Below are 57671 nucleotides of genomic sequence, written 5' to 3'. Positions count from 1 at the left end.
TGACGACGACTTGGCCTTGCGGGTTCGTGAGCGTTCCGGTGGTCCGGTCATAAGTCCAGGGCATTATTCTTTTTTCCTCGTTCGATGAATCAATCTCAGGCTGTTTCCTTCACCGAAGGCAGGCGCGCGACAAGGCGCAGCGACACCGTCAGACCTTCGAGCTGGAAGTGCGGACGCAGGAAGAACTTCGCGGCGTAATAGCCCGGATTGCCCTCGATCTCTTCGACGACGACTTCGGCTGCGGCGAGCGGCCGGCTTGCCTTGGTGTCCTGCGATGAGTTGGCCGGGTCCGCATCGACGTAATTCATGATCCAGCCGTTCAACCACTGCTGCATTTCTTCGCGCTCGCGGAAGCTGCCGATCTTGTCGCGCACGATGCACTTCAGGTAGTGCGCGAAACGCGAGCAGGCGAACAGATACGGCAGACGCGCCGAGAGGTTCGCGTTGGCGGTGGCATCCGCGTCGTAGTATTCGGCGGGCCGCTGCAGGGACTGCGCGCCGATGAACGTGGCGTGATCCGTGTTCTTGCGATGAATCAGCGGAATGAAGCCGTTCTTCGACAGTTCCGCTTCACGGCGATCCGAAATCGCGATTTCGGTCGGGCATTTCATGTCGATGCCGCCGTCATCGGTCGGGAAGGTGTGACAGGGCAGGTTCTCCACCGTGCCGCCCGATTCCACGCCGCGAATCAGCGAGCACCAGCCGTAATGTTTGAACGAGCGGTTGATGTTCACGCCCATCGCATAGGCGGCGTTCGCCCACGCGAAGTTGCGATGATCGGCGCCGTCGGTCTCTTCCTCGAAATCGAATTCATCGACCGGATTGGTGGTCGCGCCATAGGGCAGGCGGGAGAGGAAGCGCGGCATCGCCAGGCCGATATAACGCGCATCTTCCGTGCTGCGCAGCGAGTTCCACGGCGCGTATTCGAGGTTCTGCGCGAAGATCTTGGTGAGGTCGCGCGGATTGGCGAGTTCTTGCCACGACTCCATCTGCAGCACGGAGGGCGACGCGCCGGAGATAAAGGGCGTGTGCGCGGCGGCGGCCACCTTGGCGATCGAGCCGAGCAGATCGACATCGGGCGGGGTGTGGTCGAAGTAGTAGTCGGCCACCAGACAGCCATAGGGCTCGCCACCCAACTGGCCATATTCCTCTTCATAAATCTGCTTGAACAGCGGACTCTGGTCCCACGCGACGCCCTTATAGCGCTTCATCGTGCGGCGCAGGTCGTCCTTCGACACATCCATGAAACGAATCTTGAGCCGCTCGTCCGTCTCCGTGTTCGACACCAGATGATGCAGCCCGCGCCACGCCGATTCGAGCTTCTGGAAATCCGCATGATGCAGAATCAGATTGATCTGTTCGGAGAGCTTGTGATCGATCTGCGCGATGATCGCTTCGATGCTCTTGTACGCATCGTCACTGACGACGATCGACTGATGCAGCGCCTGTTCCGCAAGCGTCTGGACCGCAAGCTCGACGGACTCGCGCGCATGATCGGTCTTCGGGCGAAACTCCTGTTCGAGCAATTGCGTGAAATCGCTGTGAAACGCGTGCGTTTCGGCCTTAGTGGCGCTTGCCTGTGCCTGATTGGCTGCCATGGATATCCCTCGTGTTCGGTTCGATTAAGCCTCGTGGTGCCGCAATGCGCGCGCTCAGTTCAGCGTGGGCTGGTCGTCGGCGCTCTCGCTCGCGGGCTTGGGCGCGGCGGCAAGCGACTTGAGCAGGGCCGGGTCGGCAAGGAGTTTGTTGACGAGCGCTTCCGCCCCGGACTTGCCATCCATGTAGGTCTGCAGATTCGCGAGTTGCGTGCGCGCGTGCAGCAATTGACTGAGCGAATCGACCTTCTTCGCGACTGCTGCGGGCGAAAAGTCTTCGATGCTTTCGAAGGTCATATCGACCATCAACTGGCCGTTGCCGGTGAGCGTGTTCGGCACGGAGAACGCGACACGCGGCGCGACGGCCTTCATGCGTTCGTCGAAATTGTCGATGTCGATATCGAGAAAGCGCCGATCCGCCACGGGAGGAAGCGGTTCCACGGGTTTGCCGGCGAGATCGGCGAGCACGCCCATGACAAAGGGCAGTTCGACTTTCTTCTCGGAACCGTAGACTTCGACGTCGTATTCGATCTGTACGCGCGGCGCGCGGTTGCGCGCGATGAACTTCTGCGAGCTGTTGCTTTGGGCCATGTGTGTCTCCTTAGGCGAGAATGGTTAAAGGGCGGCGTGTGTTTCTTTCGGTTTGAGCACGATGGCGCTCGACGGGGCGGCCCGTGCATCCCCGATGCCGATCTCGATGCTTGCAATCGAACGCTTCTCAGTGAACGCATCGAGCCAAAGCGCGGACAGGCGCGGCAGGATGTACTGTTCGATGAAACCGATCAGCACGCGTGCGCCGGTTTCCTGCACGAGACAGCGCCCGATGATGTAGTCGACGAGGCTCTCGCCGAAGGTCAGCGCGATGCCGTGTGCATCGGCCATGCGGCGCACGACGCGGTTCAGATGCAGGCGCACGATGCTGGCAAGCGAATCGCGGCCGAGCGGACGGTATGGAACCGTGGTCATGCGCCCGAGAAACGCCGCCGGGAAGGTCTTGAGCAATTCGGGTGCGAGCGTGTCGCGAAGGGCGTCCTGATCGGGCGCGAGTGCCGCGTTGGCGCACAGGGTCGCTGTGAGTTCGGCGGCCGCGTTCGTGGTCAGCAGGATCGTCGTGTTGCGGAAGTCGATGTAACGGCCGTCGCCGTCTTCCATGTAGCCCTTGTCGAAGACCTGAAAGAAGACTTCGTGTACATCGCGATGCGCTTTCTCGATTTCATCGAGCAGTACCACTGAATACGGCCGACGCCGAACGGCTTCGGTCAGCACGCCCCCTTCGCCATGACCGACATAACCCGGTGGCGCACCCTTGAGCCCGGAGACGGTATGCGCTTCCTGGTACTCGCTCATGTTGATGGTGATGAGGTTTTGCTCACCGCCATAGAGCGCCTCGGCAAGCGCGAGCGCGGTCTCCGTCTTGCCGATGCCGGAAGGTCCGGCGAGCAGGAACACACCGAGCGGCTTTTTCGGATCGGACAGGCCCGCGCGTGCGGTCTGCACGCGCTCACCGATTTGCTGTAGCGCGTCCGCCTGTCCGATCACGCGCGCCGCGAGCACGGACGGCAAGGTCCGCACGGCGGCAATCTCGTCGGTCACCATGCGACCGACCGGAATGCCCGTCCAGTCCGAGACGATTTCCGCCACGATGGCTTCATCGACTTCGGGGAAGACGAGAGGCGTTTCGCCTTGCAAGGCGCGCAGGCTCTGTTCAAGTTCGCGCAAAGCAGCGGGAGACGATGCGCCCGCCTCGCTGCTTTCCTCGACCACAACCGGCATGAGCGCGGCCTTTCGTGCACTGGCGAGTGTTTGCGCCGCACCGACCTGTGCTTTCCAATGTGCTTCGAGCGCGGTTTGCTCGGTGAGCAACGTGTCGATGAGCGCGCGTGTCGCACGCAATCCATCGCCCGAAGCGAGACCGATGCGCGCTTCCTGTTCAAGCAGATCACGTTCTACATAGGCGGCCTGAAGTCGTTGCCTCACGTTCTGCAATTCACGCGGCGCTGCTTGCTGGGACAACGCCACGCGCGCGCACGCGGTGTCGAGCAGACTGATCGCCTTGTCCGGCAACTGCCGAGAGGGAATATAGCGATGCGACAGCGCGACGGCCGCGCGAATGGCTTCGTCACGCACGATCACGCCGTGATGTCGCGCGAACGTCTGCGCCAGTCCGCGCACCATGTCGATGGCGGCTGCCTCCTGCGGTTCGGCCACTTGCAGCACCTGAAAGCGTCGCGTGAGCGCCGGATCTTTTTCGATGTGCCGCTTGTACTCCGACCAGGTGGTCGCGCCGATCACGCGCACGGCGCCCCGTGCGAGTGCGGGCTTGAGCAGGTTTGCGGCATCACCCGTACCCGCCTGACCGCCTGCGCCGACGAGCGTGTGAATTTCATCGACGAACAAAATCACGGGAACCGCAGACTTCTTCGCCGCTTCGAGCACGCCCTTCAGCCGCGATTCGAACTCGCCCTTCATGCTTGCACCGGCCAACAGCGCACCGACATCGAGCGAGAGCAGACGGACCTCTGCAAGCACATCGGGAACATCGCCACTCGCAATCGCCAACGCAAGTCCTTCGACCACGGCCGTCTTGCCGACGCCGGCTTCTCCGGTTAGCAGCGGATTGTTCTGCCGGCGGCGCAGCAGCACATCGATGAGCGTGCGAATCTCTTCGTTGCGGCCGGTGACCATATCGATCTCGCCCGCCCGCGCGAACGCGGTGAGGTCCGTGCAGTATTGTTCGAGCACGTTCTGCGTGGACGCGGACATAGCGTGCGATGCCTCGCCGGGAAGGGCGGGCTGAAACTCGCTGCCATCGTAGGCGGCATCGTCGGCTTCGGGCGAACCGGCGATCCACGCGGGCAAGCTTTCGTTCATGCCTTCGATTGGAATGCGGCCAAACGCGGGCGACATGGCAAGCAGAACACGGCGTAGTTCCGGTGTGCAAACCAAAGCGGCGATGAGCCATCCGCTGCGAACACGGTTATCGTCAAAAGAAAGCGTGGACAATACCCATGCGCGCTCGATCGCGCTTTCCAGGTGATGCGAGAAATCGCTGATCGAACTCGCGCCGGTCGGCAAGGTGCGCAGAGCGCGCGCAAGATCCTGTTCCAGCGTTTCCCGCTCAATACCGGCATGGCGAATCACGCGATGCAGATCGCTATCCGCCAGTTGAAGCAGTTGATGAATCCAGTGAATCAGTTCGACATAGGGATTACCGCGTAACTTACAGAATGTCGTTGCCGATTCGATGCTGCGGAAAAGCGTCGTACCGAGTTTGCCAAAGAGCGCCTGACGAGAAATCATCGATTTGTCTCGGAGCAAGTAATTGGTGTCTTGTCAGCTCAATAAAGTGAGTTGAGCCAGTCATTGTGTATGCACAGCCTCGTGTAACCAGACTTCCAATGCAACCTCGGACGCCGCTTGCCGCTTTTAAGAGGTGGCAGGCCTTGGAGGCTGATTACCAATTGCTCGCTGATGATTCGCGAAATAATCACCCTCGTCAATGCTTGCTAATTTTGTGGCTTGAGCACGAGATTAATTGCCTAATGGCTTTTATTTGAATGTGGAAGTTACCGAAATTCTATGCGATTGTTTTATATTGAGTTTTTATCGCAATAATTATTTACGCGCGCTATCTCTAAAATAATCTAAATACACGCCTGCACGAAAAATCCTAATTCTTAACCAATATCGCAGTTTGGATCGCTCAAAAATTTACATTCTATTGAGGCCCGGAAAAATCATTGCTTTGAAGCCGTTATTTAAAACTGGACATGCGTCGTTTCGGTATGCGTTAATTAGGTTGTAGAGGCCAATGTATATCTCAATAATTAATCGCGTTTCTTTTAGCCGGGCAGCGATTGGCCGAATTTGTGCGTCCAGATTAGTCGCGAGCGTGTCAATGCAATTCATTTCGTTATTCAGGCAGATCAAAGCATCGAAGCTTGCCCGGCGTATCGAGCCAGAGGTGAAAGAGGCTCGGACGGGAATGGCTTCGCCAGTTGGTTGGAATCGTGATTCGGGTGACCATGAGCCGACCTTCGATGCGCTCACGTCCTCACCCGCTCGCAGTTGCGCGACATCATCCAGCGCGATCTGGCTTATCTCTTGAACACGACCAATCTCGGCGATGAGATCGATGCGCGGCGCTATCCGCGGGTGGCGGCGTCAACCGTGAACTACGGCGTGCCGCCGCTGGCCGGTGCCTTCATGGCTACGCGCAATTGGGAGCACATCGAACAGGTGGTCAAGGACGCCATCCTCGCTTTCGAGCCGCGCCTGATTCCCGCTGCGTTGCGGGTGGTTCCACGCAGCGACGGCGATCGCAAAGGCAAGCACAACCAGGTGGCTTTCGAGATCCACGGCATGATCCGCATGAACCCGTATCCGCTTCAGCGAAGAAGTGAATCAGGTCTTCGAGTACGACCGGGCGGGCCGGCTCGCACGGCAGCGTGTCAAGGCACGGCAGCATGAGACGCAAGTTGCCTACGACTACGATCCGAGCGGCAACTTGGTGGCCCGGCGCGACAGCCGGCTGGGTGAGGACCGGTATCGATACGATCCGCTGGGACGCATCATCGCGCACACGAATCCGGCGGGGCACTTGCAGCACTTTGCGTACGATGCGCAGGGCGACCGCTTCAGGGTCGTGCGTGAGGACAGGCAGGGCCGGCATCTGGATCATGCGGAAGGCGGCCGCTGGCGACTCGATGCGGCGGGTCAGTTGGTGGAACGCTACGATGCCAGCCTTGGCGTGCAGCATTTCGAGTGGGATGCGTTTGGGCGGCTCGTGAACTTCGAGAGCACGACCAATGCGTGGTGGACGTATCGATATGATGCGTTGGGACGACGTATCGGCAAGGAGTTGATGGGTCAGCGGTGCGGCGACACGGTCGTCGAACACAGAGGCGCGCGCACGCGGTTTCTGTGGGACGGTGATGTGATGGTGGGCGAGCATCGCGAAGAGCGGATGTCGAGCGACCGGGCGAACGTTGCGCGTGGTCGTTACTATGTTTATCATCAGGACAGCTTCGAACCGCTGGCGATGCAGGCTTGGGGCGCGGATGCGGGTGATGAGCTGTATAGCTACGAGAACGAGCCGAATGGTGCGCCGGTGCGGTTGCGGGATGCCGAAGGCAGCGTTGTTTGGGAAGCGCATTACAACGTTACTGGGAAGGTTGATTATTTAGAGGCGAAGCGCGTTGAGCAGCCGATTCGTCTCCAAGGTCAGTATTATGATGTTGAGTCGAAGCTGCATTACAACCGGTTCAGATACTTCGATCCCAACACCGGATCTTTTATCTCTCCGGACCCGATCGGTCTCGCTGGTGGCCTCAATCCGTTTCAGTTCGCACCCAACATTTTTGGGTGGACGGATCCCCTTGGTTTGCGATGCAAAACAAAGCGTCAACGAGCAAGACTTAAAAAAATTCGCGGGCTCTCAAACAAGCCGGGAAATTCACAAATCACAGGTCGTGTTACCCGATCTGAGGCGCGAGAATTGGCTGAAGAATTTGTCGGCCCTGGTTTCAGTGAAACCGCGACAGACAAAGGCGTTTGGGTTTTAAAATCTGAGGATGGATTGCGGAAGGTTCGCGGCCCCAGCTTCAAACCCACCGATCAGGGAAGAAATGTTCACCCTGTATCAAAGCAACCCTTTTCGGCGACCGGCAAGCAGATGAACTTCGAGACCCGGCAGATTCCAAGTGGCGCACCTATGTCAAATGTTCACCTTGATGTGGGAGAGTGATTATGCCAATCAAACTTGAAATCCGAGGTCTTTTGTCGTGGGATGTTGATGACTTAACTACTTGGTGTCCGTTGTCCTCCTCGGACGTCTACATTCTGGTCGAGATCGAAATTGGCGAGGCGGGTGTGTCAGGCGAGCATATTTTTCAGTTAATCTTGGCGACGCCTGAAGGTTTGCGGAAGCACCATGTTGGAGATGCGCTTAAAAGTTTCCAAATGATGCAACGTAGAGGCTCAGAAAGTGGCAGGGAGGCTCTAGTCGTTATTGATAGATATGATTTGGGCGAAATGCGTACCAAATTGCAAATAATGGTTGCTGACTGCGAGAAGGAGTCGTGGGATAGGTCGCTTGACTGTCTGCGCCGGAAATTCTTCTGGGAGTACGAGGGAATTAAATATAAGTAAGTCAACCGAAAGGGCTATGCGCTAGCCCGTTGGGGCTTCAAACGCAGGTAATCACAAGCCGCCCCTGTTCCACGTTGACCCTCACACGCTGTCCCGGCGCGAAGCCAGCCTATTCAAGCCATCGCCCGGCGAGTCGAATCCGCGGGACATAGGGCGAAGACTTGGGCGCAGGTCGTCGCTAGAAGATTCCGCAATACTGCTTGTGCCAGTTGGAGTTCTGCTCGCGGTAGGACGAACGATCATCACCCGTTCCTTGATCGTTCTGCAATACAACGACGAGCAACTGCCGGTGGCGCGCATCGACGGGCTGGGCGGGGTATCGAGCTATCAGTACGATCCGCAGGGCCGCACCATCGCGCACATCGATGCGGCGGGCAATACCACGCGCTGGGAATACGACGCTTTCGGCAACGTGCTTGCGCAGACGCTTGCGGACCGCAGCGCCATCGCCACCGCGTACGATGCCGATCATCGGCCCGTGGCAATCACTGACCCGGAGGGCGGTGTTTGGAAGCAGACATGGGATGCGCGAGGCAATCTGCTGGAACGCGCCGGACCGGGCGAATATCCTATGTATTACCGATGGGATTGGAAGGATCGTTTGTTGTTGGCCCGACCAAAGAATATGCATACAACCGTCGCGGCTAATTGACCAAGGCACGCAATACCGACGCATCGATCGAGCGCCTTTACGATGCCGACGGCCGCGATTTCAGGAAGCCAAAGTCGCGCAGCCAGATACCAACAGCTTATACGCACCAACAAACAAACCACGGCACGAACGCATCCGCCGCTACTTCTCTCCAAACTCCGCCCGCAGGCTTTTACGAATAACCTTCCCCGTCGCCGTCATCGGCAATTCAGCAACAAACCGCACCTCACGCGGATACTCATGCGCCGCAAGCCTCGTCCGCACATGCTCCTGCAACTCACGCACGAGCGCATCGCCGGGTTCATAGCCTTCGTTAAGCACAACAACAGCACACACGATCTCCGTCCGCTGCTTATCCGGCAAACCAATCGCCGCTGCAATCCGCACCGCCGGATGCCGGATCAGACAATCCTCGATCGGCCCCGGACCGATGCGATAGCCCGCGCTGGTAATCACATCGTCATCGCGGCCGATGAAACGGAAGAACCCGTCTTCATCGAGCACGCCGAGATCGCCCGTCAGCAGATAGTCGCCGCGAAACTTGGCGTCGGTAGCGTCTTCGTCGCGCCAGTAGCCGAGGAACATGACCGGATCGGGCTGTGCAATCGCGATATGCCCGTGCGTGCCGAAAGCCTGCGGCATGCCAGCATCATCGACGATAGCCACACGATGCCCCGGCACCGCGCGCCCGATACACCCATTGCGCGGCTCGAACCATTTCGCGCACGATGACAGCACCATGTTGCATTCGGTCTGCCCATAGAACTCGTTGATGGTCACGCCCAGCGCCGCGCGTCCCCACGACAACAGTTCCTCGCCTAAGGATTCACCACCGCTCGCAACAGAACGCAGCGCAAGCGTGCGCGCCTTGCGCGAGGCAGTAGCACGCATCATCTTCAACGCAGTCGGCGGCAAAAACGTATGACTGACCCGATGCCGTTCGAGCAGATCGAACGCGGCATCGCCATCGAACTTGTCGAAGCGGCGCGCGAGCACCGGCACGCCGTGATGCCACGAAGGCAGCAGCACATCGAGCAGGCCGCCGATCCACGCCCAATCGGCAGGCGTCCAAATCAACGTGGCATCGAGCGGGAAGCATTGCTGCGACATCTCCACGCCGGGCAAGTGTCCGAGCAACACGCGATGCCCGTGCAGCGCGCCTTTGGGTTTGCCCGTCGTGCCCGACGTATAGATGATGACGGCCGGATCGTCGGCGGCGGTGTCGATAAGCGCATCGGCGTCGGAGGCGGCATCGAGCGCGGGCCAGAAGGAGGCGTTATCGCCATCGGTCGAGAAAACGTGATGCAAGTCGGGCAGACGCTCACGGATGGACGCGATTTTCGCGGCGCCTTCCGCATCTGTCACGACCGCCGATGCGCCCGAATGCGCGAGCCGGAATTCGATGGCATCGATGCCGAACAACGCGAACAGCGGCACCGCGATGCATCCCATGCGATACGCCGCGAGATGCGCGATGGCCGCCTCGACCGATTGCCGCACGAACACCGCGACGCGATCGCCGCGCTGCACGCCGCTCGATTTCAACGCGTTGGCAAAGCGGTTCGAGAGGCGTTGCAAGTCATCGAACGAATAGCGCGTCTGCGTGCCATCGCGCGCTTCCACGATGAGCGCGAGCCGGCCCGTGCCGTCCGCCCATTTGTCGCACACGTCCTGCGCGATGTTGTAGCGCGCCGGAATGCGCCACTCGAATTGCGCTTCGACGGCTTCGTAGGTGTCTGCGTTCGGCAGCATTTTTTAGCGAAGTGAGATCAGATTAAACCGTGGTCAGCGTGCTTTGCGGCCGCTCCGCCGAAAGTTGTTCCCACGTGCTATGAACATGGCGGCGCAGAAAATCCCCAAGCCGCGCGCCATCACGCGCACTGAGCAAATCGATGATGACCTCATGCTCGTCGATGGCCTTGTGCCACGTTTCCGACGTCACGCTGCCCTGAAATCGATAACGATAAAGCTGCTGGTTGAGCCGTTCATGCACCTGCACCAGCGTCGCATTCTTCGAAGCCGCGATGATGCTCGCGTGAATCGCCTGATTGATCCGAAAGTAATTCATGCGGTCGCGCCGCTCATAAGCCGCATGCATCTCGTGATGCAGCGCGCGGATTTCGGCGATCTCGCTATCGGTCGCTTGCTTGCAGGCCTGTTCGCCGCCGAATGCTTCGATCACGCCGAGCACGTCAAGCTTCTCGCCGATGGCCGCCGCCGACAAATCCGCCACCACCGCGCCGCGCTTGGGCAGCACGACGACCAGACCATCGCCCGCCAGTTCCTTGAGCGCCTCACGCAGCGGCGTGCGCGATACATCGAGCCGTTCGGCAAGCAGCCGTTCGCGCAGCCGTTCGCCGGGCTTCAGTTCGTCGGTGGCGATCATCGTGCGCATGCGCTGGGCGATCTGCATCGAGAGCAGCGCTTCGTCCTCGTCGCTCTCGCTCGCGGACGCCTCCAACCCCTCTTCCGAATCCTTCATTTTTATGTTTCGTCCTCTGATGGCGCTCGTTCCGGCGCGTCGGTATTCCACTTTACCAGCGAACGCGTAATGCTCCATCCGCGCTGCATCAATGTTCGATGCCGCGCTTGACGGCTTCATCGGTTCGTCTTAAATTTCGGTATACCAAAATTGAAAGCAATGGCTGAAAGTCGCGGCAAACCGATAAAGATTTTGCGGAGACTGACGTGGATTTTGTCCTCGACGTCCGGTCAATCCCTTGAAGGAATTGATTGTTCTTCTAGGTAAGCGCCAGAAATAGCAGCGAACAACAAGCGTCCGAAAACGCGATGATTTTGGTATACCAATCGAATCCCAACTATCGAGAGACACGCTTCACGCGGCCTTCACACTCGACTTCACCATGAACTATCAACACCTCTTCAAGGCGCTCGACACCCGCACGATCCGCATGGCGCTCGTCGGTCCGAAGGGCGGGTTCGGCCGTTCGCTGCTCGTGCAATGCCGCGCGTTGCCGGGCATCGAAATCGCCGCGTTGTGCGATATCAATATCGACGGCACGCTCACCGCGCTCGCCTCGCTCGGCTTCGCGGATGATGCCGCGCGCGTCTGCAATAACGCCGCCGATGTCCGCGCCGCGCGTGCACACGGACGTATCGCGCTGGTTCCCGACTATTGGCTGCTGGAAAACGTGGAACTGGATATCGTCGTGGAAGCGACGGGTCATCCCGAAGTCAGCGTGCAGATCGCGGAAAACGCATTGAAGCGCGGCGTTCACGTAGCGATGGCGACCAAGGAAACGGATTCCGTCGTGGGTCCGTACCTCAACCGGCTCGCGCTGGAACATGGCGTCACGTACACCACGCCCGACGGCGATCAGCCGAGCAATCTGATCGGTCTGGTCACGTGGGCGCGCGTGCTCGGCTTCGAAGTGATCGCGGCAGGCAAGTCCAGCGAATACGATTTCATCTACGATCCGAACGCGCATACCGTCGATTATCTCGATGCACATCACACCGCTTCGCTCGATGACTGCTGGACGCTCGGCGACGATATCGAAGCCACGCTCGCCGCCCGCAGCAAGGCGCTTTCGATGCTGCCGCAAAGCGCGACGCCCGATTACTGCGAGATGAACGTCGTCGCCAATTCGACGGGCTTCGTTCCCGCAACGGATGCGCTCAACTATCCGCTCGCGCGCCTCACGGAACTCGCGGATATTTTCGTGCCGAAGGAAGACGGCGGCATTCTCACGCGCACCGGCGTGGTCGATGTCTTCAACTGCCTGCGTCGTCCGGATGACCTGAGCTTCGGCGGCGGCGTGTTCGTCATCGTGCGCTGCAAGGACGATGAGACATGGCAAATGCTCAGGCAGAAGGGCCATGTCGTCGGCAGGAACGGGCGTTATGCGTGCATCTACTTGCCTTATCACCTGATGGGCCTGGAAACGCCGATGAGCCTGTTCTCCGCCGTGCTGCTCAATCAGCCGACCGGCAGCGCGAATCAGTTGCCGCACGCCCGCATGGTCGCGCGTGCGCAGCGTGATTTCGCGGCAGGCGAAACGCTTGCAATGGGCGGTCATCATCACACCATCGAAGGCACGGAACCGCTGCTGATGGAAAGCGCAAAGGCCGCGCAAGCCGCGCCGTTCTATCTCGCGGCCAACAAGCGTCTCGTCAAGAACGTGAAGCACGGCGAACTCATTCCGCTCGATGCGCTCGATCTCGAAGGCTCGGCGCTGCACGCCGCGTGGCTGCGCAATCCATCGCTCTGAATATCAACCTATCAGCCAAGCGCCGGCAAAAGGCGTATCAATAAAACAGGAGGAGACATGCAATCCGATTTGTCCGCCGTTCCGTCGCGCGCCTCGCTGCGTTCGCTCGCATCCACCACGCGCTGGCGCATGGTGTCGCTGCTGTTCGTGCTCTACACGATCAACTGCATCGACCGGATGTCGCTGTCCATCGCGATGCCCACCATCGTGCATGAATTCCATCTCGCGGCCACGCTGCAAGGGCTGATTCTCTCGGCCTTCTTCTGGACCTACAGCACGTTTCAGATTCCCGCCGGATGGGCCGCCGACAAGTTCGGCGCGCGCCGCATGATCGGTATTTCGGCGGTGCTGTGGGGCGGCTTTCAGTGCGTCGCGGGCTTCGCGGTCAACGGGCTGACGCTGCTGTTGTCGCGCATCGGTCTGGGCGTGTTCGAAGCGCCGTACATGCCGGCCGCCGCCAAGCTCACGGCCGCGTGGCTGCCGCCCGCCGAACGCGGACGCGGCGTGACGCTGATCGACAGCGGCGCGCCGCTCGGCTCGGCGCTGGGCGGGCTTGCCATCAGTGCGCTGATCGCGTTGTCGGGGTCGTGGCGCGCGGCGTTTCTGATCGTGGGCGTGGTGACCATCGTGTTCGGGCTGGTGGTGTATCGCATGTTGCGGGAGACGCCGGAGCATCATCCCAACATTGCGGAGGAGGAAGCGCGGTTCATCCGCGAACAGAAACTCGCGGCGGGCGAAGTGGGTGGCGCGCAGACCGCGCCGCTGCCGCGCTCGACGCTTGCCGCGATGGTGATCGGCCGCATTGGCTGGGCGATGGTGTTCTTCGGGCTCGTCACGTGGGGGCCGAACTATCTGTCGATCGGGCGCGGGCTGGATATCCGCAGCATGGGTTTCGCCACGTTCCTGATCTTTCTGGCGGGCGCCATCGGCGAGATTCTGTCGGGCGTGACGGCCGACTGGCTGCAACGGCGGTTCGCGCGCAAGATCGCGTTCAAGATTCTGTTCGGCGTGTCGGGCGGCATGTCGTTGTTGTGTCTGCTGGCGTTGCCGTATGTGTCGGATATCCGGCTCGCGGTGGCGGTGCTGTCGCTCGGCGTGTTCTTCCATCTGTGGGGCGGCCTGTACTGGCTTATTCCGGCGATGCTCGCACCGCGCGAGCAAGTGGGCCTCGTCGGCGGCGTGATGAATTTCGCGGGCACGGGCGGCGCGATCGTCGTGCCGATTGCCGTGGGCGTGATCGTCGATGCGACGGGCGGTTTCAATGCCGTCATTCTGTTCTTCGCGGCGGCGGCGTTTGCTTATCTCGTCGGCTCGTTGCTGATCGACTTCGGCCACGGTGCAAAAGGAGCGCGTGCATGAGTTCGCTGTACGACGGTCCCGTCATCGATGCGCATCACCACTTCTGGGACCTCGAAGACAATCTCTATCCGTGGCTCGAACCGGGCGTGCTCGTGCCGCATCGTTATGGGGATTACTCGTCGATCAAGCACACGTATCTGCCATCCGATTATTTGCGCGATGCGGCAGGTCAGGGCATCGTCGGAAGCGTGTATGTAGAGGCGGAATGGGACCCGCGCGATCCGCTCGGCGAGACGCGCTATGTCTCGCAACTCGCGCGCGAAACGGGACGGCCGAATGCGATCGTCGCGCAGGCATGGCTCGATCGCGATGACGCCAACGAAGTGCTCGCCGCGCAAGCCGCCGTCACGCGTGTGCGCAGCGTGCGTCACAAACCCGGCGCGCCGGATGCACGCGGCCTGACGCTCATGTCCGACGAACGCTGGCGCGCGGGTTACGCCTTGCTTGCGCGAAACGGGCTGCATTTCGATCTCCAGGCATCGTGGCGGCAGTTGCCGGAAGCCGCTCGTCTCGCCCGCGATTTTCCGCAGACGTGGCTGATCGTGAATCATGCGGGCGTTCCGGGCGATCGCTCCGAGGAAACGCTGCGCGGCTGGCGCGAAGCCATGTCGGAACTTGCAAAACTGCCGAACGTTTTTGTCAAGGTGTCCGGATTGTGCGAGCCGGGCAAACCGTGGAGCGTGAAAGCCAACCAGCCCGTGATCGATGCGCTTCACGCATTGTTCGGAGCTGAACGTCTCATGTTCGGCAGCAATTTTCCGGTGGACAAGATGTTCGTTTCACTCGACGGCCTGTTGGCAGGCTTTCGTGAACTGGTGCGTGCATGGCCGGGCGCGGATCAACAGGCCTTCTTCCATGACACGGCCGTGCGCGTCTACCGTCCGGAAGGGGTGGAGCGAGCGGCGCACGCGAGTTTGCGTGGCTAATTAGCGTCAACCTTGCGCCTGAGGAATTTTTTTGTCGTAGCATCGATCTGCCTGAGAGAGCGAAGCGGTCGTCGTACCTTGCACACAGCTTGCAAGGCACACGGCCTGCTCCGACGCGAAGCAGAAAGCAGTACGAGGGAGCTTTCGACAATGAAAAAAAACTTGCTGGCGCTGACCTTGCCCGCCGTGCTCACCGGCTTCGCTGCATCCGCGCATGCGCAGAGCAGCGTGACGCTGTACGGGCTGATCGACACGGGCGTGACCTATACGAACAATCAGGGCGGCCATAGCAATTGGCAACTGCTCTCCAGCAACACGCAGAACACGGTGTTCGGCCTCAAGGGCACCGAAGATCTCGGCGCGGGTCTCAAGGCCAACTTCAAGCTTGAACAAGGCTTCAATCTGAACAACGGCACCGAGGCTTTTGCGGGCGATGGTTTCGGCTCGCAAGCGTGGGTCGGCCTGCAACACGAGTCGTTCGGTTCGCTCACCTTCGGGCGTCAATACGATGCCTTCAACGACACGCTCGGCCCGCTCTCGGCCGAATTCAATACTTGGGGCGGCAGTATCGCCGCGCATCCGTTCGAGAACGACAACCTCGCGGCGGATTCCGTGGTCGTCAACAATTCCGTCAAGTATGTTTCGCCGACGTTCTACGGGCTGACGGCAGAAGGCATGTATTCGTTCAGCAATCGCGCGGGCGGTTTCGGCGATAACCGTTCGTATAGTTTCGGTGCATCGTATGCGCAGGGGCCGTTCACGGTCGCGGGCGGCTATCTTCAGTTCAACAACGCGGGCGGCGGGCTCGCGGGCACGAATCCGGCGGGCGCGGTATCGCTTGGCGATGGCAGCGCGAACTTCGCCGCGCAACGGCAGCGCATCTGGGGCGCGGGGGCATCGGCGGTATTCGGGCCTGCGACGGTCGGCCTGGTCTGGAGTCACACGCAGATCGACAACATGGCGAGCGTGTTGTCCATCGGATCAGGCAGTTACTTGCCGCTGGATGGCACCGTCAGGCTGGATAACTACGAAGCCAATGTGAAGTACGCGCTCACGCCCGCATGGAGCGTGTCGGCGGCGTACACCTTCACGGACGGCGCGTATGGAAGCAATACGTCGATTGCGTATCCGTCGTGGAACACGGTCATGCTGCAGACCGACTACAGCCTGTCGAAGCGCACGGACTTCTATCTCGAAGGCATCTACCAACATGTGCGCGGCGCGCCGCCGGGCAGCGCGCTCGGTCAGGCGATGATCAACACGCTCTCGCCATCGTCGACGGGCACGCAGACGTCCGTCACGGTCGGCGTGCGCCACGCGTTCTGACGCATCGCAAGTTCAAGGCCGCGCCGCCACCTCGTCGAGATGCAGCAGCAGATCGGCGGGGTCTTCATACACGCGCAGCGCGCCCGAACGTTCGAGTTCATCGCTGCCATATCCGCCCGACAGCAAACCGACGCCCAGCGACCGGCAACGACGCGCGGCCAGCATGTCCCAGATGCTGTCGCCCACGACCACGGTATTTTCGATCGGCACATTCAGCTTCGCGGCGGCGGCGAGGAACAGATCGGGATCAGGCTTCGCGTACTTCACCATGTCGCGCGTCACGACCACTTGCTTCGCCGGATCCACGCCCAGCGCTTCCAGATTCACCGCCGCCGTCTCCATGCGTCCGCTCGTGGCGATGGCCCAGCGCGTGCCCGCTTCCGTCAGCGCGGCGAGCAGTTCGCGCGCACCCGGCAGCGGACACACTTGCGCGCGCAGCCGCATATAAGCCTCCGCATGCAGATGACGCAGCCGCTCCACGACTTCCGGGCTGATCTTCCCATGCGTCTCGCGCAATAGCTGATTGGTGAACAGCCCGCCGCTCATGCCGATCTTGCGATGAATCCGCCACACCGACAATTCGATGCCTTCCGCATCGAGCGCTTCCTTCCACGCCAGCACATGCTGATAGACGCTATCGACGAGCGTGCCGTCGAGGTCGAACAAAAACGATGTTTCGATGCGCATGGCCGTGCTCCCTTTTAAAGAATGAAGTATTCGCAATCATGATACCCGGCACGTTTCATGGACGATTTGCGGCTTTTGCGTGCGCGAAGTGCGATAATCGAGGTTTGCGCTGCTTGCTCTGCGCACGCGGTTTTTCCGCACCGAACGCATTGCTTTTGCAACGATAACGCATGACGGAGCTTATTTTGAGCCGCATCGACAATCCCTCCCGCGACCGGGAAGCGGGCGTCGCCGACGCCACGCAGGACACCACTCGCATCGACGACACGCGCATCGGCGCGGTGCGTCCGCTGATTTCGCCCGCGCTGTTGCTCGACGAACTGCCGGTCACCACCGGCGTTCAGGCGTTGGTGGAAGACAGCCGCAAGGCGATCGCCGATATTCTGCACAGCCGCGATGACCGGCTCGTGGTGGTAGTCGGACCGTGCTCCATCCACGATCACGATCAGGCGATGGAATACGCGCGGCATCTGAAGACGGTCGCCGAACGGCTGCGCGCCGACCTGTTCATCGTCATGCGCGTGTATTTCGAAAAGCCGCGCACCACGGTCGGCTGGAAAGGCTATATCAACGATCCGCGTCTGGACGGCAGTTTCCGTATCAACGAAGGCCTGCGCCGCGCGCGTGAACTTCTGCTCGATATCAGCGAACTGGGTTTGCCTACCGCCACCGAGTTTCTCGATTTGCTGAGCCCGCAGTACATCGCCGATCTGATCGCGTGGGGCGCCATCGGCGCGCGCACGACGGAAAGCCAGAGTCACCGGCAACTTGCGTCGGGATTGAGTTGTCCCATCGGCTTCAAGAACGGCACCGATGGCGGCGTGCAGGTCGCGGCGGATGCCATCGTCGCGGCGGGCGCGAGTCACGCCTTCATGGGCATGACGAAGATGGGCATGGCGGCGATCTTCGAAACGCGCGGCAACGACGATTGCCACATCATCCTGCGCGGCGGCAAGAAAGGGCCGAACTACGACGCGCAAAGCGTGGCGGAAAGCTGCGCGGCGCTGGCGGCGCTCGGCCAGCGCGAACAGGTCATGATCGACTGCTCGCATGCGAACTCCAACAAGTCGCATCTGCGTCAGGTGAACGTGGCGGAAGATATCGCGCAGCAGTTGTCGGGCGGCGAGAAACGCATTACCGGCGTGATGATCGAAAGCCATCTCGAAGAAGGGCGTCAGGATCTGAAGCCGGGCGTGCCGCTCAAGCATGGCGTGTCCGTGACCGATGCCTGCCTCGGCTGGACCCAAACCGAGCCGGTGCTCGAACTGCTCGCGAAGGCCGTGCGTCAACGCCGCGCGGGATAAAAATCGAGCGACGCACCGGCCCGGTGCGCCGCTTCACGAAAGATTCATTCAACTCGGGTACAAGCGGACCGTTACCTCTGACGATAATTCGCTAAAAGCCCAGGGCCATGTCTCTAAGCCTCGTGTCCGATCACCATCCGCGCAGCATCGCGCAACTCATCGCGGATGACGCGCTGAAGCCCGTATTTCAGCCCATCGTGCGTTTCGCGGATGGCGAGATCATCGGTTACGAAGGACTCATTCGCGGGCCGGCCGGGACTGTGCAGGAATCGCCCGCCGCGCTGTTCGAGCAGGCGGCGCACGAACACTGCGGCATCGAACTGGAACATGCGGCGGCGCGCGCGTGCATTGCGTCGTTCGCGCGTCTCGGCTGTGCGGGATTGCTGTTCGTGAATTTCAGCGCGGCGGCCATCGAAGCGGCGGCGGATGCGCGTCAAAGCCCCGGCGACATGGCGCGCGATTGCGGCTTCGACGCGGCGCGGCTGGTGGTCGAACTGACCGAACAAAGCGTGATTACCGATGCCGAGCGTTTCGGCGCGAGCGTGCGTGCGTTGCGGGCATCCGGGCCGCAATTCGCGCTCGACGATTACGGCAGCGCGAATTCATCGATGAATCTGTGGGTGCGGCTGGCTCCGCATTACGTGAAGATCGACCGCTTTTTCGTGTCCGACATTGCGCGCGATGCGCTCAAGTTCGAAGCCGTCAAAGCGATGGTTTCCTTCGGCAAGGCGAGCGGCGCGCTGCTGATCGCGGAGGGTATCGAGAGCGAGGCGGATCTGGAAATCGCGCGCGATTTGGGCATTGCGTGCGCGCAAGGTTATTTGCTCGGACGTCCCGCCGCCACGCCGCCCACGCGCCTGCCGGATGCCGTCAGCCGCGCGCTGCGCTCCGTGCAGATCGCCGTATATCCCGCGCACACGCGCACCGGCGCGACCGCCGACATGAACGCCGTCATGCTCGACCGCATGCTGGTGGAAGCGCCTACTTTGAGCATCCGTTCACGCAACGACGACGTGGTGCGTCTGTTCAATCAAATGCCGTCGCTGCACGCCGTCGCCATTCTCGACGATGATCGGCCCGTCGCGCTCATCGGCCGGCGCTCGTTTCTGGATCAATACGCGCTGCCGTATCACCGTGAGGTCTTCGGCAAGCGGCCTTGCATGCAGTTCGCCAATACCGCGCCGCTGATCGTGGAACGCGGCTCGACGCTCGAACAGATCGCACGGCTATTCGCCAACGACGATCAGCCTTATCTGTCCGATGGCTTCATCGTCACCGAGAACGGGCGTTATGCGGGACTCGCGACCGGCGCGAGCATGGTGCGCGCCGTGACCGAAGTGCGCGTGGAAGCGGCGCGCTATGCAAACCCGCTGACCTTCTTGCCCGGCAACGTGCCGCTCAACTCGCACATCGACCGGTTGATCGCGAATGGCGCGGGCTTCGTGGCGGCGTACTTCGATCTCGATCACTTCAAGCCGTTCAACGACCGTCACGGTTACTGGCAGGGCGACGAAGTGCTGAAGACGGCGGCCAGCACGCTGGCATCCGCCTGCGAGCCGACGCGCGATTTTCTGGGGCATATCGGCGGCGACGATTTCCTGCTGCTGTTCCAGAGCGATGACTGGCGCGAGCGCGCGTCGCGTGCCATGACCTTGTTCAACGATATCGTGAAGCGGTTCTACTCGCCTGAAGAACGCCTGGCAGGCGGCATTCCCGGCGAAGACCGGCTGGCCCGTCCGACCTTCTTCGGCTTCGTGCGTCTGTCGGTGGGCGCGGTGCAGGTCGGGCCGGGCGTCGCGCGTGGCAGCGCGCATGTGAGCGCAGCGGCGGCGCTGGCCAAGCGTCGCGCCAAAGAGGAACGGGAAGGGTTTGCCGTGCTCGAACTGAATCGTTTGGATGTCTGAATAAATAAAACAGTTTTTCGAGATGCCCGGGTGATGCAGAATATCGTCGCTTTCACGGACCTGACTATTCGGCGCACCCCTTGTTCCTTCCTTTGCTGCTTCCCGAGTACGCCCCCTTCGTCGTCGCCTTCACGGCGATGCTCGCGCTTGGCGTGCTCGAACTCGTCGCGCTGCTGATCGGTTTCAGTCTGACCGGGCACTTCGCCTTCGATCACGCCGAGAGCGGTTTCGCAGCGTCATGCCTTTCATGGCTGCATGTGGGACGCGTGCCTTTGCTCGTGATTCTCACGCTCTTTTTGCTTGGCTTTTCGCTTGCGGGTGTGTCGCTGCAATGTGCGGCTCATGCGCTTGCCGGTAAAGCGGTGCATCTCGGGCTGGCCATTCCCGTGGCGATGCTTGCTGCGCTGTTCTTCACGCGCCACGCGAGCGCTGTCATCGCGCGATTCGTTCCCGCCATCCAATCGAGTGCGCTCACGGAGAACGAATTCATCGGCGCAGTCGCGGAGATGGTGGGCGCGGATGCGTCGAAGGACACGCCAGGACAGGCGCGCTTCGTCGATCGCTTCGGCCAGCCGCATTATCTGCGCGTCGAACCGATGCGCGAAGGCGAGCGCCTGAGCGCGGGCATGCGCATCGTCATTGTCGAACGTGCCTCGGATTCCTTGTTTCGCGCGGTCGCGCTTTAAGTTGGCAGAGGCTTCATCGAGCCTCGATTTTCGTTTCACCCGGAGAAAAAAATGATGAACGGTCTCATGTTTTACGGCATCGCGGCAGCGGCGATTTTCATTGCGCTGTGCGTGATCGGCATGATCTTCGCGCGGCTTTATGTGCGTGCATCGGCGGAGCGCGCGTTCGTGCGCACGGGGCTCGGCGGGCAGAAGGTCATCATGAGCGGCGGCGCGGTCGTGCTGCCGGTGTTTCATGAAGTCATCCCCATCAACATGAACACGCTGAAGCTCGAAGTGAGCCGCGCGACGCGCGATAGCCTCATCACCAAGGACCGCATGCGCGTGGACGTGGTGGTGGCGTTCTTCGTGCGCGTGAAGCCGAGCGCGGAAGGTGTCTCGACCGCCGCGCAAACGCTCGGCCAGCGCACGCTCGCGCCGGAACATCTGCGCGCGCTCGTCGATGACAAGTTTGTCGATGCGTTGCGTTCCACCGCCGCGCAAATGACCATGCAGGATCTTCAGGATGCCCGACAAATTTTCGTGCAGGGCGTGCAGAACACCGTCGCCGAAGATTTGACGAAGAACGGACTGGAACTTGAAAGTGTGTCGCTGACCAACTTCAATCAGACATCGAAGGAATATTTCGATCCGAACAACGCGTTCGATGCCGAAGGTCTCACCAAGCTCACGCAGGAAACCGAGCGGCGCCGCAAGGAGCGCAACGAGGTCGAGCAGGACGTGGAAGTGTCGGTGCGCGAGAAGAACCGAGATGCGCTCGCCCGCAAGCTCGAAATCGAGCAGCAGGAAGCGTTCATGACGCTCGAACAGGAGCAGCAGGTCAAGACGCGCACGGCCGAGCAGAACTCGCGCATCGCGACGTTCGAGGCGCAGCGGCATCAGGAAGCGGAGCAGAGCCGGATTGCGGCGGAGCGTCAGGTGCAGGAATCGGAAATCGAGCGCGAACAGGCCGTGCGCACGCGCAAGGTCGAGGCGGAGCGTGAAGTGCGCGTGAAGGAAATCGATCAGTCGAAGGTGACGGAGATCGCGCAGCAGGAGAAGGCGATCGTGATCGCGCAGAAGTCGGAGGCGCAATCGCAGGCGCAGGCGCGTGCGAACGAATCGCTGGCGGAAGCCGTGAAGGCGGAACAGTTGGTCGAGACCACGCGCCGCACGGCCGAAGCGGATCGCGCGAAGCAGGTCGCGCTGATCGAAGCGGCGCAGGAGGCGGAAACGAACGCGGTGCATATCACGACCAACGCGCGCGCCGAACGCGAAGCGGCGGAGATGAAGGCGGCGGCCATCGTCGAACTGGCGGAAGCGGACCGCAAGAAGGGTCTGGCCGAAGCGGAAGCACAACGCGCGCTCAACGATTCGATCAACGCGTTGTCGTCCGATCAGACGAGCCTCAAGTTCAAGCTCGCCTTGTTGCAGGCGCTGCCTTCGGTGATCGCGCAGACCGTCGCGCCGATGAAGGCCATCGACGGCATCAAGATCATTCAGGTGGACGGGCTGAACCGCTCGGGTGGCGCGCACGCGGGCGAGGGCGCACCGGCTGCGGGCAATCTTGCGGAGCAGGCGATGTCGGCGGCGCTGGCGTATCGCGCGCATGCGCCGTTGATCGATTCGCTGCTGGGCGAGATTGGTCTTTCCGGCGGCTCGCTGCAACAACTCGTTCCGGCGATGCCTGTCGATGCGGCGCATCAGGAAGCGTAAGCCGTTGTGGTCGGCCATGCGGTGGGTTGTCATCGCGTGGCTGATAGCGGTCGTTGGGATCTGCGTGACGGGTATGCGCATGCCGTATGCGAAGGCCGACTTGGCCGTTGTCTTCGGCAATGCGCTTTACGGCGACGGCACGCCGAAGCCGATTCTCGCTGCGCGGCTCGATGCTGCGGTGCGTTGTCATCGCGATGGGATGTGTCCTGTCTTGTTCGTGAGTGGCAGCATCGATGGGCCGGGGCTCGATGAGGCTCGCGCGATGCAGCGTTATCTCGTCGAGCAGGGTGTGGATGCACTTGCCATTGTCGTGGATGATCGAGGTGATAACACGCTTGCCAGTGCGCGTAACGCGGTGGCCTATATGCGTGCGCATGGCATGGCGAGTGTCATGCTGGTTAGCCAGTTTCATCATCTGGCGCGGGCGCGGTTGGCGTTTGGGCATGCCGGTGTCAGGCGCGTTTATGGCACTTATCCGCGGGTGTTTCGGTTGATTGACTTTTATTCGATCTGGAGAGAAGTGCCGGCGTATGCCGTTTATCTTGTGCGGCTTGCGATTAATTCCGATGCGTCGGCGGTTTCGTTTCGGCCTATGCGTTTTTTTGGGGATTTGGTTAGGTGTGTTGGGTGATACGTCGTTGTTTTGTCGTGCAAGGGGCTGCTGTTGTTTGTGCTTTTATTGCAGTAGCCGCCTCCCCGGCGGGGGGGTAACTTTCTTTGCTGCTGCAAAGAAAGTCACCAAAGAAAGCAGCTTTTTACCCCATGCACGATGGCTGGAGAGGGTTGGTCTGGATTAAGCGATGCAGTGGCCGCAATAGGACTTCCTTCGCTTAACTAGCCGCTTGGGCAACCTTGCGATTGCGCGCTCGAATCCCTGGATCTCAGTGGACCGCATTCATTCTTTCGGCCATGCGCTGCGCGCGCCGAGAGCTTTAGAACGGAATCCCGCAGCGTATAAGCGCCCAGCCACCTCACGCTTCCCCGCAAGATTGCTATTCGGTCCTACCTTGGTTAGTGCTCCGACGAAAAGTGAGTTGCGTTGGTGTGCGCACGTTGCCCCAGAAGCGCTTTCCAAGGTAGGGCCCAATGGGAGAGGTGCGATGCGGCGTGAGGTGGCTGGGCGCTGATACGCTGCGGGGTTCCGTTCTAAAGCTCTCGGCGCGCGCAGCGCATGGCCGATTGAATGAATGCGGTCCACTAGGACCAAAAGAATCGAGCGCGCAATCGCCAGGTTGCCTAAGCGGCGCGTTAATCGTGGAAAGTCCTATTGCGGCCACTGCATCGTTAATTCAGACCACACTTTCCAGCCAGCGTGCGGAGGGGTAAAAGCTGCTTTCTTTGGTGACTTTCTTTGCAGCAGCAAAGAAAGTTACCCCCCCGCCGGGGAGGCGGCTACTGCAATAAAACCCCCACCAACAGCAGCCCTTTGCAAGAAGAAGCAGGATCACCGTTCACGCGGCACACGCCCCATCAAAAAAAACTCATCATTAGGCCGCATCGAAATCACATTCGCCATTCGGTTCGACAACCCGAAAAACGCCGTAATAGCCGCGATGTCCCACACATCTTCATCGCTGAAACCATGAGCGTGGAGCACGGAGAAATCCGCATCATCCACACGGCCAGCATCCATGCAAACCTTCACCGCGAAATCAAGCATGGCTTGCTGCCGAAGCGAAATATCCGCCTTACGATGATTCACCGCGACTTGATCCGCGACAAACGCGTTCTTTTCATAGATGCGCAAAATCGCGCCATGCGCCACCACGCAATAAAGGCAATCATTCACGCCGCTCGTCGCCACCACGATCATCTCGCGCTCACCTTTCGTGAGACCGCTTTCCTTGAGCATCAACGCATCGTGATAGGCGAAGAACGCTCGAAACTCATCGGGCCTATGCGCCAGCGTCAGAAACACATTCGGCACGAAGCCCGCTTTCTCCTGCACTTCAAGAATGCGCGCGCGAATATCGTCAGGCCAGTCCTGCGGCGAAGGAACGGGATAGCGGCTGATGGGTGGCGTGCTCATGGCGTCTCCGTGCTGTTATCGATCACGCCTCATTCTGCACGATTCACCGCGCAACAGTCAGCGACGCCAGCAGCTTGAGCAAACTCTCCACGTTCACCGGCTTGACGAAGTGATAGTCGAAGCCCGCCGACTGCGCGCGCAACCGGTCCTCGGCCTGTCCATAGCCCGTGATGGCAATCATCAACGGCGTGCGCTCACCTTTGCGTCGCATGCGGCGCGCAAGCTCGTATCCGTCGATATCCGGCAGGCCGATATCCAGCAACGCGACATCCAGTTGCAGCGGCGGCGCCATTTCAAGCGCCTCTGCCGATGAATACGCGACGCGCACCGTATGCCCCTCCGACTCGCACAGCATGGCGAGCGAATCGGCGGCATCGCGGTTATCGTCCACCACGAGTATGCGCAAGGACTGACGCGTTTTCTGCGTGCTCGCATCGGATAAGGCAAGCGCCGAATGCCGCTCATGATGATGCAAACGCGGCAGACGAATGGTGACCGTGGTGCCGAGTCCCGGCCCGGGGCTTTGCACGGCGATGGTGCCCTTGTGCATCTCCACCAGCTTCTTGACGAGCGACAAGCCGATACCCAGCCCGCCGTTCGAACGGTCCAGCGTGCGCTCGCCTTGAGAAAATAGTTCGAATACCTTAGGAAGCAGATCGGAGGAGATACCCGTGCCCGTATCGGCGATCACGATCGATACCCACTCCTCATCCGCCTGCACGCTCACCGTTATACGTCCACCTTCGGGCGTGTACTTGCTCGCGTTGTTCAGCACGTTGACGAGAATCTGCGAGAGACGCGTGACATCACCGCACACCCATGTGGTGGCATCCGTCACATCGACGGTGATGTGCTGCGCGCGCGCTTCCACCATGCCCGCGATAGTTTCGACCGCGTGATACACCGCCGTGCCCACGAGTATCGCTTCGAGCTGAAGCGCAATGCGCCCCTGCGTGATGCGCGACACTTCCAGCAGATCATCGACGATGCGCGTCATGTGCTCGACCTGCCGGCTCATCAACGCAATGAGTTCGCGCGTGCCGCTGTGCACGGCATGATCCTTGTGCAGCAAGGCGATGGCGGTGCGCATCGGCGCGAGCGGATTGCGCAGTTCGTGCGCGAGCATCGCGAGGAATTCGTCCTTGCGACGGCCCGCTTCGCGCAGCATCAGTTCCATCGATTTGCGATCGGTGATGTCGAACAGACATCCGATGATGCGCAACGGCTCGCCCTCGTTGTCACGCTGGAGCAGGGCGCTGCCTTGCATCCATCGTTCGCCGTGAAGGTTCTGCACGCGAAATTCGAACGGTGCGCCGGGATCGTCGCCTGCCGCCAGCCGTTGCAGATAGCGATCGAGCGTCTTGCTGTCCTCGGGATGCACACGCGAGAGCGCGGCGTCATACGTGAGCACTTCGTCGATGCGCGGCTCGCCGCCCGTTTCGAACTGCATGGTCCACGTCGTGAGTTCGAGCGAGACGATATGAATCTTCGCGGCCTGCATCGCCACCGTGAGACGCAGACTGCGCGCTTCGATGGCAGCTTGCGCTTCGTATTGCGGCGTGACATCGGTCGTGGTGCCGAACCATTCCTGCAGATGACCGCGCGCATCGTAAAGGGGCGCTGCATGCGCCTGCACGATGCGGTACAAACCATCGCGACGAAGCATGCGAAAGTTGAGCGTGATGGGGATGCCTTCTTTCACCGCATCCAGCCACGCATGGCGGATATTTTCGCGGTCGTCGGGGTGAATGAAATCGAGCCAGCCCCAGCCGGACAAACGCTCGGGCGGCAGGCCCGTGAAGCGCTCCCATTCGCCGCCTGACGGGCGTATTTCGCCGGTGGCGTCCGCTGCCCAAACGAGTGCGCCGGTCGATTCCACCAGCGCGCGATAACGCCGCTCGCTCAGGCTCAGGCGTTCCTCATCCGCTCGCTGCGCGCTGATATCGAAACTCACGCCATACACGCGCGTCAGCACGCCATGACGATCGAACTCGGGATGCCCGCGCATGCGCAGCCAGCGGCGCATGCCTTCTTCGCCGTCGAGCAGCATGAAATCGAATTCGAACGGACCGCCTTCGCGCAGCGCTTCGGTGAGCTTGCGCTGAAACGGCTCGCGATATTCGGGCGCCACGCGGTCCCATACTTCGGACAGCATGACCGCCTCGGTACCCGGCGGAAACGAATACAACGCGGCGAGTTGCGCGGTCATGCGCACCACGCGCGTCTTCATGTCCCATTCCCACGCGCCCATGCGCGCGCCCGCGAAAGCTGCCTTCAGACGACGTTCGCCCGCTTCGTACATGGCCCACGCGTGCCGGCATTCGTGAATGTCGATGGCGACGCCCACTGTCTCGCCGATTTGCCCTTCGTCATCGCGACGCGCCTGTAGATGCAGCGTGTGCCAGCGGAATACGCCATCTGCGCGCAGGAGACGGACATCGACGTTACGCAGCAGCGTGCCGTCGCGCATTTGGCGCAACGCATCGAGAACGGGCTGCACATCTTCCGCATGCACGAAGGCCTTCCAATGACGGCCGACGAGATCGGGAAATGCAATGCCCAGATAACGGCATGCCCACGGATTGCCGTATTGAATGCTCCCGTCACGCGCCGCGCGCCAGACGAACGACGGGAGAAAGTGAGCAGGATCGTGCATGAGCGTCCTTGCTTCGAGTAATCGACGACACGCGTTGCCAGGCGCGCTTTGATCAGGGTTTTGGATAGCTTAGGGATACCATACAACAAAAGCTATCGGTAACTGCGGGGTCGACGGCGCTTTTGCAAAGCGGGGTAGCAAGTCTTGCCGATTTCGAACATGCGTGCTTTCTTTTAGCCTGCTTCGCCGACGTCTTTCGGATCGGGGAGGTTTTGGCCCTTGCTGCCTTCGGGCGGTGCGGGTTCGTGCTTCGATTGCTTGCGTTGTTCGTCGCTTAGGCGGCGGTCGGCCATGTTTGGATCGTCGGGGGTTTGTTTGGGTGGGGTGGGGCGTGCGGTTTCGTTTTCCATTTCGGTTGCTCCTTTTGGATGCGGATTAGCGCTTGCATGGGGCGTGCCTAGGTTGACTTGCTTCTATCTTGGCGGTTAAGGCCTCGTGGCGTGGGAGCGATGTAATGATGACGTGGATCATGTGTAGGTGTTTGTTGTTCTTTTCTTTCATGCAAGGGCTGCTGTTGTTTGTGTTGTTTATTCAGTAGCCGCCTCCCCGGCGGGGGGGTAACTTTCTTTGCTGCTGCAAAGAAAGTCACCAAAGAAAGCAGCTTTTTACCCCATGCACGATGGCTGGAGAGGGTTGGTCTGGATTAACGATACAGTGGCCGCAATAGGACTTTGCTCGGTTGCTTTAGCGCGTGGGCAACCTCGCGATTTCGCGCTCGAATCCTTCGGTCTTAGTGGCCCGCGTTCATTGTTTCGGCCATGCGCTGCGCGCGCCGAGAACGTAAGAACGGAATCCCGCAGCGTATCAGCGCCCAGCCACTTCACACCGCATCGCACCTCTCCCATTGGGCCCTACCTTGGTAAGCGCTTCTGGGCAGAGCGTGCACACCAACGCGCGTCACCTTTTAGTCGGAGCACTCACCAAGGTAGGACCGAATAGCAATCTTGCGGGGAAGCATGAGGTGGCTGGGCGCTTATATGCTGCGGGATTCCGTTCTAAAGCTCTCGGCGCGCGAAGCGCATGGCCGAAAGAATGAGCGCGATCCACTAAACGTTGGTTACTCAAGCGCGCAATCGCGAGGTTGCCTAAGCGACTCGTTATGCGTGGCAAGCCCTATTGCGGCCACTGTATCCGTTAATCCAGACCAACCCTCTCCAGCCATCGTGCATGGGGTAAAAAGCTGCTTTCTTTGGTGACTTTCTTTGCAGCAGCAAAGAAAGTTACCCCCCCGCCGGGGAGGCGGCTACTGAATAAACAATACAAACAAGAGAGGCCCTTGCACGACACATAAACCGCCGCCATTACTCTCATGCGAGCACGCTCCACAAAGCAAGCGTCAACACGAGTCCCACTACAGAAACGATCGTCTGCAACACCGACCACACCGCAACCGTCTGCTTGAGCTTCAACCCAAAATATTCCCGCACCATCCAAAACCCCGCATCGTTGACGTGGCAGAAGAACACCGAGCCCGCACCGATGGCGAGCGCCATCAACGACGTATGCACCGGTGAAAGCCCAGTCACCACGGGAGCGACGATGCCCGCAGTCGTCGTCGTCGCCACTGTCGCCGAACCGGTCGCCTGCCGCAGCGCCACCGCAATCAGCCAAGCAAGCAGCAGCAAAGGCAAATGCGCGCCCACCGCAATCTTGCCGATGGTCGCGCTGATACCCGCGTTCACCAACATCTGCTTGAGCCCGCCGCCCGCGCCGATGGTAAGCAGCAGCGCCGCGATCGGCGGCAGGCTCTTGCGCAAAATCCCGCCGACGCGATCACGCGCCATGCCGCGCGACCACCCGAGCATCACGATGGCGAACAGCACGGTCAGCGCCAGCGCCACGAGCGGCTCGCCGACGAAATCGAGCACGTCGTACGCCAGCGTGTCCTTCGTGAGCGCGAGCTTGGCGACGGTGCGGCCGAGCATCATCGCCACGGGCAGCAGGATGGTGATGAGCGAGATGGCGAAGCCCGGCTGCGATGCGCCCTGTGCATGTTCGGTGAAGAGCTTGCCCATTTCCTCGGGTTCCTCGACATGCAGCCGCTTGCTGATGAACATGCCGTAGAGCGGACCCGCGAGCACCACGGCGGGCAGCGCGACGATCAGACCGAGCCCGAGCGTGAGGCCCAGATCCGCGTGCAGCGCGCTCACCGCGATCAGCGGCCCCGGATGCGGCGGCAGCAGCGCGTGCAGCGTCGTCATGCCCGCGAGCGCCGGAATGGCAATGCGCAGGATCGGTTGCTTTGAGCGGCGCGCCATCACGAAGATGATCGGTACCATCATCACGAGGCCGACTTCGAAGAACAGCGGCAGCCCGACGATGATCGCGACGGCGGCCATCATCCAGGGCAGCGTTTTGGGGGTGGAATGATCGAGCAGCGTGGTGACGAGCCGGTCGGCCGCGCCGGATTCGGCCATCAGTGCACCGAGCATGGCCCCGAGCGCGATGATGATCCCGACGTCGCCGAGCAGCGCGCCCGCGCCTTTGCTGAACGCCTGCGCGATGGCTTCGAGCGGCTGATGCGCGGCAAAGCCCGCGACGAACGTGCCGACGAGGATGGAGAGAAATGGCGCGAGCTTCAGCACGCCGATGGAAACGATGATGATCGCGAGGCCGATCCCGCAGGCGATCAGAAGCTGGGTGTCATGGGCAGACCAGGAAGCGAGCGTGGTAGTTGGATTCACGTTGACCTTGTTGCTGAAGCGCAGCGGCCGGGTGCCGGTGCCATTACGGTTAGCTTTCGCTCGCTTGCCGTGCCGCGCTTTCGATCAGGCGCGGCACAACATGGCGGGCGCGAAGCCCCGTCGTAATAGCATTTTTCCCGGCGATGGTCAAAACGTGAGGGTGCTTACCGTGCGCGGTTCGCACCGCAGTCGATTGCATTTTGACTTTTGCATGCGAAATGCAATCTGGCATTTTGCATGCAACATGCATTTCCCGGCGGTGCTCAGGCTGCCGCTTGCGAAGGTCCCGTTTCGCTTCCGGGCTGCTCCAGCATATCCAGCAATTTGATGACGCGCGCGCGTTGCACCGACACGAGATCGCTTTCTTCGACCAGTGCGCTCAGGCGGCGACGCCAATACGCGCGGTCGAGGCAACCGAGCGGTGCGGGCTCGCTCGCCTTGGCGAACGAAGTGATCATGTATTCCAGATGATCCAGTTGCGCATCCGCCTGACGCGCCGGCATGAGCGTGGCGCGCGAGGCATTCGGGGCTTGAAGGGCTTTGGACTTTCTCATGGTATTGACCGGAAGGGCGCTTCATGCAATTCGTACAGCAGACTGTGTTTACGGCCGAACGCTGCTTTTCTTGATTGAACCGCGCGAATGGTGCAGCGCGAATTGCCATCGATCGTTCGTCGTGCCATGCTTCGCCGAGCCCAAAATTACAAACCTTAGGCGGAGCGAGACCAGTCCGGTTCACCACCCTTCGAAGGAGTGAGCATGATCGAACTGTCAGGGCATCGCGCGGCGCGGCAAGCGTCGCTGAGGTATCGAACAACATTGCGCGGATGGCTTGGCGCATGGGTCCTGTTCGGCGCATCGGCGGGATTGGCGCAGGCCGACACGCAACCGATCGCGCCCATTCCCGCACCCCCCAGCGTGTTATATGGCGATCTCTTTGTCGCGGTGCAGACCGCGCAGATTTTTCCGGATCAGAAGACCTTCGTGGATGCCACGCCCAAGATGGCGCCCGCGCAGATCGTCGCGTTGTACGACCAGCAAAAGCTGACGCCGGGCTTCTCGCTGACGGCCTTCGTCAATCAATATTTCACGCTGCCGCAGGATGGCGGCATCACGCCGCCTTCGGGGCAGACCTTGCGTGAGCATATCGACTGGCTCTGGCCGCAACTCACGCGCGTGACTACCAGCGCGCCGCCCTATAGCTCGCTTATTCCGCTGCCCAAATCCTATGTCGTGCCGGGCGGGCGATTCCGCGAAGGCTACTACTGGGATACCTATTTCACGATGCTCGGCCTGCAGGAGGCCGGCCGCGAAGATCTCGTGGACGACATGCTGGACAACTTCGCTTATCTCATCGATACGATCGGCCATATTCCCAACGGAAACCGCACGTATTACGTGAGCCGTTCGCAGCCGCCGTTCTTTTCATACATGGTGGAACTGGCCGCGCAGAAAGAGGGCGGACGCGTCTATCAAAAGTATCTGCCGCAACTGCGCCGCGAACATGCGTATTGGATGACGGGCGCGCGCAATCTCAATCCGGGCGATGCCGTGCGCAATGTCGTGATGCTGCCCGATCGCACCGTGCTCAATCGCTATTGGGACGAGCGCGACGTGCCGCGCGACGAGTCGTATCTGGAAGATGTGCAGACCGCCGCGATGGTGCCCAATCGTCCTGCTAACGAAGTCTATCGCGATCTTCGCGCGGCGGCCGAAAGCGGCTGGGATTTCAGTTCGCGCTGGTTCGGCGACAACATGACGCTGACATCCATTCGCACGACGTCGATCATTCCCGTCGATCTTAATAGCCTGATGTTCCACCTTGAAACGACCATTGCAATAGGGTGCGGCGAGGCGCGCGATTTCGGCTGCGTGGCCGAATATATTCAAAAGGCCGCAAAAAGGGCGATTGGCATCAACCGGTATCTTTGGAACGCGAATGGCTATTACGGCGACTATGACTGGCAGCTCAAACAGCCGCGCAACAATCCATCGGCGGCCATGCTTTATCCGTTGTTCGCGGGCGCTGCGTGGCCGGATCGTGCAGAACGCACAGCAAATACCGTACAAAACATTTTGCTCAAGCCGGGCGGTCTGGTCACCACCACATTCAACACCACACAGCAATGGGATGCACCGAATGGCTGGGCACCTTTGCATTGGATCGCGGTGCAAAGCCTCAGGCGTTATGGACGCGGCGATCTTGCACAGCAGATCGGCACGCGCTTTCTCGCGGACGTGAACCACGTCTATGACACGCAACAGAAACTCGTGGAAAAATACGTCGTGGAAGGCTCGGGCACGGGTGGTGGTGGAGGCGGGGAATATCCGCTGCAGGATGGCTTCGGATGGACCAACGGCGTCACGCTGCGGCTACTCGATCTCTATGCGCCGGGACAATGAATACTGACTGCATGGGAGTAGTGAATTGATCTTGCCTCACGTAAAGGCTTTCGTCTTCGATACATTCGGCACCGTGGTGGATTGGCGCGGCGGCGTGGCACGCGAGGCCGCGCCGTTCCTGCAACGCTATGGCGAGCCTGGTGCTCAGCCGGATGCATTTGCCGATGCGTGGCGAAGCCGCTATGGCCCATCCATGCAACCGGTCCGCACCGGCGAGCGGCCTTTCGTTCGCCTCGACGTGTTGCATCGCGAGAATCTGGAAGCGGTGTTGCCGGAGTTTGGCATCGATGTTGAGTCGGTGCCTGCTGCCGTGCTCGATGAACTCAATCTGGCGTGGCATCGGCTCGATCCTTGGCCGGACTCTGTGCCGGGATTGACGCGTCTGAAAGCGCGTTACATGATCGCGCCGCTTTCCAACGGCAATATTCGTCTCATGGTGGATATGGCCAAGCGTGCGGGCCTGCCTTGGGACGCCATTCTAGGCGCGGAGATCGCGCATACTTACAAGCCGAATCCGCAAGCCTATACGCGCACGGCTGAAACGTTGATGCTGGAACCGCAGGAGATTTGCATGGTCGCCGCGCATAACGATGATCTCAAGGCAGCGCGGGAATGTGGGTTCAAGACAGCGTTTATTCTGAGACCACATGAGCATGGGCCGAATCAAACAAGCAATCTGAAAGCCGAAAGTGATTGGGATGTGATTGTTGAAGGCATCGATCGACTGGCGGATGCTGTGGGGGCTTGAGTTCGGTGTATCGGGTAGCGTTGGGGGGGCTTTATGTCGTGCAAGGGGCTGCTGTTGTTTGTGTTTGTTATGCAGTAGCCGCCTCCCCGGCGGGGGGGTAACTTTCTTTGCTGCTGCAAAGAAAGTCACCAAAGAAAGCAGCTTTTTACCCCATGCACGCTGGCTGGAAAGGGTTGGTCTGGATTAATGGATGCTGTGGCCGCAATAGGACTTTCCACGCATAACGAGTCGCTTAGCAGCCTGTTGAAATACCCTCCTCCCGAGTCATCCATACGCAAGGCAGAAACGTTGATCTAAAGAATCGAACGACACAGAGACCAAAGCGATGCGCGGCCCCGACGGCTATACCGAATCGATGTTTACGATGTCCAGACTGGACGATTTCGTTCCGGCCAATCATCCGCTGCGACCCATTCGCTTGTGGCTGAACGAGGCGCTCACGCGCATGGACGCGGTGTTTTCGCGCATGTACGAGAGCGAGGCCAAGGGCGGTCGCCCGAGCATCGCGCCGGAGAAACTGATACGCGCGCTGTTGTTGCAGGTGCTGTATTCGATTCGCAGCGAACGCATGCTGATGGAGCAAATCTCTTACAACATGCTGTTTCGATGGTTCGTCGGACTGGCGATGGACGATACGGTCTGGGACCACTCCACCTTCAGCAAGAACCGCGACCGGCTGATGGTCCACGATGTCATGGTCAGCCTGTTCAACGAGACTGTCGAGACGGCGCGCGTGCGAGGTCACCTGTCGGGCGAGCACTTCAGCGTCGACGGCACGCTCATTCAGGCGTGGGCGGGGCACAAGAGTTTCGTGCCCAAGACGAAACCGGATGACGATTCGCCGCCTGAGGGCGGAGGCGGCCCGCAGGAGAACTGGCGCGGCGAGAAACGCAGCAACGACACACACGAATCCAGCACGGACAATCAGGCACGACTGTTCCGCAAGAGTCGTGGCACGGGCGCGGTGCTTTGCTACATGGGTCACGTGCTGACCGATAACCGGCATGGTCTCGTGGTCAACGCTCAGGTCACGCAGGCCAACGGCACGGCCGAACGCGACGCAGCCGCGCAGATGCTTGCCGATGCTGCGCAATTTGCCGGTACGACCATAACGGTCGGTGCCGACAAGAACTACGATACGGCTGGCTTCGTGGCGACGTGTCGCGCGAACAACGTGACACCGCACGTGGCGCAAAACGATGCACGCGCGGGCGGTTCCGCGATCGACGCTCGAACCACGCGATGGCCCGGCTATGCAATGAGTCAGTGCAAACGCAAATGCATCGAGCAGGTGTTCGGATGGGGCAAGACCGTCGGGCGGATTCGGCAGGCGATGTATCGAGGTCTGAAGCGAGTCGACCAACTTTTTCTGCTGACTCAGGTGGCGTACAACTTGACCCGCATGCGAACGCTTGCTGCTCGGGCAGCTTGAAAACGTAAGCGAGAAGCAAAGCGGCATTGGCAGCAGATGAATCAAAGAAAAGTTGGCGTCAATTCATTTGAAACACTGCATCGTGCTAGCTCTTGCGGATAAACGAGCGCGCGTTCATTCAGGGATATTTCAACGGGCTGTTAGGCAACCTCGCAATTGCGCGCTCGATTACTCAAGTCTTAGTGGTCCGCATTCATTCTTTCGGCCATGCGCTTCGCGCGCCGAGAAAGTAAGAACGGAACCCCGCAGCCTATAAGCGCCCAGCCACCTCACACTTCCCCGCAAGATTGCTATTCGGTCCTACCTTGGTTAGTGGTCCGATTAAAGGTGACTTGCGTTGGTATGTACGCTTCGCCCAGAAGTACTCACCAAGGTAGGGCCGAATGACAACATAACGGCAAGGTATGATGTGGCTGGGCGCTAATACGCTGCGGGATTCCGTTCTTACGTTCTCGGCGCGCGCAGCGCATGGCCGAAAGCATGAATGCGGTCCACTAAGTCCAAAGGATTCGAACGCGTAATCGCGAGGTTGCCCATACGCTTAACGAAACGTGGGACATCCTAAAGCGGCCACTGTATTGTTAATTCAGGCCACACTTTCCAGCCAGCGGGCACGGGGTAAAAGCTGCTTTCTTTGGTGACTTTCTTTGCAGCAGCAAAGAAAGTTACCCCCCCGCCGGGGAGGCGGCTACTGAATAAACAACACAATCAGCAGCAGCCCTTTTTACGCAAGAACAACAAAAACGACAGTAAAAACAAACACTCTCAAACCAAGTGCTACGGTCCACACTCAAGTAAGAATGGCGGCGCGATACCGCCATCCTTTCCTCATTCGCTTCCTTCGACGATACGAAAATCGCGCTCACACGCGTCACCAAGCACGTCCAGCGCTTCCTTATACTTCGCGCTGTTGAACGCAGCAATAGCGGCATCGAGCGAATCGAATTCGACGAGCACGGTGCGCTCTTTCACGCCGTCGCCTTGCGTCATCGCAGCGACGCCGCGCGCCAGTGCCCGTCCGCCGCCTTCCTGAATGGCGACGACCGCCAGCTTCGAATACGCGGCGACTTGGTCCGGATTGTTGATCTTACGGTATGCACTGACCCAATATCCTTTTGCCATTTCGTTTATCTCCAGTGATTGTCGAACGGGCAGTATAGCCAAGAATTTTGCTAAAGCCCGGGACATACGCGCGCCAGATCGATCACTCAATCCGCCGCATACTTCCGATCCAACTCATCATAAAAAGGTTTATTCACCAGCCTTTGACGCTCCGAAAACGGAACCACGACCGCCGGATCTTCATCCAGCCTGCCTTGCGCCTTCAGCGACGACAACGCGGTCTGCATGCCACGTACCGCGCCCTGCAATGCGGCATTGGCATAAAGCACGAGACCAAAGCCCAGCCGCGCCAATTCATTCTGGTCCGTCACCGGCGTCTTTCCACCGATGACGATATTGATAAGCTGCGGCGCATCGAGCAACTTGGGCAACGATTCAATCTGCTCCGGCGTTTCCACCGCTTCCACGAACAGAATGTCCGCGCCCGCTTCGACGAACGCACGGGCACGTTCGATCGCCGCATCGAAACCTTCGACAGCACAGGCATCCGTGCGCGCGATGATCTGAAAATTCGGGTCCTCGCGCGCATCCACCGCCGCGCGAATCTTGCCGACCATCTCATTCGTCGATATGACAGCCTTTCCCGCGAAATGGCCGCATTTTTTAGGCATCACCTGATCTTCGAGTTGAATCGCATCGGCGCCCGCGCGCTCGAGCGTGCGCACCGTATGGCGCACATTGAGTGCATTGCCGAAGCCGGTATCCGCATCGACGACAAGCGGCAATTCGACCGCATCGCGGATACGTGAAGTATGCGCGGCGATTTCATCCAGACCGATAAAGCCGAGGTCCGGCAATCCGAGCGACATGTTCGTCAGACCCGCGCCGGTGATATAAAGCGCCTCGAAGCCCAGATCGGCCGCGACGCGCGCGCTCATGGCATTGAACGCGCCCGGCATGAGCAAGCCGTGGCGGGCGGCCACGCGTTCGCGAAAAGCCGCGCGGCGGCGGGACGTGGAAGTGGTCATGACGTGCTCCCCTTGAGTGAGTTCGATGGATGCCCGCTATGTTAAAGCGTGTCGCGTTCGCGCGTCGGGCGCGGCTACGTGACAAAATGAATGAATAAATAAAAGAGGAGCATCGCATGAATGAACAGCTAAAGGATTTGCCTTTGCCCGAAGGCATCCGTTCGCGCATGGTCGATAACGGCAACGGCCTCGACATGCATGTGCTCGAAGCGGGCTTCGAAACGCCGGATCGGCCCTGTATCGTGCTGCTGCATGGTTTCCCCGAACTGGCGTTCAGTTGGCGCAAGATCATGCCGCCCCTTGCCGATGCCGGGTATCACGTCATCGCGCCGGATCAGCGCGGTTATGGACGCACGACCGGCGGCGATTCATCGATCGAGGCGGACCTGAATGCCTTTGCCTTTCCGAATCTCGTGCGTGACGTGCTGGGCTTGCTGAACGCGCTGGGCTATCGTCGCGTGGCGGCGGTCGTCGGTCACGATTTCGGTTCGCCCGTGGCGGCATGGTGCAGCCTGATTCGCCCGGATGTATTCGCTTCCGTCGTGATGATGAGCGCGCCGTTCGGTGGGCCGCCATCGTTTTCTTTCGGCGTGGCGGCGGATCATGCGCCCTTCGAAGCGGCGGACACGCCCGCTGTCGTCATGCGGCGCGCGGTGACGGAACTCGCCCTGCTCGACCCGCCACGGCAGCATTATCAATGGTATTACTCGGGCTCGCAGGCCAATGTAGACATGCTGCATGCACCGTCCGGTCTTGCCGCCTTCTTGCGCGCTTATTTTCATATCAAGAGCGCGGACTGGTCCGGCAATCAGCCGCAGCCGCTCAACGAAATATCGGCGCAGGAACTCGCTACCTTGCCGGCGTACTACGTCATGCAGGCGGGGCACACCATGCCGCAAAGCGTGGCCGAAGCCATGCCCGATTCCGAGCGCGCGGCCGCCTGCACGTGGCTGACCGATGACGATATTTCAATCTACGCAAGTGAATTCGAACGCACCGGTTTTCAGGGCGGATTGAATTGGTATCGATGCGGCACCGACGCGCAACAGGCTGCCGCCTTGCGGCTCTGGTCGAACTGCACGATCGACGTTCCCGCATGCTTCATCGCGGGCGCAAGCGATTGGGGCATCTACCAGCGCCCCGGCGACTACGAAGCCATGCGCACGCTCGCGTGCTCGCAATTCCGTGCATCGCACTTGATAGAAGGCGCGGGACATTGGGTGCAGCAAGAGCAGCCCAAGACAACGGCAAGCCGGATACTGCGCTTTCTCAAACAAAACTCTTTAGAAAATTTAATCGCATTTTGAGAATGTCTAAGGTTTTAGGCTCTCACGCGTTGTCGCGTGCAGCCGAACGATTGATTCAGTGGCATGCCACGCGTTTTTCCAAACGCTTGCCGGCATGGTCGGACCGGCGCTTTCAGACGGACGCGGCCTTAGCCGAACGCGGCTCCGGCCGTCTGCCTCGCATTCGGTAAAGCACGAGGCTCGCGGCCAGCGTCGCTATTTCGGTGACGGCGACTGTCATCCATAAGCCGCGCGGTCCGAACCATTGCGACAATAACCAGAGCAGCGCGAGAAGCAATAGCCAGCTTCGCAGAAGCGCGACGATCATCGAGGCGAGCGGCGCTTCGATGGCGGTCAGGTATCCGCTAATCACCAGATTGCATGCAGCGGGCAGCATGGCGAGCGCACACCAGGGCAGGGCATCGCTCAACAAGCGTCGGGCTGCCGGACTGTCCGGCACGAACAGCGCGCCAAGCGCGGGCGCGAAGCTCAGGAGCGCCAACGCCATCACGATTGCGAAGCCGCACGTGACCACGGCGCCAATGACAAATGCCCTCGATGCCGCGCGCATCTGACCCGCGCCACGCTGAAAGCTCACGATAGGCTGCATGCTTTGCACGAGCGCGATCATGGTCACGGAAGCGATCATCGTCATGTATTCGACGACCGCATACGCGACGAGCCCCGTTTCGCCCATCCAGTGCAGCACCGCGTGATTGAACGCGAAGATGGTGACGCTCGGCGCGATCTCACCTAAGAACTCGGACACGCCGTTATAGGCCATGCGCCACGCATGATTGGCAAGCGCGAAAGCGCGCGGGACAGGGCGAACCTGCTTTGCCTTCATGACATGAAACATAAGCATGGGCACGCACGAAACGGCCTGACTGATACCCGAGGCGAGCGCCGCGCCTTGCATGCCCCAACGAAGATGACCAACCATCCACGCGGTCAGCGCGATATCGAGCAATCCGCCCAAAGCAAGGCAGGCGAGGCCGAACTTCGCCGCGCCTTCTATGCGCAGAAATAGTTCGAGCGCATAACAAGCGGTCGGAAAGAGCACGAAGGGTGCGTAAGCATGAAGAAATTCGCTTGCCAGCAACGCGACATTGCCTTGCGCACCCGTCAGGAAAACGAAGGTATTACCGCCCAGGAAAATCGCCAGGGTGAAGAACGCACCGCATGCAAAGAGCAGCCATAGCGCCTGGGTGAAGGCGGCGGCGGCATCGTGCGCGCGTTGTTCGCCGAGCAGACGCGAGACGAGCGTCGCGCCGCCGACGCCGATCATCACACTGAATGCATAAGGCAGATAAAGCAGCGGAACGAGCAGATTCAGCGCGGCGAGCGCATCGGCGCCGATAAAGCGTCCGATGAAAATACCGCTGACGACGGAGTGCAGGCAGTACACCCACGCGGCCAGCACGGTGGGAATGGCAAAGCCCGCATAGTGGCGGACCAGCGAGGAAAGGTTATCGACATGCATCGCTCAAAGCGGTTTGGTTAAGGGCACTTTCATGCCATGAATTGCGCGAACCGTTTTCGAGTGAAACCTGAATGCGCGAGTTCCCAACCGCTTTAGAGTGTCGAATGTTGGCAGTGGCTATTTACTGAATAACGAGTGAGTTTTAACCGGTTGATACTTCCAGTGGCCGTTCCGTCTTGCCGCGCAGACCGTAAGCCGTCAGCATCCGATACAGCGTGACGCGTGAAATACCCAATTCGTCGGCGGCTTCGCCAAGCCTTCCACGGTGACGCAACAAGGCCACTTCAATAGCCTGACGTTCCGCCTGCTCACGCGCTTGCGCAAGCGTCATGGGCGCGGCTTCGGCATATTCGCCGAGTTCGAGATCGCTTGCGAGAATCTGCCGGCCCTCCGACATGACAATGGCCCGCCGCACGCGATTGATCAACTCACGCACATTGCCGGGCCAGCCATAGTTATGCAACGCCGCGATGGCGCAAGGTCCAAAGCCCCGCAGACGCCGGCTTGCATCCTTTCTAAAGCGATCCAGCATGTGATTGGCAAGCAATTCGATATCCTTGCCACGCACGCGCAAGGGCGGTTCGTCGATTTGCAGCACGCACAGGCGGTGATACAAGTCCGCGCGAAAGCGTCCTTCTATCATCGCGGCCTGCATATCGACGTGCGTCGCCGAGATGATGCGCACATCGACCGCCGTGGACGTTTGTCCGCCCAGACGTTCGATCTTGCGCTCCTGCAAGAAGCGCAACAGGCTGGCCTGGCTTTCGAGCGGCAAATCGCCGATTTCATCGAGAAACAGCGTGCCGCCGTCGGCTGCCTCGACGCGGCCGATCTTCCGCTGATTCGCACCCGTGAACGCACCGCGCTCATAGCCGAACAGTTCGGATTGCAAAAGATGCGGCGGAATGGCCCCGCAATTGATCGCGACGAAAGGCTGATCGCGGCGCACCGAACGTTCGTGAATGGCGACGGCCGTCAATTCCTTGCCGGTGCCCGATTCGCCGGAAATGAACACCGGCGCATCGGTCATCGCGACCTTGCGAATGGAGCGGTACAGCGCCAGCATCGCGTCGCAGGAGCCGACCATCGCGCCTTCCTTGCAATCGTCCTTCGCGTTGCTGCTCGTCGCGTCGTGCAGCGCGACCATGCCATACGCGTGACCGACTGCATCCACGATACGGTCCGCACCGGAAGGCAAGGTCACGAAGTCGAAACAGAAGTCGCGAATGAGCCGGCAAATCTCGGGGTTGTCGACATGATCGGCGTCGACCGTCGCCACCCAGCCAATTTGAAAGGTCGCCAGTAATTCGGTCAGAACGCCCGTGTCTTTGGCAAAGCCGCGGCTCGTCAGATCGACGATGCCGGCTGCGGCGCGCTTGCCGCTTCGGCTATTTTTAGGCGGCTTGGCCGGATCGACGGTCTCGATGGTCCAACCGCGCGCATGCAAGCGTTCGGAGACCTCCTCCGCGATCGCCCGCCCCACGAAATAAAGCGTTCTGGCTTCCCCGTGCATGATTTTTCCTGACTTTTTTAGATATGAAGCAAGTATGCGCTTTATTCGGCGTAGCTAGAATGCCCCGCAAACGATTGGCGCATTTTGATTGTTTGCATTGGTCTGGCCAAATCGATTGAATTCCATTCAGCATATTTTTCGATACGTCCGTGCGCTTTGCCGCAAAGGCCTTCAGACATGACTTTCGCGGGGCTTGCACTAAAGGTCGAAGACGTATTCGACCCGTGGAATCTTTTACTTATTTGTCTTGCCATATGAGAAACTGTTTCGGCATGAGTGACTTCCTGTTTGATCGCGTATGAAATGTCAGATAATTGAGTGAGTGTGCGCGCGCTTTCATGCACCTCACGGCCGGCAGCTTTTCGATTACACGCATAACACGTCAAGCCATGAATACACCGGAGCTTTCTCTCACGACCTATCAGCCACGCCTTTTGCTCGTGGACGATGACCCGTCGATGATTCGCATCGTCGGCGAGATGCTCGCCGAATTCCCCGATCAGCGTTTCGCGACCACCGGCGAAGCCGCGCTTTCTCTGGCGCGCGCCGCCACGCCGGACCTTATCCTGCTCGATGCCAATCTGCCCAACATGACCGGCTTCGATGTCTGCGAAATTCTCAAGCAGGACGCCCGGCTCGCGCGCGTGCCGATCATCTTCGTGACGAGTCACGACGCCCCCGCGCTCGAAGTGGACGCCTTTCGCATGGGCGCGTCCGACTACGTCATCAAGCCGCTCGTTGCGCAACGTTTGCAGGCGCGCGTGCGTGCGAGGCTTCGACCGCGCCGGCGCGTGATGGAAACCGCCGCCGGTCTGCGCGCGGAAGGCGGCGACACCGTGCCGCCGTATCGCGCCAGCACGCGCATGCTGGCCATCGTGTCCGCCGAAACCGCCGACACGCATCATGACGCGCTCGAATCCATCGGCAAGCTCGAAGTCGTGTCCGATGGCGAGAGCGCGTTGCGCGCCGCCGACCGTCAGCCGCCGGGCGCGATCGTGCTCGAAGCCGATGCCACGCATGCGGATACCTTGCGGCTTCTTCGCGAAGCGCATCCGCACGTGCCCGTCATCGTGCTGACCAGCGCATCCGATGTCGAAACCGAACGGCGCACGCTCGATGCAGGCGCGGCAGACGTCATCGTCAAACCGGCAAGGCCTGCAGTGCTGCAAGCGCGCGTGCTCGCGGCGCTGGCTGCGGCGCACGCGGCCGAAGAGGAAATACGCGGCCTGCTCGATCCTTCGAACCGGGCCAGCGTGCATCCTTTCCCGGGCACGCAACGCTAAAGCAACAACTCAATCGCCGGGCGCGCAAACGAGGCGCGCCCGTCCGGCCCGCTTCGCTTCGTACAACGCATCGTCCGCAGCCTTGACGAGCGTTGCGGGCGACACCGCTTCGTTCGACGCCCGCAACGCGGCCACGCCTACCGAAATCGTCACGAACGGGGCCACGCCCGAGGGCAAATGCTCGATGGCAAGCGCCCGCACTTCGTCGATCATGCGCTGCGCAATCGTCTCTGCGCCCGCTAAATCCGTCTTGGGCAGGAGGCAGGCGAATTCCTCGCCGCCATAGCGCGCGACCTTGTCATAGGGGCGTCGCTGCGATTGGCCCAATGCCTTCGCGATAGCCCTGAGACAGGCATCGCCCGCCTGATGTCCGTATTGATCGTTATAGCGCTTGAAGTAATCGACATCCACCATCAGCAGGGCGAGCGGTGCGCCTTCTCGCGCGCATTGCCGCCAGTCGGCGTCGAGGTCCTCGTCGAACTTGCGGCGGTTCGCCACGCCCGTGAGGCCATCGAGCAACGCATTCGCGCGCAACAGATCGCCTTGCAGCTTGAGCGTCAGATGCGTGCGCACACGCGCGCGTGTCACGACCGGATTAATCGGTTTGCTCAGAAAATCCACCGCGCCGAGTTCGAATGCCTTTACTTCGTCATCCTCCAGATCCTGCGACGTGATGAAGATCACCGGAACATCGCTCGTGAGCGGGTCGGACTTGAGCAGACGGCATACGTCGTGGCCGTCGAGATCGTCCATCACTACATCGAGCAAAATGAGATCGGGTAACTCGGCTTGCGCCACCTGAACGGCTTGCGCGCCGCTCGTTGCCATGAACACGTCGCAGTCGTGGCGGAACAGTTCGTAGAGCACACGAATGTTCACCGGTTGATCGTCGGCGATCAACAGCTTGGGCCGTCGGTTCGCGTGCAGCAGCCAGCTCTGCAGGAGCGCTTCCATGTTCATGCGTGCTCCAGCATGTCACGCGCGATCTTCGATGCCCGCGCGAAATCGAGCGCGCGCACGCGGGCCAGCAACCGTTCGAAATCCGCGCGATGCATGTCCGGCGCATGCGGCGACAAACTCTCTGACAACGCGATGGCCTGAAGATTCGACGAATCGAGCAGCGACAGGATGGCATTGAGGCGATCGCGCCAGTCGTCCTCGGGAATGGGTTCTTGCGTGGCGGAAGGCGCTTGCGCGGCGGTACGCGTGTGCGCGAACGCGTTCGACAGCCGCTCCACGCTCGCGCTCAACAACTGCTGCATGCGCGGCACGTTTTCATCGGCGCAGGCGAGGGTGGGCGCGGCATCGCCGTGATCGAGCAGATCGCGTTCCAGCTTGCCTGCGAGCTTGCCCAAGGCCACCGCGCCGATCGTGCTCGCGCTGCCCTTGATGCCATGCAGGATCGATGCCGCACCCGTTGCATCGCGCGTGGCGAGTTTCGCCACGAGCCGCGCGAGTTGCTTCTCGGTTTGCGCACCGAAGCCATCGAGCGTGTCGCGGATCAGCGCCACGTTGCCGCCGAAGCGCGTGACGATCGAATCGTAGGTTTCGGTGATGGTGTCGTCGTCGCGGCCCGGCATCGCGTGATGTTCGGCTTCGGTGTTCAACGTATCGAGGCCGACGTGCTCGCACAGCACGGCCACCAGACGTTCGACGTCGATCGGCTTGCCCACGTGATCGTTCATGCCCGCATCGAGGCAGGCATCGCGGTCGGCGTTCGAGGCGTTCGCCGTCATCGCGATGATCGGCAATGCGTCGAAGCGGCCATCGGCACGAATGAAGCGCGTGGCTTCGAGGCCGTCGAGGTCGGGCATCTGCACGTCCATCAAGACCGCATGGAACTGTGTGTCGCCCATTAGAACCGCTTCGATGCCCTCGCGCCCGCTTTGCGCGAGCGTGACGTTCGCGCCTTCCGCGCGCAACACGCCTTCCGCGACCTGGCGGTTGAGCGCGTTGTCTTCGACCACGAGCAATTGAAGCCCGGCAAGGCGGCGCGCCTTGATTGCGCGCGGTGGCGGTGCGTCGATGTAGTCTTCGTCGCCGGCATTGGCGCGTCGAGCCATCGCGGCGCGTACCGCTGCGCTCAATTGTTTGGGCGTGACAGGTTTAGTCAGGAATCCTGCAAACGGTGCGGCACCTCGATCCTGCGTCTCCTGCAATACTTCACGCCCGAATGCGGTGACGAGCAATACGAGCGGCGGCTCGGCATTGGCGCGCATCGTATTGATGAGCTTCGCGGCGTTCAAACCGTCGAGGTCGGGCATGCGCCAGTCGAGCAGGGCGATGTCGTAGGGCATGCCGCCGCGCGCGGCATCGCCGATGCGCTCGACCGCATCGATCCCGCATGTGACGATATCCGCTTGCCAGCCGAGCGAACGTACCGTGCGCGACAGAATCTCGCCCGCCATGATGTTGTCGTCTGCAATTAGAATGCGCGCGGGACGATCGAGAATATCGCTCGTATCGAGCGGAATGTCCGCGCCTTCCTTCGCGCCGAGCGCGATGTCGAACCAGAAGCGGCTCCCTTCGTTCAGGCGGCTTTCGACCTGAAGCTGACCGCCCATCATCGCGACGAGCCGTCGGCAGATCACGAGCCCGAGGCCCGAACCGCCAAAGCGTCGCGTGGTGGAGGCTTCCGCCTGCGTGAAACCTTCGAAGATGCGTTCAAGCTGTGCCGCGCTGATGCCGATGCCGCTATCGCTCACCGCCACACGCACGCGCACCGTATCGTCCGGCTGCCGGTCGAGCAGATGAACGCTCACCACGACCTGTCCCGCCGACGTGAACTTGAGCGCGTTGCCCGCGAGATTGATGAGCACTTGCTGAAGACGGAAACCATCGCCGACAAGCACGGTAGGCAAAGCGGGATCGAGGTCGAACAATACTTCGACATCCTTCGTACCTTGATTGCCGGACAGCACCACGCCCAGTTCTTCCATGAGTTTTTCAGGCTCGAACGGATGACTGTCGAGTTGCAGTTTGCCCGCTTCGATCTTCGAATAATCGAGAATGTCGTTGAGCAGATTGAGCAGCGACTTCGCGGCGGTTTCGGCCTTGCTCACATAGTCTTGCTGACGGCGGTTGAGGCTCGTCAATTGCACGAGATGCAGCATGCCGAGCACCGCGTTCATCGGCGTGCGGATTTCATGGCTCATGTTCGCAAGGAACGAAGACTTCGCGGCGCTCGCGGCGTCGGCCTGTTCCTTGGCATCGCGCAACGCAGATTCAAGCTCGTACTGATCCGTGATGTCGTAATTCACGCCCGTCATGCTGACGGTTGCGCCGTTGGCATCGCGCTGCGTGCGCGCGCCGGTCTGAATGCGACGCACGGTGCCATCGGGCCATACGATGCGGAACGACGGCAAATCCTGGCTCGTGCCTTCGAGCACGGCTTGCAGCTTCGTTTGCAGATGTTCGCGATCTTCGTGATGAATGCGCCGCCACCAGTGTTCGATATCCAGCCCGTTGTTTTGTAGCGCGGGCGGGTACTGATAGATCTCGAACATGCGCGTGTTCCAGTGCAGCTTGCCCGATGCGATATCCCACGACCACACGCCTATCTCGGCGATATCGGCGGCCAGCAACAATTGATCGCGCGCATCCGCGAGTTCAACGCGTTCTCGCTTCTGGCGCGAGATATCCGTGATGACGGACACGAAATGCAACTGGCCGTTCACACGCATCGCACCGGTCGATACATGCGCGGGGAACGACGTGCCATCCTTTCGGATGCCTGATAATTCACACTCGGCGTTCGGCGTGTCTTCGCCGCTCTTGAAGGCCAGGATGTACTCGTTATAAGCATCGAGATGCGCGGGCGGCACGAGTATCCGAATGTTTTGTCCGATGACTTCGCCCGCCGCATAACCGAAGACCTTCTCGCCCGCCGTATTGAACGAGCGGATAGCGCCGCGCTCATCGACAGTGATGATCGGATTGATCGCCGTATCCAGCACTGTGCGCGTGGTGACGAGGCTACGCGTGAGCGCTTGTTCGACCTTGCTGCGCGAGGTCATCTGACGAACGAGGGTCGCGCCGAACCAGCCGATCACGAGCGCGAGCAGGCCCGTGACCGCCGCATGCCATAACGTATCGCGCCACCACGGCCAGAGAATCTCATCGCGCGAGAGTGCCGCGACGACGAACAGCGGATAGTTTTCGACCTGACGATAACTGTTCAGACGCGTGACGCCATCCTGCGCGGATTGCGTCATGAACGTACCTGCGCCCGCATGTTCGAGATGCGTGCGGAACAGCGCCGTATCGATGACGCTCTTGCCGACGAAGCGATCCTCGAAAGGACGGCGCACGATCATCGTGCCGCTATCGTTGATGAGCGCCGCCGCGCCGCCCTGACCGAGATCGAGGCTGTCGTAAAAGCGCGAAAAGAAGGACACGTCGATGGTCGCGAGCGCCACGCCCGCGAAACTGCCGTCGGCTGCATCGATGCGGCGCGACACCGGCACGATCCACTTGCCGGTCGAACGGCTGCGTACGGGCGAACCGATATGCGGCCCACGGTCCGCATGTTCGCGGTGATAAATGAAATATTCGCGGTCGGCGTTGTTGAGGCTGCGGTCGAGCTTCGCCTGCGAATTCACGATCCACGCGCCGTTCTTGTCGTAGATGAACAGGCCGTTCAGTTGCGGCAATTGCCCGACGCGCGCCACGAGCGAGCGGTGCATGCGTTCGAGCGATTCAGCTGTGATGCCATCCTGTTCGATACGATCGACCATGCCGATCAGCGTGGTATCGGCTTCCTTGATGGTGTCGTTCGCGTGCTGCGCCATGGCGCGCGCGAGGTTCGACGTCGCCGAGGTCATCTCGTCGAGTTGCACGCGGCGCGCGGTGACGCTGCGCCATACATCCGTTCCGATCAACAACAGGCAGACGATGATGATGAAACTCGTCATCCTGAAGGTGAGCGATTGGCGATTGGACACGCCTTGTTCTCCGGTTTCAAGGGCTGCTGGGCTGAGCGCGCTAACGTTTGGCCTGACATGCAGCCGTATCTTATCGCGCCATTCGGCATGAGGGTTTTGCGCGGGTTTCAGGCACGTTTACGGCTTTGAGGGCAGGTTCCTTGAGAGTGCAGGCGGGAATTTTTTCGGGGTTTTCCCGATATTTCCTTAAAGCAGCGTGTGTTGGTGGTTTCTAGCTTTCAATGCCGAAAGCGTTCGCGCGACCCCGACACTTTCACGCATCAAAAGCCGGTGAGCCGCGAAATGACTGCATTGGCACGACGCCTGCATTGAGAAGAGTTTGGATACCTGATCAACCTTGAACGATGAAAACGACTTTCGAACGACACGAATCCGCGACCGTGATCGCGCTGCATTGCTCGGGCGCGGGCGCAAGCCAATGGCGTCGCCTCGGCGAAACGCTCGGTGCGCGCTACGCGTTGATCGCGCCGGAGCACTATGGCTGCGACAGCGTGGGACCATGGAGCGGCGAACGCGCCTTCACGCTCGCGGACGAAGCCGCGCGCACGATCGAAATCATCGACTGGCAAAACGAACCGGTGCATCTGGTCGGCCATTCGTATGGCGGCGGCGTGGCGTTGCGCGCGGCATTGGAGCGGCCCGCGCGCGTGGCGAGTATCACGTTGTACGAACCATCGGCGTTTCATTTGCTCAAGGCTCTGGGCGCGAGCGGGAGTGCCGCGTTCGCGGAGATTCTGGCCGTCGCGGCGCGCACGGCGGAAGGCGTGGTGAGCGGAGATTTGCGCGGCGCGGCGAGCGCTTTCGTCGATTACTGGAGCGGTATGGGCGCATGGTCGGCACTCAAGCCTTCCGTGCAAGCATTGCTCACGCGATGGGTGCCCAAAGCGCCACTGGATTTTCGCGCGCTCATTCATGAGCCGACGCCCGCATGGGCTTACGCCGATCTGCGCATTCCCACGCTCGTGATGCGCGGCGAACATGCGCCCGCACCGACGCGTCTCATCGCCGAAACCTTGTCCGCGCTGATGCCTGCAGCACGGCTCGCCGTGCTCGCCGATGCAGGCCACATGGGTCCGCTCACGCACGCCGATGCCGTGAACACAGCGATTGCCGCGCATATCGGCGCATTCGACTTGCGCGCGGCGTGATCCAGGCGTTCACTCTACAAGGTCTTCTTTGTCCGGCAAACGCAACGGCACAAGGCTATCCGAGTTGTTCGATTCGACGAGGCGGATCATGTGCAGCATGAAAATATCACGCTCCACCGGCGAGAGATGTTCGATGGTGCGATCATGCGCGCGCTGTACGGCCGCTGCCATTTTCTTCACCAGACGCTTGCCCGCAGGCGTGAGCTTGACAAGCCGAAGCCGCCGGTCATGCTCGGCCTGCGTGCGATTCACGAAACCACGCGCATGCAGGCGCGGAATCACTTCGGCAACGCTCGAACGCTCCAGTCCGACTTCGATTGCCAACGTGTTCTGATCCATTTCACCGAGCGCGTCCAGCGTGGTGAGCAGGCTGTATTGCACCGGCGTGATGTTGAACTCGCTGGTTTCCTCGGCGAACAGGAAGGTGTGGATCTGATGCATGCGGCGAATCAGAAAGCCGGGGCGCGCAAAGAGCGGCGAACGCGCCTGGCGCTCGGCGAGTTCCGCGCGGATCTCCTGGAGGTCCTTGTCTTCGATGACGGTAGTTCGCATGGTCACGGTCTGATAGTTGAAGCGGGCGATGCACCATTCTAGGCCGAAAGACCCACGCGACGCAAAAATTGCGGGGTACACCAACGAATCACCAAGGGAAGGCGTCGTGCCTGTTCGCGGTGCGCGTTTTCGAGTGCGCCGTCCGCTTTGGTGCGCAGCGTCCGGGAAAAATGCGTGGTACGGCACGCATCTGGTCTACCGCGATGCCATGCAGGGCAAGGAAAGCGCGCGCTTTAAAGCCGCTCTTTAAAAACCGGCACATAATTTGCGGTACACCACGCATCTCTTCAATCGCGCAATCTCCAGCCCATGTCACAAGTTCTGCTCAAAGGGGGCCGCGTCATCGATCCGGCCCGGAAGATCGACGCCACGCTCGACGTGCTGGTGGAAGGCGGCGTCATCGCTGCAATGGACGCGGACCTCGCGAGCCAAGCGCCGCATGCCGAGGTGATCGATTGCAGCGGCAAGCTCGTACTGCCCGGCCTCATCGATACACATGGTCACGTCTACCAATACGTCACGGGACGCTTCGGGCTGAACGCGGATCAATGCGGCGTGCAGTCCGGCGTGACGACCATCGTCGATCAGGGCGGGGCGAGTTGCATCACCATTCCGGGGTTCAGGCATTTCGTGGCCGAGCGTTCGGCCACGCGCGTGCTGTCGTATATCTCCGCTTATCTCGTGGGCGGTCTGGAAGGTCACTATTATCCAGACCTGTACCGCCCGGATTGTCTCGATGCGGACGCGACCATCAAGTCCGCGCGTGCGAACACCGATCTCGTCAAGGGCGTGAAGGCGCATGCTGAAATTGGCGGCTTTGCGCGCTGGGGTCTCGATGTGATGAAGATCGCGGCGAAGATCGGGCGCGGCGCGGAGTTGCCGCTTTATATCCACTTCGGTCAGCTCTGGCCCAAGCCCGAGAAAAACGCGCTACCCGTGCATGCGGATTCGATCTTCAATCAAGTCGTGGAGACGCTCAAGCCCGGCGATATCCTGGCGCATCCGTTCAGCCGTCATCCGGGCGGCTTCGTCGAGGAGAACGGGCAACTGCATCCGCTCGTGCATGAAGCGGTCGCGCGCGGCCTCAAGATCGATGTGGGGCATGGCTCGCATTTCAGTTTCAAGACCGCGCGCGTGGTGCTCGATGCAGGCGTGATGCCCGATACGCTGGGCGCCGACATGCACGGCTACAACACGCACGTCCCCGCGCCCGCCGGCACACCCGACAGTCATCCCGACGAGGAGCATTCGTTCCTCGGACGCACGCAGTTCAGCCTTGTCAGCGCGATGACCAGCATGCTCGCGCTGGGCTTGCCGCTGCATCAGGTCGTGGCGATGGCGACCTGCAACGCAGCGAAGATGATCGGCATGGAGGACGAGATCGGCTCGCTTCAGATAGGCCGCAAGGCGGACATCAGCGTGCTCGACGACCGGCGCGGGCGCTGGGTGCTCGAAGACAACGAGGGCACGCAGGTGATGACGGACCGCATGCTGACGCCGCTTTTCTGCCTGCGCGATGGCGTGCGTCACGATGCCGTCTCGCCCACGTTGCCGCTCACGCGCGCGGCGTGAATCCGTTCGAGGACTGTGCGCCCATGCGTGACGATGCCAATGCCCGCGCGCTGCAAAGTATCCACGCGGTGCGCCCGCAATGGAGCGATGTCTGCACCGCGCGCGACGCGGTGGACCTTCCCGCGTTCACGCTTCTTCATGCGGGGCCGCCGTTCGACGATCCGCGAAAGCCTTCAGCGCCGGTATTGTCGTCGGCGGTCATGTGTTGTCTCCATGAAGGCTGGGCGAAAAACGAGCCGCACGCGGAACGGCTGATCGCGCAGGGCGAAGTCCGACTGGAAAGCGCGCAGGCGTATGACGTGGTGACACCGCTCGCGGCGGTCATCTCGCCGGGTACGCCGCTGGTTGGCATTTCGAATGCAAAAAACCAGAACGAGCGCGCGTGGTCGTTGCTCGGCAGCGGCGCCGGTCCGCAGATTCGTTTCGGCAGTCGCGACGAGCGCATCCTCGCCCGTCTGAAATGGCGCGATGACGTGCTCATGCCTGTTCTGCAAGCGGCGTTGAGCGAAGGACCGATCGACCTGTTTCCTCTGGCGAAGGAAGGGCTGGCCAATGGCGACGATCTGCATGCCCGCACGACGAGCGCGACGAATGCATTACGCATGCAACTCGCGCCGCGCCTGAGCGACGAACGCGTCGACGCCATGCTTGCGCAAACACCGCTTTTCTTTCTCACACCGTGGATGGCCGCCTGTCATTTGATGATGATGGCGGCTACCCGCGCGCATGCCGATGAATCGACGCTGGTGATCGCGCTGGCCGGCAACGGTGAGCGCGTGGGAATCCGCCTGGCGGGTGCGCCGTCGCGTTGGGTGACTGCGCTCGCGCATGCGCCCGAGGGGCCGCGCCTCGATCCGGAACAGCATGCGAAGGCCGCGCCGCTGACGGGCGACAGCGGCGTGATCGACGCGGCGGGTTTCGGGGCGCAGGCGCTGGCTTTCGCGCCGGAACCCGCGCAAGCCTTCGAGGCTTATCTTCCTGCTGGCTGGCGCGACGAACAGGCGCGCGTCCGTGCGCAATCGCATTCATTATTCAATATGCTGCCGGGCGTGCTCGATGCCGCGCGTGTCGTGGAGCAGCGCGCCGCACCGCTCGCCGCCATCGCGATGATCGCGGATGATGGCCGCACGGGTCTGCTCGGGCGTGGCCTATACGCGGCACCTGTCGAACTGTTCGAGGAAGCCTTGCGATGACCGACCCACTGCTTCAGCCGGGCCTGCATGGCGCTTTCATCGCGGATGGCTTCGGTGCGCCGCCTCATGCTGCGCGTACCGGCGCGAAACTCGAAGGCAAGCGCCTCGCCGTCAAGGATGTATTCGACATCGCGGGCCTGCGCACGGGCGCGGGCAATCTCGCATGGCGCGAACAGCAACGCGTGGCGATACAAACGGCCCTGGCCGTGCGCGCGTTGCTCGAAGAAGGCGCGCGGTGGATCGGCAAGACCGTCACGGATGAACTGACCTATAGCCTCGCCGGCGTCAACGCGCATTACGGAACGCCGGTGAATCCTGCCGATCCCGCGCGTATCCCGGGTGGGTCGTCGTCGGGTTCGGCGGTGTCCGTTGCCGCGGGCGATGCGGATATCGCGCTCGGCACCGATTGCGGCGGTTCGGTGCGGCTGCCCGCGAGTTATTGCGGCGTGTGGGGGTTTCGGCCGACGCATGGACGTATTGCGCCGGATGGCTGTCTCACGCTCGCGCAAAGTTTCGATACCGTGGGCTGGTTCGCGCGTGACGCCGAAGCCTTGATCGACGTGTTCGAAGTGCTTGCGCGCAGCGTGGTTCCCGCGCAGGTCGCGTCCCACTTCATTCGGATGCCGAATGAAATGATCGCGTGTGCGGACAACGATGTCATTGCACGCTTCAGGCAATCGATGCAGTCTCTCGAAAGCGTGGAAACCACCTCGTTCAATGCCGATCTCGGCGAATGGGCCGTTGCTTTTCGCACGCTGCAAGCCGGCGAAATCGCGCAACGTCACGGAAGCTGGGCGCGCGAACATGCAACCAGCTTCGGCGCCGATGTCGGTGCGCGCTTCGCGGCGAGTCTGTCCATCACCCATGAGGAGGTGGCGCGTGCGCAGCGTGTTCGCGTGGCGGCGCAGCGCGCGATGTCGCTCGCGTTGCCTGCGGGCACGTATTGGCTCACGCCAACGGTGCCCGGCATCGCGCCGCGCACCGATGCGTCCGCGCAAGCCGTCGACCACGCACGCGCGCGGTCTCAAAAGATGCTGTGTGTCGCCGGTCTCGCGGGCTTGCCTCAGGTCAGCATGCCGTGGACCGCATTCGATGGCGCGCCGCTCGGCCTGTCGGTCATCGGCGCGCGCGGCGACGACGAGGGCGTGCTGAGCGTCGCGCGCAACGTCCACGCGGCATTGCAATCCATCAAGTAACGATCAATGTCAAAGGAACGCCCATGACGAAGCATCTGAGCGAAGCGCAGGTCGCGCATTTCAAGGAACACGGCTATGTCTATCCGATGCGCGCCATCAGTGCGCAGGAGGCGCTGGAATATCGCCGCATCATCGAGCAATACGAAACGGACACGGGCGAGGATGTCAATCGGACGCTCAAGATCAAGGGACATCTGGCGCTGCCGGCCATCGTCGATTTGGCCCGGAAGCCTGCCATTCTCGATGCGGTCGAAGATTTGATCGGGCCGGACATCATGTTGTTCGGGGCGTCGATCTTCGCCAAGAACGGTCGTGATCCGCGCTATGTGTCGTGGCATCAGGACTCGACTTACTTCGGGCTGACGCCGCACGAGGAGGTGACCGTGTGGGTGGCGCTCACGCCCGCGAATTCGATAAACGGCGTGCTGCGCGTGCTGCCGGGGTCGCACAGCGGCCCGGACATGCGGCACGAAGAAACGTATGCAAAAGACAATATGCTCGCGAAAGGCCAGACGTTGGTGGGTATCGACGACAACCTCGCCGTCGAGATGCCGCTCGAACCCGGTCAGTTCTCCATGCATCACGAACGCACGGCGCATAGCTCGCTGCCGAATCGCTCGGACGACCGCCGCATCGGCTTCGCGTTTTTCTATGTGCCGACGCATGCGCGTTCCACCACGGGCCGCCGGCGTGCCACGCTGGTGCGCGGCGTCGATGAACACCACAATTGGGATGCCGATACCTTGCCCGAGTACGACCGCGATCCCCGTGCGATGGCGGAATTATCGGCAACATGGGGAAAGTACAAGGACGGCGAAGTGAAGCAGGCCGCCGATATGATCGCGACGAAGTGAGGTGAGCGGTACAAGCAGGGTTTTGGCATTTTGCATGATGCATGCAAAATGCCAAAGAATCACGCCAGCCGCGACGAGGCGGTGCCGTCGAAATCCCGATCGTCCAGGGGCTGATGCGGTGAGCGAAAGCGCGCCAGAAACTGCCTCGCGCGCGGTGTCTGCGGTGCGCTGAAGAACTGTTCCGGATGCCCCGTTTCGATGACCTCGCCCGCATCCATGAAAACGATGCGGCTCGCCACCTGCCGCGCAAACTCCATCTCGTGCGTGACGATCACCATGGTCGCGCCTTCGTCCGCGAGTGAGCGCATCACGCTCAGCACTTCGCCGACGAGCATCGGGTCCAGCGCGCTGGTCGGTTCGTCGAAGAGCAGAATGGCGGGCTTCATCGCCAATGCACGTGCAATGCCCACGCGCTGCTTCTGGCCGCCCGACAGACGCGAGGGAAAGGCGTCCATCTTGGCGGTCAGACCCACGCGTTCGAGCAATCGTGCTGCTTCCGCGCGCACTTCGTCGCGAGGACGCTTGAGCACGTGCAGCGGCGCTTCCATGACGTTCTGCAGTACCGTGAGATGCGGCCATAAAGCGAAATGCTGAAACACCATGCCGATGCGCGCGCGCGATCGCGCAAGCTCCGCATCGCTTAACTTGATGGCGGAATTCTCACGCACGCCCATGCGTTGATTCGATACGTAGACCGTGCCTGCATCGGGAATCTCAAGCCAGTTCACACAGCGCAGGAGTGTCGACTTGCCACAACCGGATGGCCCGAGCAGACACACCGTCTCACCCTTGTGAACGGTAAGCGAAACGTCGCGCAGCACGCGGTTTTCGCCGAAAGACTTGGAGATGCCGTTGAGTTGCAGCACCGTGTCCAACGCTGGCGTGCTTCGTGAGGCCGCCTGCATGACAAGGGGCGGGGCGTCGTTGGGTAAGTTCATGCTCGGCGTTCCTCGACGAATCTCGACAACAGGCCGCTGCCGCCTTCGATCACGAGGCAGATGGCCCAATAAAGTAATACCGCCGTAATGAATGCGGCGAATGGAATGAAATAAGTGGCCTGTATGCCGTTCATTTGATGGGTCAATTCACCGACCGCGATCACGGTAAGAAAGGCGCTGTCCTTGACGATCTGCACGAGCTGATTGCCGATCATCGGCAAGGCGGTGGTGAAGACCGGCGGCAATATGATGCGTCGCACGAGGCTGAAGCCCGTGAAGCCATAAGCGCGTGCGGCTTCGATCATCGGCGTGGGCAGACCGGCCCATGCGCCGCGCAACAATTCCGCCATGTAGGCGGTGTTGTACAGAATCAGCGCCACTGCGCCCGCCCACCAATTGGACAAGCGAATGCCGGCGGTAGGGAGGCCGAAATAAATCAGATAGACGAAAAGCAGGAAGGGCGCGCAACGCATGGCATCGACATACAGCATCGCGATGCGCGCAATGGCGGGACGTCGCGACATCAACGCGGGCGTGAGCAGCGCGCCCAGCACAAGCGATGACACCGCCGCGACCGCCAGCAGGCCGAGCGTGTCGAGAAGGCCGGAGAGCACGTCCGCACGCTGTTGCCATACGATCAGAAAGTGGTCCATCAGGCGTGCGCCTCCACGGGTCGACGGCGTTCGATCACGCGTTGCGCACGAATGAGCACGAACACGATCAGCCCGTAAAGCACGAGCGCGAAGATGAACGGCGGCAACGGATCATAAGTGCGCGCACCCACGCGTAATGCAGCCCGTGTGATTTCAACGATACCGATCACCGCGACGGCGGGCGTGGACTTGATCTGTAGCGTCATCTCGTTCACGAGACCGGGTAATGCCGCGCGCCAGATTTGCGGCAATACGATGCGGCGAAAGCGCAGACCGCGCGGCATCGCGAACGAAAGCGCGGCGTCGTATTGGTCGCGCGGAAAATTCATCAGCGCAGCGCGCCAGATTTCGCAATTGAACGCGGCGGTGCTGATGGTGAGCGCGAGAATCGCGGCAGGCGTGGGATCGAGCGAGATGCCGAACTGCGGCAACGCGAAGAAGATCAGCAGCGTGAGCGTGACCGCCGGACATGAGCGAACGAGGCTCACATAAGCGACCGCGAAGCGGTTCAACGCCGGCACACGTGCCCAGCGAATCAGCGCGAGGCCGAGACCGAGCGGCACGCCCAGCACGATGCTGGCGACCGACAGGACCACGGTCGCCAGCGCGCCCTGAAAAATGCTCCAATAGTCGAAGGCGTTCATCGGCTTGCAGGGAAATAGACGCGGGAGAACATCAATTGACCGATTGCGGCATGTCCTTATAGGTCGCGCCCAACCACTTTTGCTGAAGCTGATACATCTCGCCGCTCTTGCGCAATTCGAGCAGCGCGGTATCGACCATCTTCAATACATCGGCATTGCCTTTCTTGACGGCCCACGCGATATAGGTCGGCTTGCCGATGGCCTGACCGACGACGAACGTATCGGGACGCGTCTTGACCAGTGAATTCAGGCTGATCTGTGTATTGGCGACGGCGTCCACGCGGCCCAGCCCAAGATCCTGATAGGCCTCCGGATACGACTGATATTCGACGATTTGTTTAAGCCCATTGCCGCCGTGCTTCTTCTTGAGTTCCTCGTTGAACTGCTTGAGGTCCGTCAGCATGGCGCTGCCCGTTTCCGCCCCGACCACCTTGCCGAGCAAATCATCGGGACTCTTGATCGATGAGCCTTTCTTGGTTCCATAGTAAGTAATGGATTCGCAGGTCGGCGAAGCGAAATCGAAGGTCTTCTTGCGTTCATCCGTCACGAGCACGGCGGTCAGCGCCATGTCGTACTTGCCCGTGGTCACGCCCGGAAGAATGCCGGACCACGGCATGACCTGCTGCTTCACATCGACACCGATCTTCTTGCGCACGAGCGCCAGCAGGTCGTTGTCGTAGCCCGTGGATTTGCCTTCCTCGACAAATTCGAACGGTGTGTAGTCGTCTTCCGTGGCAACGCTGAGATAACCGCGCGCCTTGATTTCATCGGTGCTCGCTGCATGCGCGAATTGGCTCATGGCGGCGGTTGCAAGCAGCGTGATGACGCATGCGCGAAGCAAAGTGCCGACATGGCGTTGACGGACTGACATAAAACCCCCTTCGTGTTGTTGGGCCGCGCATGAGTGCGTGTGGCGCACGCACGACGGATAACGGTTGGTCGAATCAAAAAAATTCGTCTGGATACTGACGATTTCGTCGCAGGATTATGCAAGGGGTATGCCAACGAACGTGGTTGCCTGAAAGGCTTGCGGCGAACAGGCTTTAGCGTTCGCGAGGTCGAATAAAAAAAGCGTGGTGCACCACATAAATCTTAAACGCCTTGAATTCGTGCATGAGCGCACCGGTGTGCTACGTGCGGCCCGCCGTTTGTGCTTAGCCCTTTTCAGTAAAACGGCCTGGATAAAGCAAAGACTTGCATACGCGTACTTCGTGATTGAATAGTTACGCTGTATGCTGACGATCAGCCCATCATCATCATCATCTCCTCGAACTGAACATGGATGCCTTGCCCGATCATCTGGCGTACGAATGGCGCAATACGACGCTTAACGAAAGGCCGGGCTTTCTGATTCGCCGCTTGCATCAGATCCATGTCGCGTTGTTCATGGAGGAGTGCGCGCCTGAAGGCATCACGCCGGTGCAATACAGTATTCTCACGGCGCTCGAACAACTCGGGCCGTCGGAGCAGATTGCCTTGTCGCGCGCAGTGGGACTGGATCGTGCGAATATCGCCGACGTGCTCACGCGGCTCGTGCAGCGTCGCTTCGTACAGCGTCGCGTGTCGAGAAGCGATCGCCGCAAGAAAGTGGCGGAACTTACCGAGGTTGGGCATGCGTTGCTCGCGCGGCTTGAAGCGCGCGTGGCGCGTGCGCATGAGCGGACCATCGCGGCTTTGCCGCCCAAGGACCGCAAGGCGTTTTTAAGCCATTTGCTTTTGCTGGTCGAAACGAATAACGAATTAAGCCGCACGCCAATCGTGCGCCTGAATGGCGACGACACCTGAATATGCATCGTTTGCGCAGGAACAAAAACCGATGACGTCTTTCATTCCGAATCCGACTCGCGGCGTGCGCG

49 protein-coding genes (2 of these 49 cut by a window edge) are annotated in these 57671 nt (G+C 60.7%); 25 read left to right on the top strand and 24 right to left on the bottom strand.

The genetic code is table 11. From position 1 onward, the window contains the following. The 4 genes in view from ACZCWR_RS30475 to tssH are tightly spaced (at most 54 nt apart) and all read right to left on the bottom strand, a layout consistent with a single transcriptional unit that may run on beyond the window. Positions 1 to 64: the 5' portion of a tlde1 domain-containing protein gene (locus ACZCWR_RS30475; RefSeq protein WP_487305388.1), read on the bottom strand. 299 nt of this gene lie to the left of the window's left edge; 64 of the gene's 363 nt are visible here — the first part of the coding sequence; it begins with the start codon at positions 62 to 64; its stop codon lies off the left edge, out of view. A 31-nt stretch (positions 65 to 95) separates the two neighbouring features. Next, positions 96 to 1598 carry a type VI secretion system contractile sheath large subunit gene (gene tssC, locus ACZCWR_RS30470; RefSeq protein WP_487305387.1) on the bottom strand — a complete coding sequence of 501 codons (1503 nt, stop codon included), beginning with the start codon at positions 1596 to 1598 and terminating at the stop codon, positions 96 to 98. 54 nt (positions 1599 to 1652) lie between these two features. Beyond that, positions 1653 to 2186, bottom strand: a complete 534-nt coding sequence (gene tssB, locus ACZCWR_RS30465; protein ID WP_487305386.1) for a type VI secretion system contractile sheath small subunit — start codon at positions 2184 to 2186, stop codon at positions 1653 to 1655. Positions 2187 to 2210: 24 nt separating this feature from the next. Continuing rightward, positions 2211 to 4895 carry a type VI secretion system ATPase TssH gene (gene tssH / locus ACZCWR_RS30460; RefSeq protein WP_487305385.1) on the bottom strand — a complete coding sequence of 895 codons (2685 nt, stop codon included), beginning with the start codon at positions 4893 to 4895 and terminating at the stop codon, positions 2211 to 2213. Positions 4896 to 5663: 768 nt separating this feature from the next. Here tssH and ACZCWR_RS30455 point away from each other — a divergent pair. From ACZCWR_RS30455 to ACZCWR_RS30445, 3 genes are read left to right on the top strand one after another with little or no spacing between them, the layout of a single operon-like run. Continuing rightward, positions 5664 to 6065 carry a type VI secretion system baseplate subunit TssE gene (locus ACZCWR_RS30455; protein ID WP_487305384.1) on the top strand — a complete coding sequence of 134 codons (402 nt, stop codon included), beginning with the start codon at positions 5664 to 5666 and terminating at the stop codon, positions 6063 to 6065. After that, positions 5995 to 7341: an RHS repeat domain-containing protein gene (locus ACZCWR_RS30450; RefSeq protein WP_487305383.1), complete on the top strand. Its 1347-nt coding sequence runs from the start codon at positions 5995 to 5997 to the stop codon at positions 7339 to 7341. Before ACZCWR_RS30455 ends, ACZCWR_RS30450 begins: the two co-directional genes overlap by 71 nt. A gap of 2 nt (positions 7342 to 7343) precedes the next feature. Beyond that, on the top strand, positions 7344 to 7745 hold the full coding sequence (locus ACZCWR_RS30445; RefSeq protein WP_487305382.1) for an Imm8 family immunity protein: 402 nt from the start codon (positions 7344 to 7346) through the stop codon (positions 7743 to 7745). A 37-nt stretch (positions 7746 to 7782) separates the two neighbouring features. Here ACZCWR_RS30445 and ACZCWR_RS30440 read toward each other — a convergent pair whose 3' ends face one another. Continuing rightward, positions 7783 to 7830 (bottom strand): hypothetical protein, encoded by a 48-nt coding sequence (locus tag ACZCWR_RS30440; protein ID WP_487306192.1) that lies wholly within the window; start codon positions 7828 to 7830, stop codon positions 7783 to 7785. A 168-nt stretch (positions 7831 to 7998) separates the two neighbouring features. On the opposite strand from ACZCWR_RS30440, the gene ACZCWR_RS30435 reads away from it, so the two are divergent. Next, positions 7999 to 8397, top strand: a complete 399-nt coding sequence (locus ACZCWR_RS30435) for a hypothetical protein (RefSeq protein ID WP_488876510.1) — start codon at positions 7999 to 8001, stop codon at positions 8395 to 8397. A 141-nt stretch (positions 8398 to 8538) separates the two neighbouring features. Here the strand turns inward: ACZCWR_RS30435 and ACZCWR_RS30430 are convergent, their stop codons facing one another. Both ACZCWR_RS30430 and ACZCWR_RS30425 read right to left on the bottom strand, forming a co-directional pair. Then, complete coding sequence (locus ACZCWR_RS30430; protein ID WP_487305380.1) at positions 8539 to 10149, bottom strand: acyl-CoA synthetase; 1611 nt, start codon at positions 10147 to 10149, stop codon at positions 8539 to 8541. Positions 10150 to 10171: 22 nt separating this feature from the next. Continuing rightward, positions 10172 to 10879: a GntR family transcriptional regulator gene (locus ACZCWR_RS30425; protein ID WP_487305379.1), complete on the bottom strand. Its 708-nt coding sequence runs from the start codon at positions 10877 to 10879 to the stop codon at positions 10172 to 10174. A 382-nt stretch (positions 10880 to 11261) separates the two neighbouring features. On the opposite strand from ACZCWR_RS30425, the gene ACZCWR_RS30420 reads away from it, so the two are divergent. The 4 genes from ACZCWR_RS30420 to ACZCWR_RS30405 all read left to right on the top strand — a co-directional run bounded on the left by ACZCWR_RS30420 (position 11262) and on the right by ACZCWR_RS30405 (position 16240). Further along, positions 11262 to 12629 (top strand): NAD(P)H-dependent oxidoreductase, encoded by a 1368-nt coding sequence (locus ACZCWR_RS30420; RefSeq protein ID WP_487305378.1) that lies wholly within the window; start codon positions 11262 to 11264, stop codon positions 12627 to 12629. A 57-nt stretch (positions 12630 to 12686) separates the two neighbouring features. After that, on the top strand, positions 12687 to 13988 hold the full coding sequence (locus ACZCWR_RS30415) for an MFS transporter (protein ID WP_487305377.1): 1302 nt from the start codon (positions 12687 to 12689) through the stop codon (positions 13986 to 13988). After that, complete coding sequence (locus tag ACZCWR_RS30410; protein WP_487305376.1) at positions 13985 to 14914, top strand: amidohydrolase family protein; 930 nt, start codon at positions 13985 to 13987, stop codon at positions 14912 to 14914. Before ACZCWR_RS30415 ends, ACZCWR_RS30410 begins: the two co-directional genes overlap by 4 nt. Before the next feature lie 150 nt (positions 14915 to 15064). After that, entirely contained in the window at positions 15065 to 16240 is a 1176-nt protein-coding gene (locus ACZCWR_RS30405) for a porin (RefSeq protein ID WP_487305375.1), read from the top strand. Positions 16241 to 16252: 12 nt separating this feature from the next. On the opposite strand, the gene ACZCWR_RS30400 is transcribed toward ACZCWR_RS30405, so the two are convergent. Next, positions 16253 to 16927, bottom strand: a complete 675-nt coding sequence (locus tag ACZCWR_RS30400) for an HAD family hydrolase (protein WP_487305374.1) — start codon at positions 16925 to 16927, stop codon at positions 16253 to 16255. A 185-nt stretch (positions 16928 to 17112) separates the two neighbouring features. Between ACZCWR_RS30400 and ACZCWR_RS30395 the strand changes: the two genes are divergently transcribed. The 5 genes from ACZCWR_RS30395 (at position 17113) to ACZCWR_RS30375 (ending at position 23147) form a co-directional block, all read left to right on the top strand. Then, positions 17113 to 18231, top strand: a complete 1119-nt coding sequence (locus ACZCWR_RS30395; RefSeq protein WP_487306191.1) for a 3-deoxy-7-phosphoheptulonate synthase — start codon at positions 17113 to 17115, stop codon at positions 18229 to 18231. Between the two features lie 107 nt (positions 18232 to 18338). Next, the gene (locus ACZCWR_RS30390) at positions 18339 to 20135 is read left to right on the top strand and encodes a GGDEF domain-containing protein (RefSeq protein WP_487305373.1); all 1797 of its coding nucleotides are present in this window, start codon (positions 18339 to 18341) and stop codon (positions 20133 to 20135) included. 80 nt (positions 20136 to 20215) lie between these two features. After that, positions 20216 to 20821, top strand: coding sequence for an OB-fold-containig protein (locus ACZCWR_RS30385; RefSeq protein WP_487305372.1), 606 nt, complete (start codon positions 20216 to 20218; stop codon positions 20819 to 20821). A gap of 51 nt (positions 20822 to 20872) precedes the next feature. Next, entirely contained in the window at positions 20873 to 22516 is a 1644-nt protein-coding gene (locus ACZCWR_RS30380; protein ID WP_487305371.1) for a flotillin family protein, read from the top strand. Then, entirely contained in the window at positions 22494 to 23147 is a 654-nt protein-coding gene (locus ACZCWR_RS30375) for a YdcF family protein (protein ID WP_487305370.1), read from the top strand. The genes ACZCWR_RS30380 and ACZCWR_RS30375 overlap by 23 nt, the downstream gene beginning before the upstream one ends. Positions 23148 to 23960: 813 nt before the next feature. Here the strand turns inward: ACZCWR_RS30375 and ACZCWR_RS30370 are convergent. From ACZCWR_RS30370 to ACZCWR_RS30350, 5 genes are all read right to left on the bottom strand, one after another. Then, on the bottom strand, positions 23961 to 24545 hold the full coding sequence (locus ACZCWR_RS30370) for a peroxidase-related enzyme (RefSeq protein WP_487305369.1): 585 nt from the start codon (positions 24543 to 24545) through the stop codon (positions 23961 to 23963). A 43-nt stretch (positions 24546 to 24588) separates the two neighbouring features. Next, positions 24589 to 27201 (bottom strand): PAS domain-containing hybrid sensor histidine kinase/response regulator, encoded by a 2613-nt coding sequence (locus ACZCWR_RS30365; protein WP_487305368.1) that lies wholly within the window; start codon positions 27199 to 27201, stop codon positions 24589 to 24591. 173 nt (positions 27202 to 27374) lie between these two features. Next, a complete protein-coding gene (locus ACZCWR_RS30360) occupies positions 27375 to 27551 on the bottom strand; it encodes a hypothetical protein (protein ID WP_487305367.1) in 177 nt (58 codons plus the stop codon). A gap of 957 nt (positions 27552 to 28508) precedes the next feature. Continuing rightward, complete coding sequence (locus ACZCWR_RS30355; RefSeq protein ID WP_487305366.1) at positions 28509 to 29885, bottom strand: GntT/GntP/DsdX family permease; 1377 nt, start codon at positions 29883 to 29885, stop codon at positions 28509 to 28511. Positions 29886 to 30148: 263 nt separating this feature from the next. Beyond that, on the bottom strand, positions 30149 to 30439 hold the full coding sequence (locus tag ACZCWR_RS30350) for a hypothetical protein (RefSeq protein ID WP_487305365.1): 291 nt from the start codon (positions 30437 to 30439) through the stop codon (positions 30149 to 30151). A 204-nt stretch (positions 30440 to 30643) separates the two neighbouring features. Here ACZCWR_RS30350 and treA point away from each other — a divergent pair, with 204 nt between their 5' ends. The 3 genes from treA to ACZCWR_RS30335 all read left to right on the top strand — a co-directional run bounded on the left by treA (position 30644) and on the right by ACZCWR_RS30335 (position 34467). Continuing rightward, positions 30644 to 32287, top strand: a complete 1644-nt coding sequence (gene treA / locus ACZCWR_RS30345) for an alpha,alpha-trehalase TreA (protein ID WP_487305364.1) — start codon at positions 30644 to 30646, stop codon at positions 32285 to 32287. A gap of 25 nt (positions 32288 to 32312) precedes the next feature. Beyond that, positions 32313 to 33035: a haloacid dehalogenase type II gene (locus ACZCWR_RS30340; RefSeq protein WP_487305363.1), complete on the top strand. Its 723-nt coding sequence runs from the start codon at positions 32313 to 32315 to the stop codon at positions 33033 to 33035. A 325-nt stretch (positions 33036 to 33360) separates the two neighbouring features. Further along, positions 33361 to 34467, top strand: coding sequence for an IS5 family transposase (locus tag ACZCWR_RS30335; protein WP_487305362.1), 1107 nt, complete (start codon positions 33361 to 33363; stop codon positions 34465 to 34467). 828 nt (positions 34468 to 35295) lie between these two features. On the opposite strand, the gene ACZCWR_RS30330 is transcribed toward ACZCWR_RS30335, so the two are convergent. Together ACZCWR_RS30330 and ACZCWR_RS30325 are read right to left on the bottom strand one after the other, a co-directional pair. After that, positions 35296 to 35589, bottom strand: coding sequence for a DUF1330 domain-containing protein (locus ACZCWR_RS30330; protein WP_487305361.1), 294 nt, complete (start codon positions 35587 to 35589; stop codon positions 35296 to 35298). Between the two features lie 86 nt (positions 35590 to 35675). Next, positions 35676 to 36557 (bottom strand): isocitrate lyase/PEP mutase family protein, encoded by an 882-nt coding sequence (locus tag ACZCWR_RS30325; RefSeq protein WP_487305360.1) that lies wholly within the window; start codon positions 36555 to 36557, stop codon positions 35676 to 35678. A gap of 167 nt (positions 36558 to 36724) precedes the next feature. Between ACZCWR_RS30325 and ACZCWR_RS30320 the strand changes: the two genes are divergently transcribed. Beyond that, a complete protein-coding gene (locus tag ACZCWR_RS30320; protein WP_488876531.1) occupies positions 36725 to 37864 on the top strand; it encodes an alpha/beta hydrolase in 1140 nt (379 codons plus the stop codon). Positions 37865 to 37976: 112 nt separating this feature from the next. Here the strand turns inward: ACZCWR_RS30320 and ACZCWR_RS30315 are convergent, their stop codons facing one another. Beyond that, on the bottom strand, positions 37977 to 39326 hold the full coding sequence (locus ACZCWR_RS30315; protein WP_487305358.1) for an MATE family efflux transporter: 1350 nt from the start codon (positions 39324 to 39326) through the stop codon (positions 37977 to 37979). A gap of 142 nt (positions 39327 to 39468) precedes the next feature. After that, positions 39469 to 40839, bottom strand: a complete 1371-nt coding sequence (locus ACZCWR_RS30310; protein WP_487305357.1) for a sigma-54 dependent transcriptional regulator — start codon at positions 40837 to 40839, stop codon at positions 39469 to 39471. Positions 40840 to 41228: 389 nt separating this feature from the next. On the opposite strand from ACZCWR_RS30310, the gene ACZCWR_RS30305 reads away from it, so the two are divergent. Then, positions 41229 to 42122: a response regulator gene (locus ACZCWR_RS30305; RefSeq protein ID WP_487305356.1), complete on the top strand. Its 894-nt coding sequence runs from the start codon at positions 41229 to 41231 to the stop codon at positions 42120 to 42122. A gap of 9 nt (positions 42123 to 42131) precedes the next feature. Here the strand turns inward: ACZCWR_RS30305 and ACZCWR_RS30300 are convergent, their stop codons facing one another. Together ACZCWR_RS30300 and ACZCWR_RS30295 are read right to left on the bottom strand one after the other, a co-directional pair. Next, the gene (locus tag ACZCWR_RS30300; RefSeq protein ID WP_488876509.1) at positions 42132 to 43082 is read right to left on the bottom strand and encodes a diguanylate cyclase domain-containing protein; all 951 of its coding nucleotides are present in this window, start codon (positions 43080 to 43082) and stop codon (positions 42132 to 42134) included. After that, positions 43079 to 47065, bottom strand: a complete 3987-nt coding sequence (locus ACZCWR_RS30295) for a response regulator (protein WP_488876508.1) — start codon at positions 47063 to 47065, stop codon at positions 43079 to 43081. The genes ACZCWR_RS30300 and ACZCWR_RS30295 overlap by 4 nt, the downstream gene beginning before the upstream one ends. Positions 47066 to 47409: 344 nt before the next feature. Between ACZCWR_RS30295 and ACZCWR_RS30290 the strand changes: the two genes are divergently transcribed. Beyond that, the gene (locus ACZCWR_RS30290; protein WP_487305355.1) at positions 47410 to 48213 is read left to right on the top strand and encodes an alpha/beta fold hydrolase; all 804 of its coding nucleotides are present in this window, start codon (positions 47410 to 47412) and stop codon (positions 48211 to 48213) included. 9 nt (positions 48214 to 48222) lie between these two features. On the opposite strand, the gene ACZCWR_RS30285 is transcribed toward ACZCWR_RS30290, so the two are convergent. Further along, complete coding sequence (locus ACZCWR_RS30285) at positions 48223 to 48765, bottom strand: MarR family winged helix-turn-helix transcriptional regulator (protein ID WP_487305354.1); 543 nt, start codon at positions 48763 to 48765, stop codon at positions 48223 to 48225. Positions 48766 to 49074: 309 nt separating this feature from the next. Between ACZCWR_RS30285 and ACZCWR_RS30280 the strand changes: the two genes are divergently transcribed. Genes ACZCWR_RS30280 through ACZCWR_RS30265 form a run of 4 tightly spaced genes read left to right on the top strand, consistent with a single transcriptional unit; the run spans position 49075 to position 53580 of the window. Then, positions 49075 to 50337: an amidohydrolase/deacetylase family metallohydrolase gene (locus ACZCWR_RS30280; RefSeq protein ID WP_487305353.1), complete on the top strand. Its 1263-nt coding sequence runs from the start codon at positions 49075 to 49077 to the stop codon at positions 50335 to 50337. A 23-nt stretch (positions 50338 to 50360) separates the two neighbouring features. After that, positions 50361 to 51530 (top strand): YlbE family protein, encoded by a 1170-nt coding sequence (locus ACZCWR_RS30275; RefSeq protein WP_487306188.1) that lies wholly within the window; start codon positions 50361 to 50363, stop codon positions 51528 to 51530. After that, on the top strand, positions 51527 to 52726 hold the full coding sequence (locus ACZCWR_RS30270; protein ID WP_487305352.1) for an amidase: 1200 nt from the start codon (positions 51527 to 51529) through the stop codon (positions 52724 to 52726). The genes ACZCWR_RS30275 and ACZCWR_RS30270 overlap by 4 nt, the downstream gene beginning before the upstream one ends. A 23-nt stretch (positions 52727 to 52749) precedes the next feature. Next, positions 52750 to 53580 carry a phytanoyl-CoA dioxygenase family protein gene (locus tag ACZCWR_RS30265; protein ID WP_487305351.1) on the top strand — a complete coding sequence of 277 codons (831 nt, stop codon included), beginning with the start codon at positions 52750 to 52752 and terminating at the stop codon, positions 53578 to 53580. A 59-nt stretch (positions 53581 to 53639) separates the two neighbouring features. On the opposite strand, the gene ACZCWR_RS30260 is transcribed toward ACZCWR_RS30265, so the two are convergent. Genes ACZCWR_RS30260 through ACZCWR_RS30245 form a run of 4 tightly spaced genes read right to left on the bottom strand, consistent with a single transcriptional unit; the run spans position 53640 to position 56686 of the window. After that, positions 53640 to 54518, bottom strand: coding sequence for an amino acid ABC transporter ATP-binding protein (locus ACZCWR_RS30260; protein WP_487305350.1), 879 nt, complete (start codon positions 54516 to 54518; stop codon positions 53640 to 53642). Next, positions 54515 to 55171 carry an amino acid ABC transporter permease gene (locus tag ACZCWR_RS30255; RefSeq protein ID WP_488876507.1) on the bottom strand — a complete coding sequence of 219 codons (657 nt, stop codon included), beginning with the start codon at positions 55169 to 55171 and terminating at the stop codon, positions 54515 to 54517. Before ACZCWR_RS30255 ends, ACZCWR_RS30260 begins: the two co-directional genes overlap by 4 nt. Next, positions 55171 to 55815, bottom strand: coding sequence for an amino acid ABC transporter permease (locus ACZCWR_RS30250; protein ID WP_487305349.1), 645 nt, complete (start codon positions 55813 to 55815; stop codon positions 55171 to 55173). The genes ACZCWR_RS30255 and ACZCWR_RS30250 overlap by 1 nt, the downstream gene beginning before the upstream one ends. 31 nt (positions 55816 to 55846) lie before the next feature. Beyond that, entirely contained in the window at positions 55847 to 56686 is an 840-nt protein-coding gene (locus ACZCWR_RS30245) for a transporter substrate-binding domain-containing protein (protein ID WP_487305348.1), read from the bottom strand. A gap of 407 nt (positions 56687 to 57093) precedes the next feature. Between ACZCWR_RS30245 and ACZCWR_RS30240 the strand changes: the two genes are divergently transcribed. Both ACZCWR_RS30240 and ACZCWR_RS30235 read left to right on the top strand, forming a co-directional pair. Beyond that, entirely contained in the window at positions 57094 to 57600 is a 507-nt protein-coding gene (locus ACZCWR_RS30240) for a MarR family winged helix-turn-helix transcriptional regulator (RefSeq protein ID WP_487305347.1), read from the top strand. A gap of 31 nt (positions 57601 to 57631) precedes the next feature. Further along, positions 57632 to 57671: the 5' portion of a gamma-glutamyltransferase family protein gene (locus ACZCWR_RS30235; protein ID WP_487305346.1), read on the top strand. Its footprint extends 1562 nt past the window's final position; the window shows 40 of its 1602 coding nt (coding positions 1-40); its start codon is at positions 57632 to 57634; its stop codon lies beyond the right edge, outside the window.

Source organism: Caballeronia sp. A2-2 (assembly GCF_057612605.2).
The sequence above is the reverse complement of the archived record's forward strand: the minus strand, read 5'-3'. Positions and strand labels throughout refer to the sequence as shown.

Coding starts and splice junctions, on each gene's coding strand:
- tssC (WP_487305387.1), bottom strand. CDS start 1,598: ATGGCAGCCAATCAGGCACAGGCAAGCGCCACTAAGGCCGAAACGCAC.
- tssB (WP_487305386.1), bottom strand. CDS start 2,186: ATGGCCCAAAGCAACAGCTCGCAGAAGTTCATCGCGCGCAACCGCGCG.
- tssH (WP_487305385.1), bottom strand. CDS start 4,895: ATGATTTCTCGTCAGGCGCTCTTTGGCAAACTCGGTACGACGCTTTTC.
- ACZCWR_RS30445 (WP_487305382.1), top strand. CDS start 7,344: ATGCCAATCAAACTTGAAATCCGAGGTCTTTTGTCGTGGGATGTTGAT.
- ACZCWR_RS30430 (WP_487305380.1), bottom strand. CDS start 10,149: ATGCTGCCGAACGCAGACACCTACGAAGCCGTCGAAGCGCAATTCGAG.
- ACZCWR_RS30425 (WP_487305379.1), bottom strand. CDS start 10,879: ATGAAGGATTCGGAAGAGGGGTTGGAGGCGTCCGCGAGCGAGAGCGAC.
- ACZCWR_RS30420 (WP_487305378.1), top strand. CDS start 11,262: ATGAACTATCAACACCTCTTCAAGGCGCTCGACACCCGCACGATCCGC.
- ACZCWR_RS30415 (WP_487305377.1), top strand. CDS start 12,687: ATGCAATCCGATTTGTCCGCCGTTCCGTCGCGCGCCTCGCTGCGTTCG.
- ACZCWR_RS30410 (WP_487305376.1), top strand. CDS start 13,985: ATGAGTTCGCTGTACGACGGTCCCGTCATCGATGCGCATCACCACTTC.
- ACZCWR_RS30405 (WP_487305375.1), top strand. CDS start 15,065: ATGAAAAAAAACTTGCTGGCGCTGACCTTGCCCGCCGTGCTCACCGGC.
- ACZCWR_RS30400 (WP_487305374.1), bottom strand. CDS start 16,927: ATGCGCATCGAAACATCGTTTTTGTTCGACCTCGACGGCACGCTCGTC.
- ACZCWR_RS30390 (WP_487305373.1), top strand. CDS start 18,339: ATGTCTCTAAGCCTCGTGTCCGATCACCATCCGCGCAGCATCGCGCAA.
- ACZCWR_RS30380 (WP_487305371.1), top strand. CDS start 20,873: ATGATGAACGGTCTCATGTTTTACGGCATCGCGGCAGCGGCGATTTTC.
- ACZCWR_RS30375 (WP_487305370.1), top strand. CDS start 22,494: ATGCGGCGCATCAGGAAGCGTAAGCCGTTGTGGTCGGCCATGCGGTGG.
- ACZCWR_RS30370 (WP_487305369.1), bottom strand. CDS start 24,545: ATGAGCACGCCACCCATCAGCCGCTATCCCGTTCCTTCGCCGCAGGAC.
- ACZCWR_RS30365 (WP_487305368.1), bottom strand. CDS start 27,201: ATGCACGATCCTGCTCACTTTCTCCCGTCGTTCGTCTGGCGCGCGGCG.
- ACZCWR_RS30360 (WP_487305367.1), bottom strand. CDS start 27,551: ATGGAAAACGAAACCGCACGCCCCACCCCACCCAAACAAACCCCCGAC.
- ACZCWR_RS30350 (WP_487305365.1), bottom strand. CDS start 30,439: ATGAGAAAGTCCAAAGCCCTTCAAGCCCCGAATGCCTCGCGCGCCACG.
- treA (WP_487305364.1), top strand. CDS start 30,644: ATGATCGAACTGTCAGGGCATCGCGCGGCGCGGCAAGCGTCGCTGAGG.
- ACZCWR_RS30335 (WP_487305362.1), top strand. CDS start 33,361: ATGCGCGGCCCCGACGGCTATACCGAATCGATGTTTACGATGTCCAGA.
- ACZCWR_RS30330 (WP_487305361.1), bottom strand. CDS start 35,589: ATGGCAAAAGGATATTGGGTCAGTGCATACCGTAAGATCAACAATCCG.
- ACZCWR_RS30325 (WP_487305360.1), bottom strand. CDS start 36,557: ATGACCACTTCCACGTCCCGCCGCCGCGCGGCTTTTCGCGAACGCGTG.
- ACZCWR_RS30320 (WP_488876531.1), top strand. CDS start 36,725: ATGGTCGATAACGGCAACGGCCTCGACATGCATGTGCTCGAAGCGGGC.
- ACZCWR_RS30315 (WP_487305358.1), bottom strand. CDS start 39,326: ATGCATGTCGATAACCTTTCCTCGCTGGTCCGCCACTATGCGGGCTTT.
- ACZCWR_RS30310 (WP_487305357.1), bottom strand. CDS start 40,839: ATGCACGGGGAAGCCAGAACGCTTTATTTCGTGGGGCGGGCGATCGCG.
- ACZCWR_RS30305 (WP_487305356.1), top strand. CDS start 41,229: ATGAATACACCGGAGCTTTCTCTCACGACCTATCAGCCACGCCTTTTG.
- ACZCWR_RS30300 (WP_488876509.1), bottom strand. CDS start 43,082: ATGAACATGGAAGCGCTCCTGCAGAGCTGGCTGCTGCACGCGAACCGA.
- ACZCWR_RS30290 (WP_487305355.1), top strand. CDS start 47,410: ATGAAAACGACTTTCGAACGACACGAATCCGCGACCGTGATCGCGCTG.
- ACZCWR_RS30285 (WP_487305354.1), bottom strand. CDS start 48,765: ATGCGAACTACCGTCATCGAAGACAAGGACCTCCAGGAGATCCGCGCG.
- ACZCWR_RS30280 (WP_487305353.1), top strand. CDS start 49,075: ATGTCACAAGTTCTGCTCAAAGGGGGCCGCGTCATCGATCCGGCCCGG.
- ACZCWR_RS30275 (WP_487306188.1), top strand. CDS start 50,361: ATGCGTGACGATGCCAATGCCCGCGCGCTGCAAAGTATCCACGCGGTG.
- ACZCWR_RS30270 (WP_487305352.1), top strand. CDS start 51,527: ATGACCGACCCACTGCTTCAGCCGGGCCTGCATGGCGCTTTCATCGCG.
- ACZCWR_RS30265 (WP_487305351.1), top strand. CDS start 52,750: ATGACGAAGCATCTGAGCGAAGCGCAGGTCGCGCATTTCAAGGAACAC.
- ACZCWR_RS30260 (WP_487305350.1), bottom strand. CDS start 54,518: ATGAACTTACCCAACGACGCCCCGCCCCTTGTCATGCAGGCGGCCTCA.
- ACZCWR_RS30255 (WP_488876507.1), bottom strand. CDS start 55,171: ATGGACCACTTTCTGATCGTATGGCAACAGCGTGCGGACGTGCTCTCC.
- ACZCWR_RS30250 (WP_487305349.1), bottom strand. CDS start 55,815: ATGAACGCCTTCGACTATTGGAGCATTTTTCAGGGCGCGCTGGCGACC.
- ACZCWR_RS30245 (WP_487305348.1), bottom strand. CDS start 56,686: ATGTCAGTCCGTCAACGCCATGTCGGCACTTTGCTTCGCGCATGCGTC.
- ACZCWR_RS30240 (WP_487305347.1), top strand. CDS start 57,094: ATGGATGCCTTGCCCGATCATCTGGCGTACGAATGGCGCAATACGACG.